Raw genomic sequence first — 43146 nt, 5'->3', positions numbered from 1 at the left:
GGGGAGCCGCGACGTCTGGGACCCGTGCAGACGCGTCAGCGTCTGTGCGGGCCACGTCGGGGACTGAGCGGGCTCTGCCCGCCAGCGGGACCAGCACTGGTATCTTTCAGTCGTGACCACTTCGGAGTCCTTCACTGAAGTACCGCGCCGGCGCACGTCCGCCCTTGCCGATGATGGAGTTGAGGCTGAGATCCTTGCCGCCGGGGCCCTGGTCTGGCGCCTGCACCGCGGTGATCTGCAGGTTTTGGTCATTCACCGGCCGCGCTATGACGACTGGTCATTCCCCAAGGGAAAGCTAGACCCCGATGAGACGCTGCCAGAATGCGCGGTCCGCGAGGTCGGCGAAGAGGTCGGGCTCAAGGTCAGGCTGGGCGTGCCGCTGCCGATCACCCGCTATGAGGTCACCAAGAGGACCAAGTCGGGGCCGGAGGTGCGGACCAAGGAGGTCTGGTACTGGGCAGCCGAGATCCTTGAGGGTCACCCGCGCCCCGACGGCGAGGAGAGCGACGACGCCCGCTGGGTGAGCCCCGGACAGGCGCGGGAGATGCTGACCAACTCCGGAGATTCCGGGCCGTTGGCGGAGCTTGAACAGCTGCACAGGCAGAACACGCTGCGCACCGTGCCGTTCGTGGTGCTGCGCCATGCCAAGGCCAAACCGCGGTCCTCGTGGTCCAAGTCGGAGTCCGAACGGCCCCTGGCGGCCACCGGAAAGCGTCAGGCCAAGGCAGTTGAACGGCTGCTCACCGCCTGGCGTCCACGGCAGATCCACTCCAGTCCGTGGAAGCGCTGCGCGGAGACCATAGCCCCCTACGTCAAGAAGCACCGCCACCGGATCAAGTACCGCAAGCCCCTGACGGAGAAACGGGCCAAGCAGAACCCCGGCCGAACAGCCTCCCGGGTGCGCAGATCCCTGGAATGGGTGCAGCCTTCCCTGCTGTGCACCCACCGGCCAGTGCTGCCGATCGTGCTGGGTGAACTGAACAACTGGGCTGATGATCCCGGACTGAGCGCCGCCCTTCCGCAGAACGACCCGTATCTGAAGCCCGGCAGCGTGGTCGTCGCTCAGCAGGCGGTGGAGCGCGGTGGGCGCATCGTCTCATTCGAGGTCTACGAACCGCACGAGGACTGAGTTGGTCCCGGCGGCGGGGAGACCCCGCTCGCCTCTCAGCCGGCTCACGCCGGCCATCACACCTAAAGAGTCGGCCCCGACGGCGAGGCGGTGACAGGTCTCACACCTGGGGCTACGCTTGTGACATGGGTAAGCATGCCGCGACAGCAGAGAAGAACGTCCACCCCGGCGCCGAGCTGGTCATCGACACCGACAGGTGCCGTGCCGAGCTATGGGACGAGATCAGCGGCGAACGAACCTTCATCGGATTCGTCGGTTACGCCGAGGAGACCATTGGCGGCCAGCCGGTGTGGCTGCTGATGCACACCATCGTCAACGAACGCTTCGGCAGGCAGGGATACGCCCGCGCCCTGGTCACCTTGCTGCTGGACAGCCTCGCGGCCGAAGGCAAGAAGTTCACCTCCGAATGCACCTACATTGACCATTACCTGACGCGCTACCCCGAGTACCGCAAGCATCAGGCCCTGCTGGCGTAGACTCTGCACCGTGACCGCCATCCCCACTGCCTATGAGGACCTGCTGGCCGATGTCCTGGAGACCGGCGCGCAGAAGTCCGACCGCACCGGCACCGGAACGCGCAGCGTCTTCGGCCGCCAGATCCGTTACGACCTCAGCCGTTCTTTCCCGCTGATCACCACCAAGCGAGTCCACTTCAAGTCCGTGGCCCTGGAGCTGCTGTGGTTCCTGCGCGGGGACTCCAATGTACGCTGGCTGCAGGAGCGCGGAGTGCGGATCTGGAACGAGTGGGCCGATGAGAACGGCGACCTCGGGCCGGTCTACGGGGTGCAGTGGCGGTCCTGGCCCACCCCTGAGGGCGGGTTCATCGACCAGATCACCCAGCTGGTGGACCAGCTGCGCGCCAACCCGGATTCGCGCCGACATGTGGTCAGCGCCTGGAACCCGGGACAGGTCGCGGAGATGGCGCTGCCGCCCTGCCATATCCTCTTCCAGTTCTACGTGGCCGACGGCAAACTCAGCTGCCAGCTCTACCAGCGCAGCGCGGATATGTTCCTAGGTGTGCCGTTCAACATCGCCAGCTATTCGCTGCTGACGCTCATGCTGGCCCAACAGACCGGACTCGAACCCGGCGAGTTCATCTGGACCGGCGGGGACTGCCACATCTACGACAATCACCTCGACCAGGTGCGCCAGCAGCTCTCCCGTGACGCCCGTCCCTACCCGCAGCTGCGCCTGGCCCGGCACCCGGAGTCGATCTTCGACTACGAGTACGAGGATTTCGAGGTGCTCAACTATGAGCCGCACCCCACCATCAAGGCCACTGTTGCCGTCTGAGCCGACCACCGGGCCGCACATAGGAATGATCTGGGCCCAAGCCCGCAATGGGGTGATCGGTGCTGCTGGGACCATGCCGTGGCACGTTCCAGAGGACATGGCTCGCTTCCGCAATCTCACCCACGGCAGCCCGGTGATCATGGGCCGGAAGACCTGGGACTCCCTTCCGGAGCGCTTCCGCCCCCTGCCCGGGCGCACGAACATCGTCATTACCCGCGACGACGCGACCTCGCGTGAGCTGGCAGAGGAGAGTGCGGTGCCGGCGTCGTCGTTGGAGGAAGCGGTGGAACTGGCAAAGGCCCGGGCCGAGAGCGCCCATCGGGTCTGGATCATGGGCGGCGGAGCGATCTATGCCGAAGCGGTGGAGAAGGAGATTGCTGGACTGGCCTCTGTGACCCGGTTCGACCTGGAGGTCGACGGCGACACCTACGCGCCGGTGCTGGAGCCGCAGCAGTGGGAGCTGGCCGCAGCAGAGCCGGCATCGGGGTGGAGCATTTCCGAGTCCGGCATCGGCTATCGCTTCGAAACCTACCAGCGGATATAGCTCCCAGGCCTGTCCCAGAGTCCCACCTGACAATAGTGCAGCGAACATGCTTCATCACCTTCTCGAGGGAGAGTCATGTCACACCCAGATCAACCGCCAACCCCCGGTAAGTCTCCGAAGAAGTCCCGCGCCGCGAAGATCGCTGGCATCATCCTGATCGTCATCGGTGGGCTTCTCACCCTTTCGGTGCTCAACAACCTGGCAAGCGGCCGAATGATGGAGACACAAGCACGGTTGAGCGACGATTCGGTCGCGCAGTTCACCTTCGTCTTCCTGAACTTCTTCTCGCTGCTGATCGCCCCACTGGGCATCTGGTTGCTGGTCAAGAAACCCAGGCGCTGAGCGGAGCGCAGACAGACCTGCTGCCGGTTCGTTAAGCTAGGGACCATGACTTCTGCTGTTGCCGAATCCCCCGCTCTGTCCTCCGTCCCCGAAAGCGCCCCCTCGATCGGTCTGATCGGCTGGCGCGGCATGGTTGGCTCGGTGCTGATGCAGCGCATGGTGAGTGAAGGCGATCTCGCGCATATCAATCCGGTCTTCTTCTCCACCTCTGCGGCCGGGAAGCCCGCACCCGAGTTCGAGGGCTCGGCCCCGGAGACCGCGGTGCTCCAGGACGCCTACGACGTCGAGGTGCTCGCCAAGCTGCCGATCATCGTCACCATGCAGGGCGGTGACTACACCAAGGAGATCTACCCCAGGCTGCGGGCTGCCGGCTGGGGCGGCATCTGGATCGACGCCGCCTCCACCCTGCGCATGTCGGAGAACTCCATCATTGTGTTGGACCCGATCAACCGGGAGGTGATCGACGCCGGCCTGACCGCAGGGGTCAAGGAGTTCGTGGGCGGCAACTGCACCGTCTCGTGCATGCTGATGGGCCTGGGCGGGCTGTTCAGGCAGAACTTGGTGGAGTGGGGCACCGCCATGACCTACCAGGCGGCCTCTGGCGGCGGCGCGAAGCATATGCGCGAGTTGCTGAACCAGTTCGGCCACCTGCACGGGGCCGTGGCCGATGAGCTGGCAGACCCCTCCAGCGCAATCCTGGAGATCGACCGCAAGGTGCTCAGTGCTCAGCGCGGAGAACTCGACGCCTCACAGTTCGGGGTGCCGCTGGCCGGATCACTGATCCCGTGGATCGACGCCGATCTCGGCGACGGGCTGTCCAAGGAGGAGTGGAAGGGCGGCGCCGAGACCAATAAGATCCTGGGCCGCGGCGAGTCCCTGGCCCCCGGGGTGGACCGACGCGGAGACAGCATTCCCTTCGAATCACTGTGCGTACGTGTCGGGGCGCTGCGCTCACACTCCCAGGCGCTGACCCTGAAGCTCACCGAAGACCTCCCGGTGGCTGAGATCGAACAGATCATCGCCGAAGGCTCGGAATGGGCCAAGGTGGTGCCCAATGAGAAGGAGGCCACCATGGAGCAGCTGACCCCGGTGGCTGCCACCGGAGAGCTGACCATTCCGGTGGGCCGCATCCGCAAGCTGGAGATGGGCCCGGAGTACATCTCCGCCTTCACCATCGGCGACCAGTTGCTCTGGGGTGCGGCCGAGCCGCTGCGCCGGATGCTGATGATCGCCATCGGCAAGCTGTGATGCCGGCACCGGTGATGTACACCCCACTGCGGATTGTCGCTCTGCTCTTCCCGAACGTCACGCAGCTGGATCTGACCGGCCCGGCTCAGGTCTTCGCACGCTTTCCGGAAGCCGAGGTCCATTTCGCCTGGCGGGATCTGGAGCCCGTGCCCACGGATTCCGGGTTCTCCATCCTGCCCACCATCACACTGGAGGCGGCTCCGCAGGCCGATCTGCTGTTCGTGCCCGGCGGTCAGGGCGCTTTCGAGGTTTTCGACGACGACGCAGCACTGGGATTCATCGCCGAACAGGCGGCAGGCGCCCAGTATGTCACCAGTGTCTGCACCGGCTCTTTCGCGCTCGGAGCAGCGGGGCTCCTACAGGGCAGGCGGGCGACCAGCCACTGGGCCTCATTGGACATGCTGGAGCACTTCGGCGCGGTGCCGGTCAGCCAGCGCGTGGTGCAGGACGGGAAGATCATCACCGGGGCGGGGGTGACCAGCGGCATCGATTTCGCGCTGACCGTTGCCGCCGAGGTCTACGGGAAGGACGTGGCCCAGGAGATACAGCTCTACATCGAATATGACCCGGCCCCGCCCTTCGACGCAGGCTCCCCGAGCCGGCCCGGAGCCGATCCGCAGGCAGTGCAGGAACGCATCGAGGCCATGACGAAGCTCCGTTCTCCGCTGGTGGCTCAGGCTGCCGAACGGCTGAGATCCCAGAGCTGAGGAGACTCCAGCTAACGCGCAGATCCAGGCGGGGCCACCAGCGAGGCTTCTCGACCGGAACGGCGCAGTGACTCCGCAATGAATCCGGTGGCTTTGAGTTCTTCGATGAGTGCGTCGAGAAACGCCACAGTCTCCGGCGCGCGGTCCTTGCTGACCCCCAGCGCCTGCTTGATCTGGGTGAAGGCTGGCTCAAGAACTCGATGACCAGGGTGTTCACCGACGAAGGCGGTGATCGGCTGCCGGATGCCGGCGACCACATCGGCCTTACCCTGCTGGTAGTCGCCTATGCCCTCATCGCTGCGGATGAGCCCAGCGGACCCCAGAGACCGGGTCAGGTAAAGGTCGTAGGCCGAACCCTCTTTGACCGCGATGCGCACTCCGGGCCGATCGACATCCTCCGCTGCCGTGATCGGCGAATTCTCAGCGACGGCGTAGACACCTTCGATGACCACGTAGGGAGCAGTGAAGGAGACCTCGGCGGCACGGGCCGGCTCAACAGCGAGGAAGCACAGGTCGGCGCGGCCCTCTACGACCGCTTCGAATGACTTCTTCGCGCCGCTGAACGGCAGCAGCTCAACCGCCACCTCAAGACGCCGGGCGACCTCAGCAGCAATGTCCACGGTCACCCCGGTCGGTTCCCCCGGCGAAGGCGGCACGAGTACGGGGTTCCCTAGATTGATCGCCGCTCGCAGCGTGGCGCTGGGCGCAAGGTCCGCAGCGACGGATGAGAATTCAGGGGGCATGGGATTCCTTTCCTCACGGCGCCGGGAACAGTGTTGTCTGCCATTAGAGGATACCGGCGGGCGCCCTTGTCTGGGGGCGGCACCGTCCCTGCCTGTGGGCGGTGGTTGGGGATGGAGCAGGCTCGCAGGAATCAGCCGGGCAGCGGCAGCACGGGGCTCTCCGCTGTAGAGTCGGCATATGGGACATATGATCACACCCGAGGAACTGCATCGGCTCATCAGCTCGGATGTTCCTGGGCCGCGGATTCTCGACGTGCGCTGGCGGCTCGACGAGCCCAACGGGCATCCCGCCTACCTCAGGGGCCATATTCCCAAAGCGGTGTACGTGGACATGGACTCAGAGCTTGCCGAGCACGGCCGGCCACCGACCGAGGGACGGCACCCGCTTCCGCAGATCGACCGGCTGCAGTCAGCCGCCCGCCGCTGGGGGCTCGACGACGGCGATGCGGTCGTGGTCTACGACGACGCCAAGAACACCTCCGCCGCCCGAGCATGGTGGCTGCTGCGCCATGCGGGGGTAGAGCAGGTCCGCGTACTCGACGGATCGCTGCGCGGCTGGACCAGTGCCGGCTTCCCCCTGGAGACCGGCGAGGCACAGCCTGAACCCGGCACCATCACCCTTCGGTACGGCGTCTTGGCACATCTGAGCATCGACGACGCCGCCGCATTCCCGCAGCGCGGCACCCTCCTGGATACCCGCACTGCCGAGCGGTACCGCGGCGAGGTGGAGCCTTATGACCCACGGCCCGGGCACATCCCCGGGGCGATCAGCGCCCCCACTGTGGACAACGTCGATGAGCACGGCCGGTTCCTCTCCCCTGAGCAGCTGCGCAGCCGGTTCCTGGAGGTGGGCGTGGACCCGGACAGGCCGGTGGCCAGCTACTGCGGCTCCGGCATCAATGGATGTCACTCGACCCTGGCCCTGGAGCTGGGCGGCTTCGACGCCGTCCTCTACCCCGGCTCATTCAGCCAGTGGTCCCATCACGAAGACCGTGAGGTCATCACCGGGGATCAGCCGAAGTGAGCACGCCCCTACCCGCGACCTCTCACGTGTCTCGAACCGTGGGACTGGGGCGGACAGTTTCTGCGTTTACGCATACTTGGGGACCTCGAAGACCTCTGTCACAGCTCCGTGCTCAACGACGACGCCGTCCTTAACGGTCAGAAGGTCGTCACTGAGGCGACGAAACCACACTCAGAGCGTGAGAGACGAACAACATAAGCCACCCCGGTGGTCTCCTGAATGTTCTGGAGCAGGTCCAGCACCCCTGCCTAAAATAGACATCAAGTCCGGACACGGCCTCGCCATAGACGATGATCCACGGGCCGACGGCGAGCGCAAGGGCGATGGCGACTCGCCGGCACTAGCCACCCGGCAGTTCCCGAGGTCATCTAAATCGGTGGGCCTTCATGCGCCCCACTAGTAGTACTTTGTTAGGTTGGTCCGGCTCGTTGGCAGTAGGGGCAGCAGCTGAGTAGACGGATCACCGCGGTCTGAAGTTCGCGGAGGATGCCATAGAAGTTCAGGCTGCCCCTGGGGCTTTTGATGTCCCACGTCAAGTTTGTGGCAGGATTTCTTCTTGATCAAAGGTGGGCATTGTCGGGTCGGCTGGGCCCACCCCATTGGCCGGTTCCAAGCGATGGCCTCGTGTGGCCGGATGGTGTTGCACCCTTCCCGGTAGTACTCGGCACGCTGGATCAGCTCCAGAGCATCGAGGATCTCCTCGAGGAAGGCAGCCTTCCACCGGCCGATCGACTGCGCCGAGATCTTCTCACGCCGAGCAGTCTCGGTGATCGTAATCTCACCGGCCAGGACGCTGAGCAGGATCCTGGTCTTCTTCTCCACTGGAATCTGTGGTGGTTTTCCCATGTCAAACACTCCATTCAGAACTCAACTAACAGCCCTGCCATAAAGTAAGACGCGCGACACCCTGAACCCCAACACACCCAACGTATAAACTGACAACCCTTTACCTCAGTCCCGGACGAAGTCGACCGCGGGGCGCGGCGTGGTATCCACTTGCAGCCGGAAGATGTCCGGCCTTGAGTAATGTCCCACTGAGTCGAAGTCAAGGTGAGAGCGGGTCTTGGCCGCGAGATCGACTTCGGCTACCAGGATGACATCCTCGTCGAACACCGGGCCTGCCAGTATCTTGCCTGTAGGATCCACAATGACACTGCCGCCACGCATGAGGACATCGCCGGACTCCTGACCGAAGGCGGGCGCGTAGTCCTCCGGGAAATCATCCCGGGTAATGTACTGGCACGCCGAAAGCACGAAGCAGCGGCCTTCCAGTGCAATGTGCCGCACAGTATCTCGCCAGGTGTCCCGGTCATCAGCGGTGGGGGCACAGTAGATCTCCACCCCCTGGCCGTACATGGCCTGCCGCATCAGCGGCATGTAGTTCTCCCAGCAGATTACCGAACCTACTTTGCCTACCGGGGAGTCCACGGCGGACAGCGTTGAGCCATCGCCGAAACCCCAGACCAGCCGCTCCGCGCCGGTCGGCATCACCTTGCGGTGATGGCCTACGAGTCCTTTCTCCGGGTCGATCATCGCCGCGGTGCAGTATAAAGTTTGCCCCACTCGCTCGATGACCCCCATCACGACAAAAATTCCATGCTCAGATGCCGTTTCGGCGAGCCGCTCCATTTCGGGCCCATCCAAGGCGACCGCACCGTCGAAGTAGCGGCGATATTCGTCCCGACCTTCCTCCGTGCGGCGACCGATGGGGCTTCCGAAGGTCAGCCCCTTGGGGTACGTCCCAAGGAATGCCTCCGGAAACAGCGCCAGCTTAGCCCCGTTCTCGGCAGCCTGACCTATGAGTTTTATGGCCTTCCGCGTGGTGGCTTCAGCGTCAAAGGGGACAGAGCTTGATTGGACCACTGCGACAGTTGTCATGATCTTCCTTCCTGGAGGTTCCGGTACAGGGATTGGGCGTCCCGTGGTAGAGCCTGCCCTGCTCAAGATTTCTCAGCGTGGGTCTTGTCGGCAGAGTTTTGGTTGGCGTAAAGCTTCCTAATCAGCGAATCGTGGAACTCGTGTTGGATGGGTGTCGGACCGCGCGGGTCCAGGAGGCTGACCACGACGAACACGACACTACCGGTGATAATCCCGGAGGCAGCGGGGCCCATGGGGAGCGGCGAGTCCACGAGATACACCAGGGTGAGCGCGCTCAGCCCTGCGATGAGGCTGGCGATGGCACCTAGTCGGGTGGCGCCGCGCCACATGAGGGCGCCGAACGCCGCCGGGCACATCTGGATGGCAATGGCAAAGCCCAGCGAGGACAACGGCACCAGGAAGCCCTGGGCGGCGGGCGTGAAAGCCAGCACCACGACCATAATAGTGAGCCCTCCGACCGCGATCCGCCCAACATACGCTTCTCCACGCATCGTCAAGCCCTGATTGACGAAGCGCTTGTACAGATCAGTGGTAAGGATGTTGGCCGAGGTCAACAGCTGACTGTTGATAGTAGAGATCGCAGCCGCGATGATCGCAGCAATGACGATCGAGCCCAGGAGCGGGGCATGTGCGGCGAAGAACAGCGGGATGGTCTGGTCACTGTTATCGGCACTCAACCCCGGCACCAAACCCGGATAGTGGGCCAGGATTCCGATAGTCAAAGCACCCAGCGCCATCAGCCAGGAGTTCCAGAATGGCGTCAGGAGCGAGGTTTTGGCCAGCACCAACGGGGAACGAGCGGAGTAGAACTTCTGCCACATGTGCGGCATCACCCAGAAGGCTAGGCCGAGACCGAGCGCAGTATCGAAAATGCCCCAGAAATTACCTTGGTTTACGAGAACGTCGGGGGAGACTTCGGAGATATTTCGGAAAGAGTCGAAGCCTCCGGAGCCAAAAACGAAGACCAAGGTGATGAGCAGCAGCACCGTTCCGAAGAACACACCCATGAACGTGTCACCCCAGGCTGCACCGCGTCCACCGCTAATCGCGACCATGGCGCCCACGAAGACGCCCATCAGCGTCACGCCCACCCAGTAAGGCACGGCCCCTTCCGTCAGACTGGTCAGCGCACCCGCGCCACCGGTGACCTGAATGAGCATCACAGGCACCAGGCAAACGATGCCGACGACGGCGAACAGAGTGCGCAAGAGTGGACTTCCGTAGTAGCGTTCCACCAGCTCACCGGGGGTCACGAAGCCGAACTGCCGCCCCAACTGCCATATGCGGGCGCCGAAGAGCCAGATGAACAGGGCGTGTACGACAGTCCATGCCGCGAAAGCGATGAACCAAACACCTTCACGGTAGTAGGAACCAATGGCGCCCAAGAGCGTCCAGGTGCTGAAGAAACTCGCACCAGTAGTCATCAGAAGCACGACAGTGCCAAGACCGCGGTTCGCTAAAAAGAAATCATCCGGAGTGGCCTTGTTGGACCTGGACGCCCGGTAGGTGATCAGGCCAAGTACGGCAAAAAACACAAACAGGACCACAAGCGTCATGATGGTAGTGCCCATCAGCGTATCCCCTCTTTCGTATCAGTCTCTGTCTGGGCCAGGGCCGTCTCCTCAGCGGCCATACGCTCCGCATAGGGTCTGAAATATCGGCGGTAGACAATGATCACCAGGACGGTGTTCAGGGCGTTAAGTCCGATCACCCAGGCCATAGGCAACGAAAGCGGCCCGATCCAGGTGAGTGAATTAAAAATGCCGAAGTTCGGCAGGAACGTCGCGGCATACGCAACGAAGAACACGGCAATGATGGTGGCGTGTGTCTTTCGCACAGGTTGGCCTTTCTACTGGAGTGACTCGCAAGCTAGCTTGCCTGACACAAACGTTTACGTCAATCGATTTCCTAGTAGAGTCTTGTAAACAGTTTGTTACGGTCCACAGAGCTTGCGATCAGGCTAAGCTGAGCGCCCAGGAGGTTGTCATGACACAGAGACTCGGCCGTACTATCACTCAGCGCGGACTGGCGGAGCTGGCGGGGGTCAGTATCGCCACCGTCTCCCGAGTGCTCAGTGCTCCTCAGGACCAGCGTGGACGCTGGGCTTCCCCAGAAACTGTGAGCCGTATCCTCGAGCTGGCCAATGAGCTCGGTTACAAGCGCAACCCGCACGCGGCCAGCCTGCGGACTTCCCGCTCAGACCTCGTGGGCGTCCTCGTCCCCCGCTTACAGGACTTTGTACTCGCCACCATCTACGAGGGTATCGAGGAGGCCGGGATGGAACTCGGCATCAACACCTATGTAATGAACTCTCACGACGATGTCGAACTTCAGCGCTTACGCACTCAGGTGATGCTGGACCGGCGCGTGGACGGGCTCATATTTGGTGATGCCCGCCTGGATGCCCCATTCCTCGACGAACTTCGGGAGCAAGGAGTCCCTTTCGTGCTGACCTCACGTCGCAAGGAGGGACATCTCTCGATCACATGTGATGACTATGCCGGCGGACGAATGGTGGCTGAACATCTCATCGAACAGGGTCGTACCGATGTTGTCATTCTTGGCGGCCTGGAGTTCGCCTCCACCGCCCAGGACAGGACGCATGGACTGATCGACCGACTTCGAGAAGCAGGGATCGAGGTCCCCCCGGAGCGCATCGTCTACCGTGGCTTCGACACGGCAGCGGGCCGCCAGGCCATGGCGGAGATCCTTGAGGACGGAATCAGCACCAATGCAGTCTTCGCCGCCAACGACTTCGCCGCCATCGGTGCTCTGGGGGTGCTCCAAGACCACGGATACAGTGTCCCTGGAGATGTGGCCCTCATCGGCTATAACGACACCCCGTTGGCGGAATCGGTCGGCATACCGTTGACAACCATACGGTCACCCATGCACCCCATGGGGCGAGAGTCCCTCCTGACGCTGTGTCGTTTGATGGCGGGCGAGCCTGTGGAGTCCCAGCGGCTAGCACCAGAGCTGATCGTCCGTGCCTCCAGTCGCGGCTAAGTGCGTGGGTCAGTAGTCGGCGGGTAGTTTAAAACACCGGATGAATCACCCCGGCGGTATGACTCTGGTTGGGATAGTTGGGGTATGAGTGCAGATTCTGGGGAGGAGCTGTTTGCTGAAACACTGGTGGAGCGGGTCAAGGCCGTCGCTGGATGAGAGGATGCCGCAGGACCATTTGGCCCGGTTCATCGCTGAGTTGGTGGACAACGGAATGGATCTTCTTCGGTTCTACGAGCCAATGCGAAGACGAAGGCGCAGCCGCCGTATGATCCGCAGCTGATGCTGCGGGTCATACTTTATGGGTACTGCTGTGGGAGTGAGGTCTTCGAGAGAGCTGGAGAAGGCGTGTACGGATGTGGTGGCATTCCGGTAGCTGGCGACTCAGCAGGGGCCGGATTTTCGGTCCATTGCCGGTTCCGTGAACGCCATCTGGCCACGTTGACCAACGTATTCCTCCAGGCGTTGGAGCTTTCTCGTGCAGCGAGGATGGTTCACTGGGCTACGTCGCCCTGGACGGGACGAAGGTAAGGGCCAACGCCTCGAGGCACAAGGCCCTGGCCTACGCCCGACTCACCCAGAAGCAGAAGATGCTGGCCGATGAGATCAGTGACCTGAGGGCAGAGGCGCGCAGCGTCGATGCCGACGAAGACGCCAGTTTCGGGCCGGGCAAACGCAGCGACGCTGACGATGACATCACCGGTGCCGGGAATACCGCAGCCGATAAGGTGGAGACTGCCTGCAAGGCATAGCGGAACTTCAACGACCCAGACGCGAGGATCACGAAGACCGCCGGCGGCTCCTACGCAGACTACAGAGAGCTTCCCGGAAATGGGAGCTTCTGGCTGCCTATCAAAACTAGTTCAAACTCTTTAGCCACCGATTGAAACACCGGGGGCACCTGCCCGGAACCAGTCAGACCGGGTCTCCAGATTGCTCTGGGCCCATTTACCGGACACGGGCACTTCTCCCAAGATCAGGCCGCTCGAGCACCGGGGCCAGCGATTCAAACCTGGTTGACTGTTTGAACCGCTACTGACCCACGCACCTAGAGGCGGAGAAGCTCGTCGGTCCTGGCAGTCCACTGCTGCTTCGGCATCGTACTGCGCTCCAGAGCATAGGAGATGATCTGCTCAACGAAGTGCCAAGAACTCAGTGCATCCTGCTGGACCAGCTGGGCCTGTTTCCTCACGTCATACTGCGCCCGGCGGGAGAGGTCTTGCCGACTAGAGCCATAACCGACCCCTGCTTGGCATCCGGGGCCACCAGGAACAGACATACCGTATTCTTTTCTCTTGGTCCGCGTTCGTGCCGTCTCGGTCACAAGAACCAGATGAGGATTCAGAGACCGCTCGAAGCAAGCAATACCACCTGCACAAAAACGTCGTCGAAATCTTTCCTTTTACACCGAAGCGACTAGCACACTCCACTGACGTACGTGCCTGATATGACGAGGAACACCCACGGAATCGCTCATGACTGAAATCGCCACGGCTACGCAGCGACCAGTGTACGGGCTTTCTGGCCAGGAACAGCTTCGATGAGCTTCTGGGTATAGGGGTGTTGCGGCGCGCCGAACAGCTGATCAGCGGAGCCGTCCTCCACCACCCTGCCCTGCTCCAGAACAGTGACGCGATCGGCGATCTGGCGGACCAGGCTCAGGTCATGAGAGATGAAAAGGTAGGTCAGCCCTCTTTCTTCCTGCAGCTCAACCAGCACATCCACGATCTGCCTCTGCACCGTCACATCCAGTGCACTGGTCGGTTCGTCGAGCACCAGCACATCCGGCGCGTTCACCAGCGCCCGGGCGATCGCCACACGCTGACGCTGACCGCCCGAGAGCTCAGCCGGGCGACGTCTCAAGAGATCCTCGCCCAACGCCACCTGGTCCAGCACCGCCAGCATCTTCTCCCTTCGATCCCTGCCACTCAGCTCCTGGTGGATCACCAGAGGCTCCTCAATGATCCGCCGGACAGTAAACCGCGGGTCCAACGCGGCCAGCGGGTTCTGATAGACCAGTTGAAGCCTCTGCGCCCTGGGGTTCGTCGACGGCGGCTCATTCTCCAAAGCCTCTTCGCCCAGACGCACGGTCCCGGAATCGAAGGACGTCAGTCCAGCCACAATCCGCGCCAGGGTGGTCTTTCCCGAGCCCGACTCTCCGACCAAGGCATGGATGTCACCTGCGCGTGCAGAGAGATCGACATCCACGAGCACCGGTGGTCCCGCACCGGGGAATGTCTTCCGCAGCGACTTCACCTCCACTGCGGGGATCGAGGTCAGGTCTGCGAGCTCAGCATCCAAGCCCTCACTCGCTTTCACTCTGAGACGCCGTCGTCGTTGCTCATAACGCTCCGGTGAGAGTGCCGGGACATCTTCGAAGAGCTGCTTGGTGTATTCATCCCCCGGTGCCGCAAGCAGACCTTCCACCGGACCATAGTCCACGATCCTCCCCTTGTTGATCACCGCCAGGTCATCGCTGTGATCAGTCGCTAGTGCCAGGTCGTGGGTGATCAGCAGCACCGAGAGTCCCAGCTCATCCTTGAGCTCGTCCAGCAGCTCCAGGATGGTCCGCTGAACGGTCACGTCCAACGCACTGGTCGGCTCATCGGCGATGAGCAGCCGCGGATTGCCCGAGACCGCCAGCGCAATCAGAATTCTCTGCAGCTGACCACCGGAGAGCTCGTGCGGGTAGCTCGCCAGCTTCGCCTGAGGGTCCCTGATCCCCACACGGTCCAGGAGCTCCCCCGCGATCTGGTGCGCCTCGGCCTTCCTCACTCTGCGGTGCAGCCGGATGTCGTTGATCAGCCGTGAGCCAATCTTCTGCACCGGGTCCAGAGAGCTCAGCGGATCCTGCGGGATATAGCCCAGCAACTCACCACGCAGCTTCCGCCAGTCCTTCTCCCGTTTGCCGAGCACAGACTCGCCGTTCAGGCGAATATCGCCGCCGAGGACCTGGCCGTTGCGCGCCAACAGACCGACAGCGGCTGCGGCCAGGGAGGATTTGCCGGAGCCGGACTGCCCGACCAGGGCCAGGGTCTGACCCTGGTCAACAGTCAACGACGCTTCCTCCACCACTGCGGTAACACCTACTCCACGGCGCCGGTATCCGATCGTGGCGCTGTCGAACTCGAGGCTGTAGGTCATGACACGTCCTTCCGGAGAGTGGCCAGAATCTGGGAAACCCGGCTGATGGACAGCACGGTGAGCACAATCACCAACCCGGGCAGAATGGTCATCCACCAGGACGAGGCCAGGTAATCCCGTCCTTCCGACACCAACAGACCCCATTCGGGCTGAGGCGGCGGAGCGCCGAAGCCCAGGAAACTCAGCGCAGTGATCCACAGAATGGAGAGGCCAAACTGCAGGGCGGTCATGGACAGCACGGGGCCGTAAGAATTGGGCAGCACATGGTGAAGCATCAGCCGTCCGGAAGGCACCCCGAGGTGCCGTGCTGCTTCGACGAACGGCAGATTCCGCACTCTGAGCACCTCCGAACGCATGAGCCGCGCGAACGTGGCGACCGAAGCGATGCCGACAGCAATCGCCGCGTTGACCGTGCCGAACCCCAGTGCCACGATCACCACCATGGCCAGCAGCAGTCCCGGGATGGCCAGCAGCACATCCACTATGCGACTGATCACCGCGTCCACAGCGCCACCGAGATAAGCCGCCCCAAGCCCCAGGGCGGCACCCACCCCAAGCCCGACGACGACGGCGATGAAAGCACCGAAAATGGTCTGCTGGGTGCCGTACACCACCCGGGAGAAGAGATCACGGCCCAGATAGTCGGTGCCGAACCAGACGTCAGCGCCGGGGGGAGCCAACACCTCGGCCCCACTCACCTCATACGGATTGTAGGAGGTCAGCAATCCGGGAAACAGGATCGCGACGCCGATCAGCAGCAAGAAGGACACTGCTGCTGCGTCTGCGATGCGCTCGGGATGGAACCTGCCGCGTCTGAGCCGACTGTCTGGCCGCTGCTGAGCAGCCTGACCTGCGCCATCCACGATCTGAGCGCTCATCGTGTGCTTCCTTTCTCTGCAGACACCGCATCACCGTGTTCTGCCTCGTGCTCCTTAGCCCTGGGGTCATCAGTCTCAGAGACACCCTGGCCAGTCTTCTTGGTCCCGGCAACCTCCTTAGTTCTAGGGTCCAACAACGGATAGGTAAGGTCAGTCAGCAAATTCACCGCCGTGTAGATGACGGCCACCAGCATCACCACGCCGAGCACGACCGGCCCGTCCTGAGAGCGCACCGCCTGCTCGGTCACGAAGCCCAGACCTGTGCGGTTGAAGACTGTTTCAACGATGACCGCACCCGTCAGCAGCTCTCCGATGGTCAGTCCCAACAGTGTCACCGCAGGTATGGAGCCGTTCTTGGCCACATGCTTGAACACGATGCTCTGAGGCGCGTATCCGCTGGAGCGCAGCACGTTGACGAACGGTTCGCCGGATGCCCGATCCAAGCCTTGGATCAGCACTTGGGCCACCGGGGCGCAGGCACCTGTGGCCAACGTGATCGCGGGCAGCAGCAGGGACTTCAGACCCTCGTCCCGGATGGAGGAGAACCACCCGAGGTTGTAGGCGAAGATCTGCAGCAGGATCAGTCCCACCAGGAAGTTCGGCGTCGACAGGGAGATGACCGGCAGATTGCGGATGAACGTGCGCAACGACCGCCAGGGCGCGAAGACTGCTGTGAACGCCACGATGAACGCGAACACTGCGGTGAGCAGCAACGCGAGCACCGCCAGCGCCGCGGTCTCTCCCAGCCCTTGGGCGATGAGGTCAGTCACCCGGTGCCCGTTGCCCAGAGAGTAGCCCAGATCCCCCTGGAAGAGCCGTCCGACGGCAACGGTGAACTGCTCGTACCAGGGCCGGTCCAACCCGTAGTAGGCCAGAATGAACTCTGCCTGGTCCTCCGGTATGGGGTTCTGCGGATTGTCGATTCTGCTCTGCACCGGGTTCCCAGGAAGCAGGAACAGCACAGACCACACCAGCACGTAGGTGAGCACCACGACCAGAACTCCTTGAAGAATGCGGCTGATGATGCTGCGCGGGGTGTAGCTCATGGGTCCTCCGCTCCGTCAGTGGTCGATCCATGTGGAGTAGAAGAACGGCCGGGCCTCTGCGGTGAACGCGAGGTCCTCCACGTGGGGCTGAACGCCGAAGACCTGAGAGTCGTCCAGGATCGGCAGCAGGAAGGCCTCATCTACCAGAATCTCCTGGATATCGGCCAGGGTCTCCTGCCGCTCCGCCGGGTCGGTCTGCACGAGCTGCTGATGGTAGAGCGCATCAAGTTCCTGAGCGGCACTGTCGTCCTCCTCAAGGAAGAGGGCGTTGGCTTCATCGAGGGTGTAGTTCACCGTCTGACGCACCCATGGGTCGGCCTCAGGCCATCCGTTGCGTCGCGTGGCGATCTCCGGGTCCTGGATGACCTCGGAGTAGGAGGAGTAGTCAGTTTCTTCGATCCGCAGCTCAACGCCGATCTCAGCCAGCTGTAGCTGAATGAGCTGGAACAGGGGCCCAGCAGTAGCGTCGAAGACATCGATGTAGGTCAGCAGGCTGAGCCGCTCACCGTTCTCGTCAATCCGGTAGCCCTCGGAGTCGAACTCCTCGAAGCCGGCACCGTCCAGCAGCTCATTGGAACGCTCGGGGTCGTATACGAGGGAGTCCGACTTGTCCTCGAAGCCGAAAGTGTCCTCGGTGACCACACTCTTAGCGGGCCGCCAGCTGTCGGTATAAAGGTCCTCGATGATCTGCTCGCGGTCGATGCCCGACTGCAGCGCCCTGCGCACATCGACGTCGTCGATGAAGGGCGCGGACTGCCGGACGTCCCATACATTCGCGTTGCCGCTGCCCTGTTCGGAGACGATGTCGATACCAGCATCGATCAGACCCTGCTCCTCGCTGGGCTGCAGGTAACGGATCAGGTCTGCCTCTCCGGAACGCAGCGAGCCAAGCCTGACGCTGTCCTCGGTGACGGGCAGGATGGTGATGGTGTCGAGCAGCGCCTCACCTTGGTGCGGAGAACTGGGCGGGGCCCAGTCATACCCCTCACGTTTGGCCAGGATGATCTCCTCGCCGTAAGTCTCCGACTCCACGTAGAAGGGGCCGCTGCCGATGATGCCTGCCAGCTGCTGCTGCTCCTCGATGGGAGCCTCTATTGTCGCATCCGCGACAATAGAGGTCCGCCAGAAGGAGAGCACGTCCAGGAAGGGCGCATACGGCTCCTCGAGTTGGACGATGACGGTCTGGGCAGAATCATCAGTCTCGATGGATTCGATGGAAGGAAACCAGTTGTTCGCCGGAATGCCCTGATCCGGGTCACCGTCATGCTGCCATTCGAGGTTGCGCTTGACGTTCTCCACATCCACGGGAGTACCGTCGCTGTGAGTGACGCCCTCGACGATGGTGAAAGTGTAGGTCAGTCCGTCGTCGCTGACGTCGAACTCCTCTGCGAGGTACGGCTCCAGTTCACCGGTCTCGGGGTTCTTGTAGATCAGCCGGTCGGTGATGTTGGTGATGTAGGCGCTGTCCTGCCAGGTACCGGAAGACTGCAGCTGGGTGTTGCTGCTGAGCTCCGCGTCCAGGTAGACGAGCTCGCCTCCCTCCTGGACCTCTCCGTCGCCGCCTGCTGCTGCCCCTGCTGCGCAGGAGGTCAGCAGCAGAGCTGCAGGCAGGAGCCCGGCTAGGGCGGCGCGGGCGGTCTTGTCGCGTGCAGGAAAGAGAAAGGGTGCGCGAGCCATAAGGGTTTTGCTCCTAGTTCAGAAAATAATGGTGTGGGGTGATGCGCGCAGATGGCCAGGTTCGGAGAAGAGTCCCGGGGCCAGCAGGGCCAACACTGCAGGGCAATCGTCAGCTGGTCGAGATGCGACACCCAGACTGGTCCTCAGCAGTCTGGCCGAGCTTCTCCCGATCCTGGTCAGTGTCATCATCGAGTACTGCATCACGCTCTTCAGAGCCGGTGTTTCCAGTGCGGAACTTCCAGGGATAAGGCAGTTCTCCGAGTAGTTCGTAGGTGCCCACCCATTGTTCTTTTCGGGGTAGCGGGTTGTGAGAAGAGATGGTCCGAGCGTTTCGCCAGTGACGGTCCAGGACCTTGCCCACCGAGGTGCTTGAGGCCCCAGTGGCGTCGAAGATCGACGTGGTGGCCTCCAAGACCAGCGGGATCACCACCACCTGCGACTGGTAGACGGAGAGATTCGCGGCATTGGCCGCTTCTTCAGCATCCTCGGCGGACAGCCGTGCCTGCCAGGCGCGCTCCAGGTCCTCAGCAGCATCAAGAACCGATGCCTTCACGGCTTTGACCTTTGCAGAGGCCCTGCCGATGACCGCCTGGTTCAACGGATCGGCGGCTGGTGTGGTCCCGGGAGGCGAACCCAGGGGGTGGCGCTTGCTGGCCCGGATGTGCTCAACGATGTCGTCGACAGCCCGACGTCCTATGCCAGCGATCACCGAGAGCAGGTGAAGCTGGTAGAGCCCGATCATATGTGTGATCGGGCGTTTGCTCGCAGAGTGGACGATCACATGCCGCTCATCCACTTCGGCCCGTTCGAACTTGGTGGTACCTGTGCCGGTGAGCTTCTGGCCGAATCCGTCCCAATCGTCGAAACGCAGCACGCCGGGGGCATCAGTGCGCACAGGGAAGCTGGCGAATTCATCACCGAAACGAGCGGTGACATTGACCCAGTCTGCGAACAGTGTTCCGGTGCTGTAATACTTCTGTCCGGTGATGGTCAGCCCTCCGTCTCCGTCCCTTGTGAGTACGGTGGTCTGCTTCTCCCAGCTCTCGATACCCTGTTCACTCTGGGCGTTGCCGATGATCGCGTGCCTCTCCACAGCCTCGGCTGCCCAGAACTCGCGGTCCTCCAGATCACCGGTGCTCAGCCGGTCCTCCAAGAAGGCGAAGTGTCCCCGCCATAGGTGGGCGACGTGAGGATCTGCCACGGCGAGGTCGATCAGAAGCCGGAAGAGAGTGGGAGCATCCACTCCCTCACCGCCGAATTCGCACGGTACACGCAGCGCACCGAATCCGGCATGCCGCAGCCATTCGACCTGTTCGTACGGCAGGATGCGTTCCTTCTCGCGGTCAACTACGCCCTCAGCGATCCGGCGGAAGACCTCTCTGTACCGCTTGTTCAGGTCCGCGTATGTGGTGGCGCCGGGGACAGCTCGGGTATCCGTTTCGGGGGCATGCTGCTGTGACTGCAGCAGCGAATGGTCACGGGAAGGCATAGTCACACACTCTCCATCGATTCTGGCGTTAGCACCCAGCCTGGACATGCTGTCAATACATGCCCCCGGGTTGCTGCGACATCATCGGGCCAGGTCCCTCAGTCGCTCTGGATGGTCACTTGCTCTTTCACATTAGCGGGCTAAATGAACATATAGCAAGCGCCTTGACTTATATGTTCATACGCTGTCATGTGAGCCCATACGAGGACTCACAGCGTCAGGCCGGGGTGAGGCGCTTGTCGAAGGCTTCGGCGGGGGTGCGCAGAGCCACCGGGTCCTCATACCGGGAAGCTGGGTGGCTCTGGTGCGGGCGGGCCGCGCCCGGAGTGGAGAACAGCCGCTCGCGCAGGGTCTCCCCGGGGGCGTACTCAGTGCGGGCCAGACCCCGCCGCTGGAGCTCGGGGACGGCCAGTTCGACGAAGTCGCGCACTGTGCCGAAGCTGATCTGGTTCCCGATGTTGAAACCATCGAGTCCGGATTCATCGGCCCCCCGGCCCAAGGCGTCAGCGACCTGGACGGGATCGCCGACCACACGCAGCCCGTTCTTGGCGCGCCCACCGCCATGCTGGGAGTTCTGGATGTCACCGACCGTCTGACCAGCTCGCCAGCCACGGATCAGCACCTCATGACCGGGATCCTTACGCTTGATGATGTCCTCGACCAGTTCCTCGGCTCGGTACTTGTCCAGACTGGGGATCCGACCGTTCTTCCGCAGCACCTCCCAGGAAGTCCGGTATCGGTCGATCTGCTCGGACTTGGCATGAGCATCCTCGGCAGTGCGGCCGACCACCACATGCGCTGAGGCGACGAACCGCAGCTGCTGGGGGTCCCGCCCAGACTCCTCGGCACGGGCACGAATCGTCTCAATGTTCTGGCGGATGGTCTCCGTGGAGCCCCCGCCCAGAAACACTACTTCCGCATGACGGCCCGCGAAAGCCATGCCGGTCAGTGACGTACCTGCCTGGAAAAGGACCGGCAGGCGCTGGGCAGTCGGTGCTACCAGGTGTGGACCGCGGACCTTGAAGTACTGGCCCTGATGGTCGATGTAACGAACGCTGTCCGGGTCTGCCCAGGTGCGCTGGGAGGCGTCGGCCCGGACAGCGTCATCGTCCCAAGATCCAATGAGGAGCTTGTAGACGACATCCAGGAACTCATCGGCGATGGCGTACCGCTCGTCGTGCTCGATTTGATCCTCCAGGCCGAAGTTCTGCGCGGCGTTCCTCAGGTAGGAGGTGACGATGTTCCAGGCGATACGCCCCTTGGAGAGGGCGTCCAGGGTGGCCAGCCGCCTGGCGAAGGCAAACGGGGGCTCATAGGTGGTGGAGAAGGTTGCGGCCAGTCCCAGATGCTCCGTGGAGCTCGCCAGAGCGCCCAGCACTGTCACCGGGTCGAGCGCGGGAATCTGGAAGCCCTCACGCACCGGGGTGACCAGTCCGTCGTCGGTGTTGTCATAGGCTCCTACGACATCTGCCAGGAACAGCTGGTCGAACTTTCCCTCTTCCAGGATTCCGCCCAGCTCCTGCCAGAAGCTCAGGTCGTCGATGCGGTGCCGCTGATCCTCAGGGTGGGTCCACGTTCCTGGGGAGAGATGCACTACTGAGCCCATCTCGAACAGGCTCAGGATCAGCGGACGGTCACGTATGGGCATAGTAGTCTTCCTCCATCGGTTCTCGCGTTAGCACCCGGCCTAAGCTCTGCAGGCAGCGCCTGCTCCCGGGTTGCTGCGACGTCATCGGGCCAGATCCCTCAGTCGCTCTGGATGGTTGTGTGTTCTCAGACTAACGGGCTGGTTGAACACATGGCACTGCTGTTGACTTATATGTTCACATTCGGTCGCGGAGGGTCGTGAGCACGACGCCCGACTGCGGCGCCGCGCACTGAGGCGCTTCAGGAGCGGGGCAAGAGGCCCTCGCGCCCGCCGGAGACCCAGGCAGAGTTGAAGCTTCGGTCGCCGTGCACCTGGTCCGCCAGGGCGTCCAAGACCGCGATCGCCTCAGCGCTGAGCTCGGCGTCGGTGCCAGCCAGCAGCTCATCCAAATGGTTCACATACCGTGTGCCGGGGATGGCGGCCAGGTGCAGCCCGAACATTGCGGCCTTGGCATAGAGCCAGGCCAGCGCCAGTCCCGCGGTCGGCAGATCAGACTCAGCGGCGAGCGCCCGCACCCTTCCCGCGAGATCATGGTTATGGGCGATGTTCTCGGCAGCGAACCAGGGGAACTTGCGCCGAACGTCGTTCTCGGCCAAGCCGCCAGGGTCGAAGTGGTCGGTGAGAATGCCACGCCCGACCGGAGAGAAGGCCACGAATCCGATGCCGAGCTCCGCACAGGCGGGGATCACATAGCGCTCCACATCGCGGGCGAAGATGCTCCACTCTGACTGCACTGCGGTGATGGGATGCTCGGCGTGCCCGCGGCGGATCTCCTCGCCGGTGTGCTCGGAGAGCCCGATGCCGCGCACCTTGCCCGCCTGAATCAGCTCCGCCAGCGCCCCCACCGACTCCTCCACCGGGACATCGGGGTCCGGGCGGTGCAGGTAGTAGAGGTCCACATAGTCGGTGCCGAGCCGGCCCAGGGAGAGATCAATCTGCTCGCGGATATGCTCGGGGCGGCCGTTGACACTGCGCTTGCCAACCTCTGCCCCGGGCACAATCCCGCATTTGGTGGCCAGGGCAATTTCATGGCGACGTCCGGTCAGGAACCTGCCCAGGATCGACTCGCTGACCCCGCGGCCATAGATATTGGCGGTGTCGATGAACGTCACGCCGCGGTCATAGACCCCGTGCAGCAGTTCCAGGGCCGCCTGCTCCTCAATGTGCCCGTAGGCCCCGGCAATGGACATCGCACCGTAGCCCAGGGCCGTGGTGGTCAACGACTGCGAGCCGGATCCCAGCTCAACGGCGGGCACGCCCGCGGTGCTGGGCTCAGCGGTGTCCTGCGCCATGGATCAACGGCCCGCTTCCCCGGGGTCGGCGCCCACCGCGATCGGTAGCCTCACCGCATTGCCCCATTCAGTCCAGGAGCCGTCGTAGTTACGCACGTTCTGGTATCCCAACAGGTGCTTGAGCACGAACCAGGTGTGGCTGGAGCGCTCGCCGATCCGGCAGTAGGCGATGACGTCTTCAGCCTCGCCGACCCCGGCCTCCTCCTGGTAGATCTGCTCCAGTTCCGCCCGTGTTTTGAAGGTTCCGTCGTCGTTGGCCGCCCTGGCCCAGGGCACCGAGGCGGCGGTAGGGATATGGCCTCCGCGCAGAGCGCCTTCCTTATCCTCGAAACCTGGGGCAGAAGTGACCTCACCGGTGTACTCGGCGGGCGAACGGACATCGACCAGCGGCCCGGAGCCGATATGGGCGAGCACATCTTCCCGGAAGGCCCTCCACTGCTGATCGTTGCGGACTCCGGGCACCGGGTACTCGGAGGGCTCAGGGGTAGGTGTCTCGGTGGTGAGTTCACGGCCCTCATCAGCCCACTTCTGCCGTCCGCCGTCCACCAGGCGAAGGTCCTGGTGGCCGAAGAGGGTGAAGACCCAGAGCGCATAGGCGGCCCACCAATTGGACTTGTCCCCGTAGAAGACCACTGTGGACTCCGGGGTGATGCCCTTGGACGCGGCGAAAGCGGCGAACTGCTCCTCGTTGATGAAGTCGCGGGTGACCGGGTCGTTGAGGTCGGTGTGCCAGTCGACCTTCAGCGCACCGTTGACATGGCCGGTCTCATAGAGGAGCACGTCCTCATTGGACTCCAGCACCACCACATTCGGCTCGTCCTTATGCTCGGCGAGCCACTCGGTGCTCACCAGCGCGTCCGGGTTTGCGTACTGTGAAAGATCCTTCGACATAACAGCCCGCCTTTCGGTTGTGGGGGTTCTCTTCTCAATCTGCCACAGCAACCACCACAAGCCCAGCAACGTTACCGTCCATGACATGTGGAACCTCTGTCAGCTACTCTCAAAGCCGACAGCCGATCAGCACCGGTTCAGGGTGCAGGGTGACCCCGAAGGTCTCCCGGACCCGGTGTCGAGCTGCCCGGGCCACGGTGAGCAGGTCCTCCGCGGAGGCGTCGCCGCGGTTGGTGACCGCCAGAGTGTGTTTGGTGGACAGCGACGCCCGCCCCCCGGCAAGCCCTGCACCGTCAGCTCCCCGCCCCGCCTCAGGGCCCTCAGGCAGGCCGAATCCCTTGCCACAGCCGGCACGGTCGATCAGCCAGGCAGCCGAGAGCTTGACCAGGGCTTCGCCGCGGTCATTCTCCCCGGCCGGGAATCTCGGAGCGCCCTCCGGCAATCCGGCGACCGACAGCGACGGCGCCATCAGGTTCGGCAGTTCCGACTCCGGCAGGATCGGGTTGGTGAAGAAGCTGCCTGTGGACCAGGTGTCGTGGTCCTCCGGGTCCAGCACCATCCCCTTGCCCGCCCGCAGTTGGAGAACCTTCTGGCGGACTTCGGCCAGTGGAGCACGGCGGAAGGCCCCATCTGCCTCAGCGTCCAACCCCAGTGAGCGTGCGAGCTCGGCGTAGCGCACCGGGGCCGAAAGTGCCTTGCCCTGCTGATGGGTCAGCCGGAGCCGCACCGAGAGCACCACGTACCGCGGCGAGCCCTGGACAGTGGTGCGCTTGAGCAGAGAGTCCCGGTAACTGAACCGCAGGTCCTGGTTGCTCAGCACCACAAGGTCCTGAGCCTCACGATCCCAGGCGCGTATCTCCACGATGGTCTGCGCCACCTCGGCCCCGTAGGCACCCACATTCTGCACCGGAACAGCTCCGGCGGCACCGGGGATCCCGGAAAGGGCCTCCAGCCCGACCAGTCCGCGCTCCACCGTCCAGGCAACCACTGCGTCCCAGTGGTGCCCTGCTGCCACGGTGAGGTCCACCTCATCGTCGTTGACCGGCTCGGCGCTGATGCCGTCGAATGCAAGCTGCAGCACGGTTCCGCTGAAGCCTTCGTCGCTGACCAGCAGATTGGACCCTCCGCCGAGCACCAGAAGCGTGTCCTGCCCTGCTGAGCGCGCGGACTCGCTCGGCAGCGGATGGGCCCGCAGCTCATCGACGGCATCGTCCTCGCCGTGGGCGACGACCCACCCCGCGGCGGGTCCGCCGACCCGCGCCGTGGTGTAGTCACGGAGCCGTTTCGGCTGCCCAGAATTCACAGTGCTCACAGTGGTAGAGCCTACCGGGCGGCTGCATAGTGACGGATTGAACATTTATGACAAAAAATGACTTACGTTCAATTCTCCTGGTCTGCAGGGCGTTAGAGTGAGCCGTCATCTCAGCAGCGGCCGGCTGACGCCGATCACCGCCCTGGACAACCTAGAGGAGAAACAATGAATGCACCACGACGCCTCACCGCAGCCCTCTCCGCGGCCGCCGTCCTGGCCCTGGCTGCTTGCGGCGAAGGCGACAGCGACGCCATTCCAGAGGATCAGACCTCTTTCACCATTGGAGTCGTCGGCGTCAATGAGAGCCATCGCGAACTTGCCCGGATCGCCGAGGAAGAGTACGGCTACGAGATCGAGCTGGTCAATTTCGCCGAGTACCCTGAGCCCAACCCCGCCCTGGCCAACGGAGATACTGATGCAAACTGGTTCCAGCACATCGCTTTCCTGGCCCAGCACAATGTGGACAGCGGTGATGACCTGCAGCCCATCGGGTCCACCGCAGCCGTTCCGCTGACCCTGTACTCCGAGCACTACGACTCCCCCGATGAGTTCCAGGAAGGCGAGACCATCGCCATTCCCAACGACGCCGTCAACCAGGGCCGGGCCATCAACGTGTTGGTCTCTGCCGGACTGGTGGAACTGGCCGAGGAAACCTCCCAGCCCGAACCGCGGCACATCGACGAGGAGGCCTCCACGGTGGAGGTTCAGGCTGTTGCCGCTGCCCAGACCGTCAACGCCCTGCAGTCGGTGGAAGGTTCGGTGATCAACAACAACTTCGCCCAGGACGCCGAGCTGGATCCGCAGGGGGACGGCATCTTCGCCGATGATCCCAACGATCCCTCAGCGTTCCCCTACATCAACGCCTTTGTGGTCCGTTCTGCCGATGCGGACAACGAGGCGCTGCGCGACATCGCGTCGATCTATCACGATGAGCGAGTGCTGGAGATCGATGCTGAGCTCTCCGCTGGAACCTCTGTTCCTGCCTCCGAGGTGACAGCCGAGGAGCTGCAGGAAACGCTGGCGGACTACGAAGAGTCGCTGCGGGACGCAGAATAGTCCTGGGAAACACGCCATCATGAGCTCAGAAAGCACCGCTGATGCTCGCCGGACCGGTGGAGACCCGCTGATCACGTTCCAGAACGTCTCGCGAACCTTCACCGGTGGCAAGGCATCCTCAGTCACAGCTGTCGATGACGCCTCCTTCACTGTCCAACGGGGTGAAGTCTATGGGGTGATCGGCTTCTCCGGGGCCGGAAAGTCCACGTTGATTCGGATGATCAACGGCCTGGAGCGGCCCACCTCGGGGTCTGTCACCGTGCTGGGCCAGGAGATCTCCGCCCTGTCCGAATCCAAGATCCGGCACATTCGCAAGCGCATTGGGATGGTGTTCCAACAGTTCAATCTGTTCACCTCCCGGAATGTGGCCGGAAATGTGGCCTATCCACTGAAAGTGGCCGGCTGGGGCAAGGAGGAGCGCGAGCGTCGAGTAGCAGAACTGCTGGACTTCGTCGGACTGGCCGATAAAGCCGATTCCTATCCTGAGCAGCTCTCAGGGGGCCAGAAGCAGCGGGTGGGCATCGCCCGTGCGCTGTCTGCCAAGCCGGACATCCTGCTCGCTGATGAATCGACCTCCGCGCTGGACCCTTCCACCACTGGCGAGGTGCTGCGGCTTCTTCGCCGGGCCAACGAGGAGCTTGGCATCACCATTGTGGCCATCACCCATGAGATGGAGGTCATCCGGGCTATCGCTGACCGGGTCGCAGTGATGGACAAGGGACGGATCGTGGAGGAGGGCAATGTCTATGACATCTTCTCCAACCCCCGCGAGGACGCAGAGGCCACCTTTGTGGGCTCCGCGCTGAAGGACCGGCCCACAGCTGAGGATCTCACTCGTATCCGGCAGCACACCAAGGGTCGCCTGGTGACCGTTTCGCTGAAGGATTCCGCAGCCGTAGGACATGCTCTGGGGCGGGCCGGGGAGCTCAGCGTGAGTTTCGAGATAGTCCACGGCGGCATGAATACCACCAAGGACTCGCATTACGGGCTGCTCACCTTGGCAGTGAACGGCGACGACGGCGCGGTGAACCGGTTCATCAGCGAACTGAGCGGCACCGGTGCGGTACAGGAGATCCCCGAGGAGGCATCGGCATGATCGGCCTCATCGACACCTACCGTGACCTGGACTGGGACTTCTACGGACCCGAGCTCTGGGAGGCGGTTTTGGAGACCGTCTACATGGTGGCTTTCGCCTTCGCCATCGCAGGCTGGATCGGGATGGTCCTGGGCGTGCTGCTCTACACCACTCGTGAGGGCGGTCTGCTCTCCAACAAACCGGTCTTCTGGGTGCTGAACTTCATCGTCAACACCATCCGGCCCATACCGTTCGTGATCCTGCTGGCAGCGATCCAGCCGGCCACCATACTGGTCATCGGCACCGGTATCGGCAATCACGCGGTGATCCACGCCATGGTCTGGGCGGCCAGTTTCGGCATCGCGCGGATCGTGGAGCAGAACCTGGTCAGCATTGACCCCGGCGTGATCGAAGCCGCCCGGGCGATGGGGGCCTCACGGCTGCGGATCATCTTCACGGTAATTCTTCCCGAAGCCTTCGGCCCGTTGATCCTGGGCTACACCTTCGTCATCATCGCCCTGATCGACATGTCCGCCTTGGCCGGCATTGTCGGAGGCGGCGGGCTGGGAGCCTTCGCGATCCAGGAAGGCTACAACAGGTTCCGGCCACATGTGACCTGGCTGGCGGTGATCGTGGTCATCATCATGGTCCACATGCTCCAGATCCTCGGCAACAGGCTGGCCCGGAAGGTCCTGCGGCGATGACCGGCACATAGGCGCGCATATGCCTGCTCCCTGAGCGATCACTGGGCATGTCGCGCGGGGAGCGGATGGGTGGTGGGCCCGGCAGCAAGGTGCATCTGCCGGGCCCACCTTTGTGTCTCCAACGCCTTAACCGTTGCAGGCTGGACTGTCCATAAGCGACGACGAGCGGCGTCGTTCTCTACTCTCCCAAGGGGTTGAGAACCCTGCGCAGGAAATCCTGAGTGCGTGGCTGAGAGGGCGCTCCGATCACCTGCTCGGCAGCGCCCTCCTCCACGACCACCCCTTGGTCCATGAACACCACGCGGTCGGCGACCTCGCGGGCGAAGCCCATCTCATGGGTCACCACGATCATGGTCATCCCGGCCTGGGCCAGATCACGCATGATCGCCAGCACATCGCCGACTGTCTCCGGGTCCAGAGCGGAGGTGGGCTCGTCGAAGAGCATGAGCTTGGGCTTCATGGTCAGCGCTCGGGCAATCGCCACCCGCTGCTGCTGACCGCCGGAGAGCTGAGCGGACCGCCGTTCGGCCAGGTGCTTCAGCCCCACCAGCTCCAGCTGATGCAGTGCTTCAGCCTCAGCCTCTTCCCGGGACCGCTTCAGCACACGTCGGGGGGTGATCGTGCAGTTCTCCAGTGCGCTCAGATGGGGGAAGAGGTTGAACTGCTGGAAGACCATGCCGATCTGCCGGCGCATGGCATCCAGGTTCACGTCCGGATCGGTGGCCTCGAAATCCCCGACCACGATCCGCCCGGCGTTGGGGTCCTCCAGCCGGTTCACGCACCGCAGCAGGGTGGACTTTCCTGACCCGGAGGCGCCGATCAGGCATACCACCTCGCCGGGGTTGACCGTGATGTCGATGCCTTTGAGCACCTCGTTGTCGCCGAAGGACTTGTACAGGCCCTCGATGATGACCCCGGCCACACCGGGCTGCCCCTCGCTGGGCTGCTCGGTGCTCATGCCACACCTCCGGTCACCGGCGAGCTCGTGCTGCCCTTCTTGGCCTTCTTCCGGGAGGCTCGGCTGCCGACCCGGCCCTCCATACGGCGTGCTAGCAGCGAGAGCGGAATGGTGATCAGTAGATAGCAGAAACCCGCGATGACCAGCGGGGTCAGCCCTGCCTGGTACATGTTGATGCCGTCCCGGCCCATCTTGGTGAGCTCTGCGGCAGAGCCGGCCATGCCCACCACGAAGATCAACGAGGAGTCCTTGGTCAGGAGGATGGCCTCATTGGTCAGCGGGGGGAGCACGATCCGGAACGCCTGCGGGATCTGAATGCTGACCATCGCCCGCCAGGCCGGCATGCCCAGCGCACGCGCAGCCTCCACCTGGCCCTTGGGCACGGCCTGCAGACCGGCGCGCAGAGTCTCAGCAATATAGGCGCTTCCCACGATCGCCAGGGCCGAACCGGCCACCTGAAGAGTGGAGAGGTTCCAGCCGAAGGCCAATGACACCCCGAAGCCCAGGGCCAGGAACACCAGGATCGCCGGGATCCCGCGGAACAGCTCGATATAGGCGGTGGCGATCCACCGGTAGACCGGGAACGAACTCAGCCGCATCAGGGCCAGCAATGTGCCGCCGAGCAGTCCGAAGATAAACCCAACTGCGGTGTACTGCAGGGTGTTGACTAGACCGGTGGTGATGATTCCGGGGAACATCGGCAGCACCGGCTCGATGTTCAGGAAGCTCTGCCGCAGGGCTGCCCAGTCGATGAGGAGGACCAGAACGGCTGCGGCTGCCACGAAGATCCCTGCCTGGATCCCGAGGCTCAGCCGCCTCCGCTCACGGTTGGACAGTGCCATAGGGCCGTGTCTCAGTCCTCGTCGGCGTCGTCGTCATCCTCGTCCTCATCGGCGTCACCCTCTTCTGGAGTCTCGGAGTGGAACCAGGTCTGCTCCATCTCTTCCAGGGCGCCGGAGGCCTCCAGCTCGGCGAGGATCTCGTCAACGGCGTCAATGAGGTCCTGGTTCTCCAGCTGGGCGGCAACACCGAGCTGCTCACCGGTGTCGATCTCCTCCACGAACACGAACGAGTCATCCTCACCGGTCTGGTAGCCGATGATCGAGATGTTGCCAATCAGGGCATCGACCTGTCCTGCCTCAAGCCCTTGGAGTAGCAGCCCTGAGCTATCGAACTCGACGACGTCGTAGCCCTCCTCCAGCGCGTAGTCGGCACCGGTGGTGGCGTTCTGCACACCGACTGAGACGCCGTCCAGGTCCTCCAGGCCTTCGATGCCGGAGTCCACAGAGGCCAGCAGGCCGAGGTTGTCGTCCAGATAGGGCTCGCTGAAGAGCATATTGCCGGCGCGTTCCTCGGTGATGGTCATACCGGAGATGGCGAGATCGCACTGGGAGGCGTTCAGCGCCACACCGGACTGGATCCCGTCGAAGCTGGACTCGATGATCTGCAAGTCGAGGTCCAGGGCCTCGGCGATGGCGTCGGCAAAGTCGATGTCGAAGCCGACCACATTGCCCTCGCCGTCGTAGTACTCGAACGGCGGGTATGAAGCATCGGTGCAGACCTGGAGGGTGCCCTCCTCGATGGTCTCCACACCGGTCGCGTCAACGTCCACATCGGCTTCCACCTCGGTTTCGGCGTCGAGTTCTTCGTCATCGTCGCCGTCGTTGTCGCCGCAGGCGGTCAGCGCAAGCGCGGCCACCGAGGCCAGCGCCAGGGGCCTCAGCCACGGCTTCTCAGCGGTATCAGTGGCAGTGGGCATCTGTTCTCCTCTGGGTGGATTCGGCGGTGCAGAAATGTCAGGAGTGTCAGGCGATTATAGACCGCCGGAGTGTTTCAGCCACGTGACAGCATCTCAGTCCAGCACGACGACGGCTTGGACCTTGGTGAGCACTTTGGTCCGTTCCTCACCGTCGACCAGTTCCACGGTGAGATCGATCCGGGCGGTATTGGCCTCGGCGTCGACCTTTCCGACTGTGCCGATGACCTCCAGAGCGGTAGTGGGGGTCTCCGGCGAGCCCTCGGCAGCGTCAGGGACCGGCACCGGCTTGGTGAAACGGGTCTGGTAGTCCACCACCCTGCCAGGATCCCCGGCCCAGTCGGCAGCCAGGCCGACCGCCGCGCCCATGGTCAGCATCCCGTGGGCGATCACTCCCTCGAGGCCCACCTCCGTGGCGAAACGCTCATTCCAATGGATGGGATTGTGGTCCCCAGAGGCTGCGGCGTAGCGGATGAGGTCTGCGCGGGAGAACTCGATGGTGCGGCTGCCGATGGTCTGGCCCTTCTGCAGCTGGGCCGCCTCAGAGATACCCGCTCGCTTCTCGGCTGAGTGCGGAGGCGCCGCGGTGTGCGTCTGAAGCTCCTGGTCCATCACTGCTCTCCTTCTGCGTCGGCGCGGACCAACAGCGTTGAGGTGACAGTGGCACGCGGAGTGCCTGCACCATCGTTGATCTCAGTCACGGTGGTGACCATGGCGCCGGCGCCCATGAGGCGGATGCGCTCCAGCGTGGTGGCCGCGGTGAGGTTCTCGCCCGCGGTGATCGGCGCATGGTGGGTGAAGCGCTCCTCGGCGTGGACCACGCGGGAGAAGTCGATGCCCGCCCCGGGGTCGTTGATGACCGCGGCTTCGGCCCGCTGCGCGATGACCACCGCGAAGGTCGGCGGGGCGATGAGGTCCGGATGCCCCAGCCCGGCGGCAGCCTCGGGGTCGACGTGCGCCGGGTGCCCGGCTTTGACCGCGGAGGCGAATTCCATGATCGCCTCGCGGCTGACCTGGTAGTCGATGCCCGGGTAGGTGTGCCCTTCACGGGCGGTGTTGATGGTCATCCTTGGTTCACCTATTCGCTCTTTCTCTCGCGGAGGATCCGGACGGCCTGGCGCCTGCGCAGTCCGATGCCGACCAGGTGGCTGAGGACTCCGGCGCCGATCAGGACGATCCCGACGATGCGGACCGGTCCGGAGTCCATGAATGCGGCGGCGATCACCGCCAGGATGCCCACAAACGTACTGACCATGCCGGTGACCAGGGCTGCCCGGTAGGCCGGCGTGCCGGAGTTCCACGGGTCGAAGGGCGCGTGAGTCATCGTCGCAACATCCTACCGTCCAACGGCTGTCCGGATCTCAGCTCCGGAGGAACCCACCCGTGCTGTACCACGTCCACGACGCGGTCACAGGCACCTGGCCGGGCGCCCTGCTGTCCGCCAGGATCGAACAGCCCTAGCGGGGACCCCCTGGCATGCACTTGAATGTCCTCATGAGCACATTTGCAGTCACCAACCCGAACACCGGCGAAGTCGAGGAGACCTTCGACTCACTGACTGTGGAGGAGATCCCCGGCGTCATTGAGAAGGCCGACCAGTCCTTCCAGCACTGGCGCGGCACCTCGGCGGAGGAGCGCTCCGCGGTGCTGAGCAGAGCAGGTGACATCTTCGAGTCCCGCGCCGAGGAGCTCTCCGACATCATCGGCCATGAGATGGGCAAGCCCAAGAAGCAGGGCATCGCTGAGGTGAAGAAGGTCGCCTACACCGCCCGGTGGTTCGCGAAGAACGCCCCCGGTCTCTTGGAGCCCACAGAGCTCCCTGAGGCCCAGGGTGCCGACCGCACCTACATCAAGCACGATCCTCTGGGTGTGCTGCTGGGCATCATGCCGTGGAACTTCCCCTATAACCAGCTGGCCCGCTTTGTGCTGCCCAACCTCATGGTCGGCAACACGATTCTGATGAAGCAGGCCGCGATCTGCCCGAAATCCTCTCAGCGGTTCCAGGAGATTCTCGAGGAGGCGGGCCTGCCTGAGGGCGTCTACACCAATATCTACCTCAACAGCAGTGATACCGAGGAAGTGCTGAAGGACTTCCGGGTCAAGGGTGTCTCGCTGACCGGTTCAGAGGCCGCCGGCGCCTCGGTGGCCCAGCTGGCCGCCAAGTACCTGAAGAAGTCGGTCCTGGAGCTGGGCGGCAATGATCCGGCCGTGGTGCTGGACACCGAGGACGTCTCCGCCCTGGCGAAGAAGCTGGTGACACTGCGTACTGCCAATGCCGGACAAGTCTGCACCTCGCCCAAGAGGTTCATCGTGGTCGATGAGCTCTACGACGACTTCGTGGATGCGGCCACCAGTGCGGTGGAGGCGGTGAAGGTCGGCGACTACGACGACCCGGAGACGGATATGGGCCCGCTGTCCTCCGAGGGTGCCCGCGATGAGGTGGTGGAGCGCATTCAGCAGGCCGCCCGGGAGGGAGCGACCCTGCACACCGGTGGTCAGAAGCTTGAGCGCGATGGATGGTTCATGTCACCGGCGCTGCTGACCGACATCGACCTGGACAGCGACCTGGGGTGCAATGAGGTCTTCGGCCCTGCCGCCATGGTTTTCAGGGCCCAGGATGAGGAGGATGCCCTGCGGATCGCCAACAGCACCCAGTACGGCCTGATGGCCTCGGTCTGGACCACCGATGTGGAGCGCGGTCAACAGTTCGCCGAGCGCATCAACGCCGGGATGACCCTGGTGAACACCCATATGGACTCCAGCCCCGAGTTCCCCTTCGGAGGCATCAACAACTCCGGCTACGGCCGGGAGAACGCCCAGTGGGCGCTGCGGGAGTTCACCAATGAGCGGCTGGTCCGGCTCAACGAACAGAGGCTCGACGGCTGAGCCGTCCGCTCACCGCGAGGTGATCTCACCATGGACCGCAGTGCACTGACCATGACCTGCCTGCTGGGGACCGCAGGGGTCACCCACTTCATCCGTCCAAAGCCGTTCGACTCGATCGTGCCCCCAGGGCTCGGCTCACCGCGCTTCTGGACCTATGCCAGCGGCGCGGCGGAGCTGGTCAGTGCCGCGCTGATCGCGGTTCCCCGCACCCGCGCCCTGGGCGGACTGGCTGCCACCGCCCTGATGATCGGTGTCTATCCCGCCAATATCTACACGGTCAGGAAGTACTGGTCCTCCCCGGCCGGACGTGCAGCGGCCCTAGCCAGGCTGCCGCTGCAGCTGCCGCTGATCCGGATGTCCTGGAGGATCGCCAGCGGAGACTCCCGCTAGGCCGAGGCGCCCCACCGGCCATGGGCCGGCCCCTCACTCGACCCGGGAGGCGAAGACCACCCGGTTGTCCAGATGCCTGCCCGCGGCGGCGTCGAACTCCCCGGTGCAGGTGATCAGCCGCAGCTCATCCTCCGTCCCCGCCCCGAAGACCTCACGGGTGGGAAAATCGTCCTTCGGGAAATCCGCTGTCCTCTCCACCTGGTACAGATGGACACCGCCCTCGGCATCGACCACGGTCACCTCGTCGCCCCGCTCCATCTCCGGCAGACGGTAGAAGACCGCAGGACCGGACCGTGAGTCCACATGCGCGGCAATGACGGTGGGCCCCGCCTCCCCGGGCCTGCTGCCGCCGGCGAACCACCCGACGTCGTCCCAATCGGTGGGCACCTCCAGCCGCCCATCGGACTGGATCCCCAGGTCGATCAGCTCGTCCTCGTCGAGATCGATGCTGGGAATCTGCACCCTTTCCGGTGCTGCGGCCCCGGCCTCGGCAGCAGTGCCTGATGCCTCTGGCCCCGCATCACGATCCGGCCAGTTACCCTCTGATGGTTCCGAGGAGGTCTGTGGGGCCCCGGGACGCTGGTCAGCCGGAGTCGGCTGACCAACAACGGGCTGTCCAGGGGCGTCCTCCCCGGCGGCGCTCTGGGCGCATCCGAGGAGAACACCGCCTGCGGCAGCTGCGACAAGCACCCGCCGCATCACAGAGATCCTGATCCTGCCAGCCTGCGGAGCATCTGTGGGCATATAAGGCACGCCCCGGTCACACCTGCTGGTTGCGCGACCGGCGCATGATCAGCACATAGGCTCCGGCGGCCAACAGCGCCACAGCACCGACGCCGGCGGCCGGACCGGCGATGGCGATACCCTGCTGAGCGGTTTCACCGCCGCCGCCTGTCTCCACTCCGTCCAGCGGCACCTGGGTCAGCTGACCACGCACCACGCCGTCGAGATATTCCTCGGTATGCACATCCGCATAGAAGGCTGTTGGGTCGTCCTCGATCTGGGACACGGTGAACCAGTCACCGTGATCGTTGCCGTCATCGTCCTCCACCCCGGTGACGAAAGGGCCCTCCATACAGCCGGAGGAGGTGCGCGGACCATCTCCCTCAGACTGGGGGTCTGGGAAGGCCACCCGCGGCGGACCGGCCTCACCTGTAGGACCCTCATGAATGTGCGTCGCAGTGAATGCTGGGCTCTCGTAATTGCCGGTCACACCCTCCAAGGCGATCTCATAGCAGATCACATCCAGCTCAGAGTTGAGCCAGAGCATGAAATCACCGGTGGCGTCCTCATCAATCGGAGAGGGCTCCCCCTCGGGGACAACCACCTCATCGGGAACCGCCATGGCGGAATAGGCGCTGGTGAAGTCCTCGGGCCAGTCCACCTCGTTGACATGATCACCGTGATCAGTGTGGGCATGGGCCGGTCCGGCCAGCATCAGTGAGACCGCGGCACCGGCGGCGACGCACCCTCCCATCACCGTCCGGCGGCGAATCGTCTGGGTAGCCATAGTGTTGTCCTCTCTGAGATGTCATCACAGACCGCGGGTGCGCCCTGCTAGTGTGGTGTACGCGACAGGGGACGCTTCCGTTGAACCCGCCACCGAAGTTTTTCGGAGGAATCACCGCCGAAGGACCCGTGGACTCGGCGTCAGCACCCTACCAATACCTGATTCATCAGCTGTGCGGCACACGAACGAGGACGTGATCAGACTGGGACAGTCTCCCCCGGAGCCGGCACAGACCGCGGACCATTCGCCTCCACAGCCAGTTCACTTCGACGTGGCCGAGACCTACAGCAGGTTCGGCAGGCAGCTGTATCTCTTCGCACTCAACGCACTGGGCGATCCCGACGCCGCGGAAGAGGTGACCCAAGAGAGCTTCACCAAAGCCTGGCTGGCCCGTCACCGCTTCGACCCCCAGCAGGCCAGCGCCCGCACCTGGCTCTTCGCGATCGCCCGCAACGTCATCAAAGACGCCTTCCGGCGGCGTGCACGGCTGCCTGAGCCTGTCGATGACCGCCGCATGACGCATCTGAGCACTTCTGCGCCGGACCCCGCAGAGAAGCTGATGCTCATCGAGGCGCTGTCCTGCCTGAGCACCGAGCACCGCCAGGCGGTGGTGGCCATCCACCTGATTGGACTGAGCTACGCAGAACTCTCAGAATCGACAGACATTCCCATATCCACGCTACGGTCCAGAACCTTCCACGGCTTACGGGCACTGCGCCGCTATGTCACTTCATCGGAGGCAGACGATGACTGATCACTCTGATCGCGTCGAGGAGCTCATCGCGGCAGCCGCGGCCTCGGACCTCTCAGCCCAGGAGCAGGCTGAGTTCGACGCCTTGCGCGCCCAGGACCCCACCATCGACGCCACTCTCCACGAGCTGATGGGCCTGCTGCCTGGACTCCAGGCGGCGGTCCCGCACTGGGAGGAGGCTGAACCTCCCCAGCGGCTGGACGCCTCCATCAGGAGCATCACTGAATCCGGGGTGCGCTCCGAGACAGTTGTGGAGGGTAACGGTGCGCCGGCGGCCAGCGCATCCGAGAAGCCCTTATCTGAGCACAGCCGTGCCCAGCAGCCCCGCGGGCGACGACGTGCGGCGTTCGCCCTGGTTGCGGCGGGCTCCGTCATCGCCGGAAGCGGGGCGACCCTGACGGTGCAGCACCTCATCGACTCCCCTCCCGACGGACCGCCGGGGACCTACGGCGCTGTCGAGGAGATCACGTTCTTGGACGAGCCCGGGGAGGTCAGTGTGGACGGCAGCCTGATCGCCCATACCTGGGGAACTGAGACCGTCTTGGAGATCGAGGGTCTCGAACCGGGATCGAGCTTCACCGTGGTGCTGGTGGCCGAGGACGGTCAGGAGTTCGCCTCCGGGACGTTCTTCGGCTCCGAGGTGCTCATCGAGTGCCGGATGAATGCCGCGATCATGCGCGACGAGGTGGAGCGGGTGGAGATCACCGCAGAGGATGGAAACGTCATCACCTGGGCGGAGCTTCCCTCGGCCATTGATCCTGAGGCCGAAGACACCGGAGCCGGTGAATCTTAGGGGTTAACGATGCGGAGCCTCTAGGCTTGCCCCATGTCAGAGACTTCTCACACCAGAGCCACGCCGCTGAGCCAGAGCCTGCTGATGGTGCTGGCGACGGCGGCGGCGGTGGTCGCAGCGTTCTTCGGCAGCGGCGCTGTGGGCGGCACCGATATGCAGGAGGCTGTGGGCGGGTGGTTGGGGGCAGATGCCACCCCCTTGGCCCCGGCCAGCGGCGCTTTCCGGATCTGGAGCGTGATCTACCTGGGCCTGGTCGGCTATGCCCTCTGGCAGCTGAGCACCACGGCTCGCGGATCTGCCAGGCAGCACCGGCTGCGGCTCTGGGCGATTCTCTCAGTGGTGCTCAACGCCGTGTGGCTCTGGGTGGTGCAGCTGGGCTGGCTGGGTGTCAGTGTGCTGGTGATGCTGATGCTGCTGGCCGTGCTGGTGCGCATCCTGCTGCTGATGGAGGCCTCACCTGCCCAGAGCCGCGTGGAGAGGCTGCTGACCGACGGCACCTTCGGGCTCTACCTGGGCTGGATCTGCGTGGCGACGGCGGCGAACATCGCAGCATGGTTGGGGTCACTCGGGACTGAGGGTTTTCAGGCGTGGGAGGCTGCCACGGTCAGTGTCATCGCCGCAGTGACGGCTCTGGGCATCGCGCTGGGACTGTGGACCAACGGGAGGATCGCCCCGGCGCTGAGCCTGGCCTGGGGCCTGGCGTGGATCGTCGAGGCCCGCAACCAGGGCAGCTTCGAATCACCTCTGCTGGTTGTCGCTGCCGGAGTGGCCGCAGGACTGGTGCTGGTGGCGCCGCTGGCGGTGCCGTGGATACGGCTCGCCAAAGAGTCGGCATCGGCGCGCCGGGCAAAGAGGGCCCGGAAGCCGGCCTCGGCATCCGCCGCAGGAGATTCACAATGAGCAGCCCCGCAACCGGTCATCCCGCCTCGCAGCGGGTGCTGTTGGCCGGCTGCGGAGACCTCAACACGCAGGTCGGCCTGCGCCTGCACGCCCAGGGGCACCATGTCACCGCAGTCCGCCGCAGCTCTGAGCAGCGCTGCCTGCCGTTCCCGGTGCGGCAGCTGGACCTTGCTGCTGCTGGGGCTGGTCCCGGGTCCGTACCAGGAACGGAGACTCTGCCCGAGGCCGATGCGGTGGTGGTGGCCCTGACCGCTGACAGCTCCGATGCCGAGGGCTACACCCGGGCATACCGCAATACCCTGCACGGGCTGGTCTCCGCCCTGCCGCGCGCTCCTGAACGGGTCATCTTCGTCTCCTCCACCAGTGTGCTGGGAGAGCACGACGGCGCGGTGGTCACCGAACAGAGTGTCCCGGCACCTCAGCGGGAGACCGCCCAGGTGCTTCTGGCAGCCGAGCAGGACGCCGTCCAGCTGTTCGACGGCGCCGTCGTCCTCCGCCCCGCCGGGATCTACGGACCCGGCCGGCACCGCACCGTCGAGCGTGTGCTGCGCGGCGATGGTGCCGATCACGGACGGATCACCAACCGGATCCACCGCGATGATCTGGTCACAACGATCCTCGCGCTGCTGAAGGCCGAACGGCCTCCGCGGCTGCTGCATGCGGTGGATGCAGAGCCGGCACCCTTGGGTGAGGTGCTGCGGTATCTGGCCGCCGAGCTGGGCGTGCCCGTTCCTCCGGACACCGGCTCCGGAACCCCCGTAGGCAAAAGCATCGACGCCGCAGCTCTGCACCGGCTGCTTGGTCCCGGTGGGCTGCGCTATCCCAGTTTCCGGGAGGGCTATGCGCCGCTGCTGGCGGCCTACCGGGGCTGCGCGGACTGAGTTCAGTGGACGGAGTTCAACGGCCGCTGATGCTCTTGTAGTGCTCCAGCGCCTCGGCCCGTGAGGCCTTGAGGTCCACGATGGGCTCCGGGTAGTCACCGGTGTTCAGCTCGGGCACCCATTGCTCGGTGTAGGCGTTCTGCGGGTCGAATCTCTCCCGCTGGCGCTCCGGGTTGAAGATCCTGAAATAGGGCGCGGCGTCCATCCCGCATCCTGCCACCCATTGCCAGTTCGCGGGGTTGGAGGCGGCGTCGGCATCCACCAGAGTGTCCCAGAACCAGGCTTCCCCCTCCCGCCAGTCGATACCCAGGTTCTTCACCAGGAAACTCGCGGTGATCATCCGTACGCGGTTGTGCATATGACCGGTCTCCCAGAGTTCACGCATCCCAGCATCCACCAGTGGTATGCCGGTGGTGCCTGATGTCCAGGAGTGGAACTCCTCTGGGGCATCCTGCCTGCTCTGCCAGGGGTAGTGGTCGAACTCGGCGCGCAGATTGGTGTGGGGCAACTGCGGGAAGTGGTAGAGCAGATGCCAACAGAATTCGCGCCAGCCCAGTTCGGACCGGAAAGTACGGCGGCTGGTCTCCTCACCGATCGACGCCGCGGCGTGCCAGACCTGGAACGGGCTGAGCTGCCCGAACCGCAGGTAGGGGGACAGCCGGGAGGTTCCATCGGTGGAGGGGATATCGCGGGCGTCGTCGTACTCTGCGCCGAGTTCCTCCACGAACGTGTGCAGCCGGCGGTGGCCGCCGACTTCGGTGGCGTCCCAGGTCAGGCGCAGCCCTGCCGCCCAGTCCGGACGCCTCGGCAGCAGCTCCAGCTCCTCCGGCTCACCCAGCCGCACACCCGCTCCGGCGAGGCGTGCGGTGGCGCTGCCGAGGTCGCCCAGAGGTTCCGGTGCGGCCAGGGGCTCTCTGAAGTCCAAAGCGCTGAGCGCGTTCCAGAACGGGGTGAAGACCTTATAGGGTCCGCCGGTGGTGGTCTGGACTGTCCAGGGTTCCCTCAGCACTGAGGCGGCAAAGCTCTCGGTCGCGACGCCGTGCTCGGGCAGGCTGCTCTTGATGGCGGCATCGAGCGTGCGCTCATCTCCTCCGTAGCGCCTGGACCAGTAGACTCGCTCAGCCGCGCAGGCGGTGGCCAGTTCAGGAAGCAGCTGCTGCGGATCCCCGCTGCGGATCAGCAGAGGAACGCCCAGGGACGCCAGGTCTTCCCGCAGCGAAGACAGCGCATGATGAAGCCACCAGCGTGCGGCACCGCCCAAGGGCCGGATCCCGGGGCTGGCATCGTCAAGAACGTAGAGGCCCACCACATCGCCGGGGCCCTCAGCATGGTGGACAGCCTCCATAAGAGCCGGGTGGTCCTGGACCCTCAGGTCGTCGCGGAACCAGACCAGGGTGCGGCTCACCGGCTTCCTCCAGCAGGTGCCTGTTGCACCTCACGGTCCTTCCCGCTGAGCCTGACGCCAGAGACTGCCCCAGTGTCTTGGGTGGGACGCTCAGCCTGCGCGGCGGTCTGTGCGGCGTCGATGATGTTGCCCAGCATGCTGGGGAAGATCACCCGGTGAAATGGTGCCATGGCCGCCCAGTAGAGCCTCCCGGCGGGGCTGGAGGGGAAGAAGACGGCCCGCTGGGTGATCCTCACACGCGGGGCTGAGCCTTCCGGGGCTTCCAGCTCATCAAGGGTGAACTCCAGCCAGGCGTCGCCGGCGACTTTCATCTCAGCCCGAAGCACCAGCCTGCGGTGCGGTTCCAGGGTCTCGACGCGCCACCAGTCCACCGGGTCCCCCACCCGCAGCGTGTCTGCCAGCCGGCGTCCGCGGTTCAGCCCTGCCCCGCCGGCCAGCTTGTCCCAGACTCCGCGCACCTTCCACGCCAGGGACCAGGAGTACCAGCCGTTGGCACCGCCGATGCCTTCGATCACACCCCAGATGTGCTCGGCACTCACCCGGTCGGTCTCCGCACTGCGGGAGTCGACGTACTGCGGGCGGCCGGCCCATTCTGGGTCGCTGGGCAGTGAGCCCGCCGCCTGTTCCAGGGAGCCGAAGTCGGCGTCCCAGGTGGTGTCCACCGCGCCCTCCTTCTCGCGGCGCAGGGCCAGGGTGACCGCCTCGGCGTACCGCAGCAGTCCTGCCGGAGGAGGGTCGATGAAACGGTCCACGTCCCGGTCCGCGGTGACGGCATCCTGCTGCAGCGAGGCCACCAGCGGGATGGTCAGCGCCATGGGCAGCGGTGTCACCAGCCCTACCCAGATGCCCGAGAGGGTCGCCGCCGGCAATGGGAGCGGGATGACCCATCGTGGCTTCAGCCCGGCGGTGCGTGCGAACTCCTGCATGACCTTCGCGTAGGTCATGATCTCACCGGAGCCCAGGTCCAGGGTCCGGTCGATCCGCCCTGGTGCGTCGGCGGCGGCGATGAGGTAGTGGAGCACATCGCGAATGGCCAGGGGCTCCACCCGGTTTGTCACCCAGTTCGGCGCTGGCATCACGCGCAGGGCCAGGGCCAGGTGACGGATCATCTCGAACGACGCCGATCCCGAACCGATGATGATTCCGGCCTGGAAGGCAACAGTGTCCACCGGGCCCTCCAGCAGAATCCTGGCCACGGCGGCTCGTGAACGCATGTGTGGGGAGAGTCTGACATTCTCCGGGTGCAGTCCGCCCAGGAAGATGATGCGTTCGACTGCCTGGCGTTCGGCTGTCTCAGCGATGTAGCGGGCGGTGCTGGCCTCGCGCTCTTCGAAGTCTCCTCCACCACCCATGGAATGCACCAGGTGGTAGACCACGTCGACGCCGTCCATCGCCTCCTCCAGGCCCTGCTCCTGGTCGAGGTCCACGTAGTGGATCTCCACCTCATCGGCCCATGGGGCGTGCTCCATCTTCTCGACCGACCGTGCCGCGGCGCGCACTCGGTGCCCGGCCTGCAGGAGCCGGGGCACCAGCCGTCCGCCGATATATCCTGTGGCGCCCAGAACCAGTACGGTGCGCGGCGTGGAGCTGAGTCTGATCCCCTCCTGACCCAACCGGTCCTGATCTGATGTGTCCGTCACACGTTTCCCCACGGTGGGCCTCCCCGGAGTGGATGATCGTCTGCACTGAGCTCATCTGCTTCGCGCTGGTCTGGGCCGGCCCGAAGAGTGTGCTCAGTTCTGGGGTGATGATGCCTCATCGTCTCATAATCGACTCGTGGCCTCTGCCGTGTCTTCACGACCCACCCTCGTTCACCGGCCACACTGGCGTGGGGGCCTGCCTCCAGCCCGACGCGCCACTTTGCTGGTTGTCAGCCCCTCAGGCGGGTTCTATCGGTGGTTGCAACGGCCTGGGTTTCAGGAGTTGTAATTGGCGAGTGGCTCAAGGGCTCGTTGGCAGGTCCGCCGGTACACCAGTGAGGACCAGCGGCGTATACGCATCTGGTTGATCAGGGGCTGACTGGCAGGCAGGCAGTAGGAGCCTCCCGTGCTACTGCTCATCGGTGGGAGCAGCAGTTGCAGGCCCAGGGCGGTGTCGCGCCGGTCCGGCAAGGACGAGCACCGAAGGCATATAACGTGAATATGCGCGCGATGACAGCTTTCAGCAACCAGCAGGAAGCCGGCGGGAGGTTTCTGTCACTGGCTGAGGGGGAACGGATCAGAGACCTACAGCGTGCTGGGGTTTCATTACGCCAGATCGGTGCTGAGCTGGGACGACCGGCTTCGACCATCAGTCGTGGGATTGCTCGCAACAGTGATGTTCACGGGCGGTACTTGCCATACGGGGCCCAGCGAATGGCGCAGATGCGCAGGGCTCGGCCCAAGCAGCCCAAGCTCGCCGGTGGGTCTGCTCTACGAGAGTGGGTCCAAGAAGAGCTTTCAGTGCAGTGGTCACCGCGGCAGATCAGTAGGACACTGGTCAAAGACTTCCCCGACGACCCGGAGATGCGTGTGTGCCACGAAACGATCTATCAGGCCCTCTACCTCCAGGCCCGCGGCGGGCTGAAGAAAGAAGTCCAGGCAGCTCTGGGTACTGGACGGGCCCGCCGTAAGCCACAGGGCCAACAGCGCCGTGGTCGTACCTTGGGTAAAGAGATGATCATGATCAGCGAACGTCCCGCCGAGGTTGAGAACCGCGCTGGCCGTATTCAACCGGTGCTCGCAACAGTTCGTTGTTGGACTGAGCGTAACTGATCCTCGAACGCCTCGGCTGAGGTCCTCCATCCAAGGATTC

The 43146-nt window shown here is 64.0% G+C and carries 44 protein-coding genes, 1 pseudogene and 2 riboswitches; of the genes and pseudogenes, 20 read left to right on the top strand and 25 right to left on the bottom strand.

Annotation, left to right across the window (positions count from 1 at the left end; translation table 11 throughout):
* The first annotated feature begins 112 nt into the window (after window positions 1-112).
* The 7 genes from DVO78_RS14830 to DVO78_RS14800 all read left to right on the top strand — a co-directional run bounded on the left by DVO78_RS14830 (window position 113) and on the right by DVO78_RS14800 (window position 5263).
* Window positions 113-1129, top strand: coding sequence for an NUDIX hydrolase (locus tag DVO78_RS14830; RefSeq protein ID WP_120005933.1), 1017 nt, complete (start codon window positions 113-115; stop codon window positions 1127-1129).
* Between the two features lie 125 nt (window positions 1130-1254).
* Window positions 1255-1605: a GNAT family N-acetyltransferase gene (locus tag DVO78_RS14825; RefSeq protein WP_120005931.1), complete on the top strand. Its 351-nt coding sequence runs from the start codon at window positions 1255-1257 to the stop codon at window positions 1603-1605.
* A 10-nt stretch (window positions 1606-1615) separates the two neighbouring features.
* Window positions 1616-2422, top strand: coding sequence for a thymidylate synthase (locus DVO78_RS14820; protein ID WP_120005929.1), 807 nt, complete (start codon window positions 1616-1618; stop codon window positions 2420-2422).
* Window positions 2382-2966, top strand: coding sequence for a dihydrofolate reductase (locus DVO78_RS14815; protein WP_120005927.1), 585 nt, complete (start codon window positions 2382-2384; stop codon window positions 2964-2966). Before DVO78_RS14820 ends, DVO78_RS14815 begins: the two co-directional genes overlap by 41 nt.
* Before the next feature lie 75 nt (window positions 2967-3041).
* A complete protein-coding gene (locus DVO78_RS14810; RefSeq protein WP_120005925.1) occupies window positions 3042-3308 on the top strand; it encodes a hypothetical protein in 267 nt (88 codons plus the stop codon).
* Between the two features lie 45 nt (window positions 3309-3353).
* Window positions 3354-4556 carry an aspartate-semialdehyde dehydrogenase gene (gene asd / locus DVO78_RS14805; protein WP_120005923.1) on the top strand — a complete coding sequence of 401 codons (1203 nt, stop codon included), beginning with the start codon at window positions 3354-3356 and terminating at the stop codon, window positions 4554-4556.
* A 14-nt stretch (window positions 4557-4570) separates the two neighbouring features.
* Window positions 4571-5263 (top strand): DJ-1/PfpI family protein, encoded by a 693-nt coding sequence (locus tag DVO78_RS14800; protein ID WP_120005942.1) that lies wholly within the window; start codon window positions 4571-4573, stop codon window positions 5261-5263.
* 11 nt (window positions 5264-5274) lie between these two features.
* On the opposite strand, the gene DVO78_RS14795 is transcribed toward DVO78_RS14800, so the two are convergent.
* A complete protein-coding gene (locus DVO78_RS14795) occupies window positions 5275-6006 on the bottom strand; it encodes a transporter substrate-binding domain-containing protein (protein ID WP_120005921.1) in 732 nt (243 codons plus the stop codon).
* A gap of 178 nt (window positions 6007-6184) precedes the next feature.
* On the opposite strand from DVO78_RS14795, the gene DVO78_RS14790 reads away from it, so the two are divergent.
* Window positions 6185-7030, top strand: coding sequence for a sulfurtransferase (locus tag DVO78_RS14790; protein WP_120005919.1), 846 nt, complete (start codon window positions 6185-6187; stop codon window positions 7028-7030).
* A 396-nt stretch (window positions 7031-7426) separates the two neighbouring features.
* Here DVO78_RS14790 and DVO78_RS18070 read toward each other — a convergent pair whose 3' ends face one another.
* The 4 genes from DVO78_RS18070 to DVO78_RS14770 all read right to left on the bottom strand — a co-directional run bounded on the left by DVO78_RS18070 (window position 7427) and on the right by DVO78_RS14770 (window position 10745).
* Entirely contained in the window at window positions 7427-7876 is a 450-nt protein-coding gene (locus DVO78_RS18070; protein WP_238385338.1) for a helix-turn-helix domain-containing protein, read from the bottom strand.
* A 105-nt stretch (window positions 7877-7981) separates the two neighbouring features.
* Window positions 7982-8908 carry a carbon-nitrogen hydrolase family protein gene (locus DVO78_RS14780; RefSeq protein ID WP_120005917.1) on the bottom strand — a complete coding sequence of 309 codons (927 nt, stop codon included), beginning with the start codon at window positions 8906-8908 and terminating at the stop codon, window positions 7982-7984.
* A gap of 62 nt (window positions 8909-8970) precedes the next feature.
* A complete protein-coding gene (locus tag DVO78_RS14775) occupies window positions 8971-10479 on the bottom strand; it encodes a sodium:solute symporter family protein (RefSeq protein WP_120005915.1) in 1509 nt (502 codons plus the stop codon).
* A complete protein-coding gene (locus tag DVO78_RS14770; RefSeq protein ID WP_120005913.1) occupies window positions 10479-10745 on the bottom strand; it encodes a hypothetical protein in 267 nt (88 codons plus the stop codon). The genes DVO78_RS14775 and DVO78_RS14770 overlap by 1 nt, the downstream gene beginning before the upstream one ends.
* 149 nt (window positions 10746-10894) lie before the next feature.
* Between DVO78_RS14770 and DVO78_RS14765 the strand changes: the two genes are divergently transcribed.
* A complete protein-coding gene (locus DVO78_RS14765; protein ID WP_120005911.1) occupies window positions 10895-11914 on the top strand; it encodes a LacI family DNA-binding transcriptional regulator in 1020 nt (339 codons plus the stop codon).
* A 587-nt stretch (window positions 11915-12501) separates the two neighbouring features.
* Window positions 12502-12663, top strand: coding sequence for a hypothetical protein (locus tag DVO78_RS17630; RefSeq protein ID WP_157984067.1), 162 nt, complete (start codon window positions 12502-12504; stop codon window positions 12661-12663).
* 296 nt (window positions 12664-12959) lie between these two features.
* Here the strand turns inward: DVO78_RS17630 and DVO78_RS14760 are convergent, their stop codons facing one another.
* The 10 genes from DVO78_RS14760 to DVO78_RS14715 all read right to left on the bottom strand — a co-directional run bounded on the left by DVO78_RS14760 (window position 12960) and on the right by DVO78_RS14715 (window position 25288).
* Entirely contained in the window at window positions 12960-13190 is a 231-nt protein-coding gene (locus tag DVO78_RS14760; RefSeq protein WP_120005909.1) for a hypothetical protein, read from the bottom strand.
* 215 nt (window positions 13191-13405) lie between these two features.
* Window positions 13406-15055, bottom strand: a complete 1650-nt coding sequence (locus DVO78_RS14755) for a dipeptide ABC transporter ATP-binding protein (protein ID WP_120005907.1) — start codon at window positions 15053-15055, stop codon at window positions 13406-13408.
* Window positions 15052-15933 (bottom strand): ABC transporter permease, encoded by an 882-nt coding sequence (locus tag DVO78_RS14750; RefSeq protein ID WP_120005905.1) that lies wholly within the window; start codon window positions 15931-15933, stop codon window positions 15052-15054. Before DVO78_RS14750 ends, DVO78_RS14755 begins: the two co-directional genes overlap by 4 nt.
* Window positions 15930-16979: an ABC transporter permease gene (locus DVO78_RS14745; RefSeq protein WP_202912209.1), complete on the bottom strand. Its 1050-nt coding sequence runs from the start codon at window positions 16977-16979 to the stop codon at window positions 15930-15932. The genes DVO78_RS14750 and DVO78_RS14745 overlap by 4 nt, the downstream gene beginning before the upstream one ends.
* Window positions 16980-16994: 15 nt before the next feature.
* On the bottom strand, window positions 16995-18656 hold the full coding sequence (locus DVO78_RS14740) for an ABC transporter substrate-binding protein (protein ID WP_120005903.1): 1662 nt from the start codon (window positions 18654-18656) through the stop codon (window positions 16995-16997).
* A 109-nt stretch (window positions 18657-18765) separates the two neighbouring features.
* On the bottom strand, window positions 18766-20145 hold the full coding sequence (locus tag DVO78_RS14735) for an acyl-CoA dehydrogenase family protein (RefSeq protein ID WP_120005901.1): 1380 nt from the start codon (window positions 20143-20145) through the stop codon (window positions 18766-18768).
* A gap of 10 nt (window positions 20146-20155) precedes the next feature.
* Window positions 20156-20263, bottom strand: a riboswitch (SAM riboswitch).
* Between the two features lie 99 nt (window positions 20264-20362).
* The gene (locus DVO78_RS14730; RefSeq protein WP_120005899.1) at window positions 20363-21793 is read right to left on the bottom strand and encodes an NtaA/DmoA family FMN-dependent monooxygenase; all 1431 of its coding nucleotides are present in this window, start codon (window positions 21791-21793) and stop codon (window positions 20363-20365) included.
* A 9-nt stretch (window positions 21794-21802) separates the two neighbouring features.
* Window positions 21803-21911: riboswitch (SAM riboswitch) on the bottom strand.
* 121 nt (window positions 21912-22032) lie between these two features.
* Entirely contained in the window at window positions 22033-23085 is a 1053-nt protein-coding gene (locus DVO78_RS14725) for an aldo/keto reductase (RefSeq protein WP_120005897.1), read from the bottom strand.
* A 3-nt stretch (window positions 23086-23088) separates the two neighbouring features.
* On the bottom strand, window positions 23089-23976 hold the full coding sequence (locus DVO78_RS14720; protein WP_120005895.1) for a sulfurtransferase: 888 nt from the start codon (window positions 23974-23976) through the stop codon (window positions 23089-23091).
* A gap of 109 nt (window positions 23977-24085) precedes the next feature.
* Window positions 24086-25288, bottom strand: a complete 1203-nt coding sequence (locus DVO78_RS14715; protein WP_238385337.1) for a UDP-N-acetylmuramate dehydrogenase — start codon at window positions 25286-25288, stop codon at window positions 24086-24088.
* 165 nt (window positions 25289-25453) lie between these two features.
* On the opposite strand from DVO78_RS14715, the gene DVO78_RS14710 reads away from it, so the two are divergent.
* The 3 genes from DVO78_RS14710 to DVO78_RS14700 are packed head-to-tail and all read left to right on the top strand — an operon-like array spanning window position 25454 to window position 28123.
* Complete coding sequence (locus tag DVO78_RS14710) at window positions 25454-26344, top strand: MetQ/NlpA family ABC transporter substrate-binding protein (RefSeq protein ID WP_120005891.1); 891 nt, start codon at window positions 25454-25456, stop codon at window positions 26342-26344.
* A gap of 19 nt (window positions 26345-26363) precedes the next feature.
* Window positions 26364-27440: a methionine ABC transporter ATP-binding protein gene (locus DVO78_RS14705; RefSeq protein ID WP_120005889.1), complete on the top strand. Its 1077-nt coding sequence runs from the start codon at window positions 26364-26366 to the stop codon at window positions 27438-27440.
* Window positions 27437-28123 carry a methionine ABC transporter permease gene (locus tag DVO78_RS14700; protein ID WP_120005888.1) on the top strand — a complete coding sequence of 229 codons (687 nt, stop codon included), beginning with the start codon at window positions 27437-27439 and terminating at the stop codon, window positions 28121-28123. The genes DVO78_RS14705 and DVO78_RS14700 overlap by 4 nt, the downstream gene beginning before the upstream one ends.
* 178 nt (window positions 28124-28301) lie before the next feature.
* On the opposite strand, the gene DVO78_RS14695 is transcribed toward DVO78_RS14700, so the two are convergent.
* The 6 genes from DVO78_RS14695 to DVO78_RS14670 all read right to left on the bottom strand — a co-directional run bounded on the left by DVO78_RS14695 (window position 28302) and on the right by DVO78_RS14670 (window position 32161).
* Window positions 28302-29081 carry an amino acid ABC transporter ATP-binding protein gene (locus DVO78_RS14695; protein WP_120005886.1) on the bottom strand — a complete coding sequence of 260 codons (780 nt, stop codon included), beginning with the start codon at window positions 29079-29081 and terminating at the stop codon, window positions 28302-28304.
* Window positions 29078-29923, bottom strand: coding sequence for an amino acid ABC transporter permease (locus DVO78_RS14690; RefSeq protein WP_120005884.1), 846 nt, complete (start codon window positions 29921-29923; stop codon window positions 29078-29080). The genes DVO78_RS14695 and DVO78_RS14690 overlap by 4 nt, the downstream gene beginning before the upstream one ends.
* 11 nt (window positions 29924-29934) lie before the next feature.
* The gene (locus DVO78_RS14685) at window positions 29935-30840 is read right to left on the bottom strand and encodes an ABC transporter substrate-binding protein (protein ID WP_120005882.1); all 906 of its coding nucleotides are present in this window, start codon (window positions 30838-30840) and stop codon (window positions 29935-29937) included.
* Between the two features lie 93 nt (window positions 30841-30933).
* Window positions 30934-31449 (bottom strand): MaoC/PaaZ C-terminal domain-containing protein, encoded by a 516-nt coding sequence (locus DVO78_RS14680; RefSeq protein WP_120005880.1) that lies wholly within the window; start codon window positions 31447-31449, stop codon window positions 30934-30936.
* Window positions 31449-31904: an FAS1-like dehydratase domain-containing protein gene (locus DVO78_RS14675; RefSeq protein WP_120005878.1), complete on the bottom strand. Its 456-nt coding sequence runs from the start codon at window positions 31902-31904 to the stop codon at window positions 31449-31451. The genes DVO78_RS14680 and DVO78_RS14675 overlap by 1 nt, the downstream gene beginning before the upstream one ends.
* An 11-nt stretch (window positions 31905-31915) precedes the next feature.
* On the bottom strand, window positions 31916-32161 hold the full coding sequence (locus tag DVO78_RS14670) for a hypothetical protein (protein ID WP_120005876.1): 246 nt from the start codon (window positions 32159-32161) through the stop codon (window positions 31916-31918).
* Between the two features lie 170 nt (window positions 32162-32331).
* On the opposite strand from DVO78_RS14670, the gene DVO78_RS14665 reads away from it, so the two are divergent.
* Together DVO78_RS14665 and DVO78_RS14660 are read left to right on the top strand one after the other, a co-directional pair.
* On the top strand, window positions 32332-33723 hold the full coding sequence (locus DVO78_RS14665; protein ID WP_120005874.1) for an NAD-dependent succinate-semialdehyde dehydrogenase: 1392 nt from the start codon (window positions 32332-32334) through the stop codon (window positions 33721-33723).
* Between the two features lie 30 nt (window positions 33724-33753).
* Window positions 33754-34113, top strand: coding sequence for a DoxX family protein (locus DVO78_RS14660; RefSeq protein ID WP_120005872.1), 360 nt, complete (start codon window positions 33754-33756; stop codon window positions 34111-34113).
* Window positions 34114-34146: 33 nt separating this feature from the next.
* Here DVO78_RS14660 and DVO78_RS14655 read toward each other — a convergent pair whose 3' ends face one another.
* Together DVO78_RS14655 and DVO78_RS14650 are read right to left on the bottom strand one after the other, a co-directional pair.
* Window positions 34147-34857 (bottom strand): class F sortase, encoded by a 711-nt coding sequence (locus DVO78_RS14655; protein ID WP_238385336.1) that lies wholly within the window; start codon window positions 34855-34857, stop codon window positions 34147-34149.
* Window positions 34858-34873: 16 nt separating this feature from the next.
* Window positions 34874-35623: a CHRD domain-containing protein gene (locus DVO78_RS14650; RefSeq protein ID WP_120005870.1), complete on the bottom strand. Its 750-nt coding sequence runs from the start codon at window positions 35621-35623 to the stop codon at window positions 34874-34876.
* Between the two features lie 172 nt (window positions 35624-35795).
* Here DVO78_RS14650 and DVO78_RS14645 point away from each other — a divergent pair, with 172 nt between their 5' ends.
* The 4 genes from DVO78_RS14645 to DVO78_RS14630 are packed head-to-tail and all read left to right on the top strand — an operon-like array spanning window position 35796 to window position 38948.
* Window positions 35796-36377 carry an RNA polymerase sigma factor gene (locus DVO78_RS14645; RefSeq protein WP_202912208.1) on the top strand — a complete coding sequence of 194 codons (582 nt, stop codon included), beginning with the start codon at window positions 35796-35798 and terminating at the stop codon, window positions 36375-36377.
* Entirely contained in the window at window positions 36370-37167 is a 798-nt protein-coding gene (locus tag DVO78_RS14640) for a hypothetical protein (protein WP_120005868.1), read from the top strand. Before DVO78_RS14645 ends, DVO78_RS14640 begins: the two co-directional genes overlap by 8 nt.
* Before the next feature lie 33 nt (window positions 37168-37200).
* Window positions 37201-38067: a tryptophan-rich sensory protein gene (locus tag DVO78_RS14635; RefSeq protein ID WP_157984066.1), complete on the top strand. Its 867-nt coding sequence runs from the start codon at window positions 37201-37203 to the stop codon at window positions 38065-38067.
* The gene (locus DVO78_RS14630) at window positions 38064-38948 is read left to right on the top strand and encodes a Rossmann-fold NAD(P)-binding domain-containing protein (RefSeq protein ID WP_120005866.1); all 885 of its coding nucleotides are present in this window, start codon (window positions 38064-38066) and stop codon (window positions 38946-38948) included. Before DVO78_RS14635 ends, DVO78_RS14630 begins: the two co-directional genes overlap by 4 nt.
* A 16-nt stretch (window positions 38949-38964) precedes the next feature.
* Here DVO78_RS14630 and DVO78_RS14625 read toward each other — a convergent pair whose 3' ends face one another.
* Together DVO78_RS14625 and DVO78_RS14620 are read right to left on the bottom strand one after the other, a co-directional pair.
* On the bottom strand, window positions 38965-40353 hold the full coding sequence (locus DVO78_RS14625) for a cryptochrome/photolyase family protein (RefSeq protein WP_120005864.1): 1389 nt from the start codon (window positions 40351-40353) through the stop codon (window positions 38965-38967).
* A complete protein-coding gene (locus tag DVO78_RS14620; RefSeq protein ID WP_238385335.1) occupies window positions 40350-41993 on the bottom strand; it encodes an SDR family oxidoreductase in 1644 nt (547 codons plus the stop codon). Before DVO78_RS14620 ends, DVO78_RS14625 begins: the two co-directional genes overlap by 4 nt.
* Window positions 41994-42494: 501 nt before the next feature.
* Between DVO78_RS14620 and DVO78_RS14615 the strand changes: the two are divergent.
* A pseudogene (locus DVO78_RS14615) lies at window positions 42495-43040 on the top strand (transposase); the annotation flags it as partial.
* Window positions 43041-43146 lie beyond the last annotated feature (106 nt).

It is taken from the genome of Nesterenkonia muleiensis, assembly GCF_003600155.1.
Classification (GTDB): Bacteria; Actinomycetota; Actinomycetes; order Actinomycetales; family Micrococcaceae; genus Nesterenkonia; species Nesterenkonia muleiensis.
This window is presented reverse-complemented; position numbering and strand designations above follow the sequence as displayed.

Bases quoted from the DNA above. Each gene is read 5' to 3' on its own strand.
- DVO78_RS14720 (WP_120005895.1), bottom strand. From the start codon at position 23,976: ATGTCGAAGGATCTTTCACAGTACGCAAACCCGGACGCGCTGGTGAGC.
- DVO78_RS14765 (WP_120005911.1), top strand. From the start codon at position 10,895: ATGACACAGAGACTCGGCCGTACTATCACTCAGCGCGGACTGGCGGAG.
- DVO78_RS14705 (WP_120005889.1), top strand. From the start codon at position 26,364: ATGAGCTCAGAAAGCACCGCTGATGCTCGCCGGACCGGTGGAGACCCG.
- DVO78_RS14675 (WP_120005878.1), bottom strand. From the start codon at position 31,904: ATGACCATCAACACCGCCCGTGAAGGGCACACCTACCCGGGCATCGAC.
- DVO78_RS18070 (WP_238385338.1), bottom strand. From the start codon at position 7,876: ATGGGAAAACCACCACAGATTCCAGTGGAGAAGAAGACCAGGATCCTG.
- DVO78_RS17630 (WP_157984067.1), top strand. From the start codon at position 12,502: ATGCTGGCCGATGAGATCAGTGACCTGAGGGCAGAGGCGCGCAGCGTC.
- DVO78_RS14730 (WP_120005899.1), bottom strand. From the start codon at position 21,793: ATGCCCATACGTGACCGTCCGCTGATCCTGAGCCTGTTCGAGATGGGC.
- DVO78_RS14665 (WP_120005874.1), top strand. From the start codon at position 32,332: ATGAGCACATTTGCAGTCACCAACCCGAACACCGGCGAAGTCGAGGAG.
- DVO78_RS14630 (WP_120005866.1), top strand. From the start codon at position 38,064: ATGAGCAGCCCCGCAACCGGTCATCCCGCCTCGCAGCGGGTGCTGTTG.
- DVO78_RS14775 (WP_120005915.1), bottom strand. From the start codon at position 10,479: ATGGGCACTACCATCATGACGCTTGTGGTCCTGTTTGTGTTTTTTGCC.
- DVO78_RS14655 (WP_238385336.1), bottom strand. From the start codon at position 34,857: ATGCCCACAGATGCTCCGCAGGCTGGCAGGATCAGGATCTCTGTGATG.
- DVO78_RS14660 (WP_120005872.1), top strand. From the start codon at position 33,754: ATGGACCGCAGTGCACTGACCATGACCTGCCTGCTGGGGACCGCAGGG.
- DVO78_RS14725 (WP_120005897.1), bottom strand. From the start codon at position 23,085: ATGGCGCAGGACACCGCTGAGCCCAGCACCGCGGGCGTGCCCGCCGTT.
- DVO78_RS14810 (WP_120005925.1), top strand. From the start codon at position 3,042: ATGTCACACCCAGATCAACCGCCAACCCCCGGTAAGTCTCCGAAGAAG.
- DVO78_RS14745 (WP_202912209.1), bottom strand. From the start codon at position 16,979: ATGAGCTACACCCCGCGCAGCATCATCAGCCGCATTCTTCAAGGAGTT.
- DVO78_RS14670 (WP_120005876.1), bottom strand. From the start codon at position 32,161: ATGACTCACGCGCCCTTCGACCCGTGGAACTCCGGCACGCCGGCCTAC.
- DVO78_RS14800 (WP_120005942.1), top strand. From the start codon at position 4,571: ATGTACACCCCACTGCGGATTGTCGCTCTGCTCTTCCCGAACGTCACG.
- DVO78_RS14735 (WP_120005901.1), bottom strand. From the start codon at position 20,145: ATGCCTTCCCGTGACCATTCGCTGCTGCAGTCACAGCAGCATGCCCCC.
- DVO78_RS14690 (WP_120005884.1), bottom strand. From the start codon at position 29,923: ATGGCACTGTCCAACCGTGAGCGGAGGCGGCTGAGCCTCGGGATCCAG.
- DVO78_RS14815 (WP_120005927.1), top strand. From the start codon at position 2,382: ATGAGCCGCACCCCACCATCAAGGCCACTGTTGCCGTCTGAGCCGACC.
- DVO78_RS14755 (WP_120005907.1), bottom strand. From the start codon at position 15,055: ATGACCTACAGCCTCGAGTTCGACAGCGCCACGATCGGATACCGGCGC.
- DVO78_RS14795 (WP_120005921.1), bottom strand. From the start codon at position 6,006: ATGCCCCCTGAATTCTCATCCGTCGCTGCGGACCTTGCGCCCAGCGCC.
- DVO78_RS14780 (WP_120005917.1), bottom strand. From the start codon at position 8,908: ATGACAACTGTCGCAGTGGTCCAATCAAGCTCTGTCCCCTTTGACGCT.
- DVO78_RS14635 (WP_157984066.1), top strand. From the start codon at position 37,201: ATGTCAGAGACTTCTCACACCAGAGCCACGCCGCTGAGCCAGAGCCTG.
- DVO78_RS14710 (WP_120005891.1), top strand. From the start codon at position 25,454: ATGAATGCACCACGACGCCTCACCGCAGCCCTCTCCGCGGCCGCCGTC.
- DVO78_RS14685 (WP_120005882.1), bottom strand. From the start codon at position 30,840: ATGCCCACTGCCACTGATACCGCTGAGAAGCCGTGGCTGAGGCCCCTG.
- DVO78_RS14760 (WP_120005909.1), bottom strand. From the start codon at position 13,190: ATGTCTGTTCCTGGTGGCCCCGGATGCCAAGCAGGGGTCGGTTATGGC.
- DVO78_RS14680 (WP_120005880.1), bottom strand. From the start codon at position 31,449: ATGGACCAGGAGCTTCAGACGCACACCGCGGCGCCTCCGCACTCAGCC.
- DVO78_RS14740 (WP_120005903.1), bottom strand. From the start codon at position 18,656: ATGGCTCGCGCACCCTTTCTCTTTCCTGCACGCGACAAGACCGCCCGC.
- DVO78_RS14700 (WP_120005888.1), top strand. From the start codon at position 27,437: ATGATCGGCCTCATCGACACCTACCGTGACCTGGACTGGGACTTCTAC.
- DVO78_RS14650 (WP_120005870.1), bottom strand. From the start codon at position 35,623: ATGGCTACCCAGACGATTCGCCGCCGGACGGTGATGGGAGGGTGCGTC.
- DVO78_RS14790 (WP_120005919.1), top strand. From the start codon at position 6,185: ATGGGACATATGATCACACCCGAGGAACTGCATCGGCTCATCAGCTCG.
- DVO78_RS14640 (WP_120005868.1), top strand. From the start codon at position 36,370: ATGACTGATCACTCTGATCGCGTCGAGGAGCTCATCGCGGCAGCCGCG.
- DVO78_RS14695 (WP_120005886.1), bottom strand. From the start codon at position 29,081: ATGAGCACCGAGCAGCCCAGCGAGGGGCAGCCCGGTGTGGCCGGGGTC.
- asd (WP_120005923.1), top strand. From the start codon at position 3,354: ATGACTTCTGCTGTTGCCGAATCCCCCGCTCTGTCCTCCGTCCCCGAA.
- DVO78_RS14750 (WP_120005905.1), bottom strand. From the start codon at position 15,933: ATGAGCGCTCAGATCGTGGATGGCGCAGGTCAGGCTGCTCAGCAGCGG.
- DVO78_RS14825 (WP_120005931.1), top strand. From the start codon at position 1,255: ATGGGTAAGCATGCCGCGACAGCAGAGAAGAACGTCCACCCCGGCGCC.